Source organism: Streptomyces sp. NPDC048290 (assembly GCF_040652095.1).
GTDB lineage: Bacteria > Actinomycetota > Actinomycetes > Streptomycetales > Streptomycetaceae > Streptomyces.
Genome location: NZ_JBEZLM010000023.1, coordinates 115,344 through 166,228 on the forward strand (window position 1 = coordinate 115,344; position 50,885 = coordinate 166,228).

Consider the following 50,885-nt stretch of genomic DNA (forward strand, 5'->3'; position numbering starts at 1 on the left):
TCCGGCGCGGACGGTCCGGCGCTCCTCCGGGTCGGCGGCAGCGCGGGCGTCGTCGGACTCACCACCTACTACCCCCGCCAGAACGCCCAGGACCCCGTCCCCTACGGCCACACCATCGAGATCCCCGGCCGTGCCTGGAGCGGCGACGAGAACTACATGATGTCGACGCTCTCCGACATCACCCTGCTCAACTCCTACAACGGCATCGGCATCAGCACCTACCGCAACGACCGCGGCGAGAGCGCGAGTTCGGGCCAGGTCCACGAGTCGGCGACGCTGCGCGGCATCAAGGGCACCGTGCTCCACGAGGGTGTGCGCGCCTACAACGGCGCCGACGTCGGCACCTGGGAGGACATCACCTTCTCCAACGCCTACTGGGCGAAGGCGCCCGCCGCGTACCGGCCCCCCGCGCGGGCCGTGCTGGACGCGTGGACCCGGGCGCACGCCACCGGACTGGTCCTCGGCGACCTGGAATGGGACCAGTTCCTCCGGATCACCCTGACCGACTTCCGGACCGGCATCCACATCGTGCCCGGCCAGCGCGCCGCCTTCACCGGCAGCTTCGTCGACGCCGACGTACGCCGTACCGATGTCGCCGTGCGCGCCGAGGAGTTCGACTCCCGGTGGGGCCTGTCTTTCGCCTCCAGCACCCTCGAGGGCAGCGACTTCGCCGTCTCCAACGGCTCCGACGCCTACGTCAAGGTCACCGCGACCGCACTCGTCGGCGCCACCGAGGGCACCGTCCACCGCCTCTCCGGAACGGTCCCCGTCCACACCCCGAAACCCCTGCCCAGGCCCGCCCGCGCGGTGCTGTACGACGTCACCGACGCCCCGTACAACGCGCCCCGCACCCACGGCGTCCACCCGGTGCGCGACGCCACTCCCGCCGTCCAGCGCGCCTTGGACCGGGCGGGCCGCGAGGGCGGCGGGATCGTCTATCTGCCCGCGGGCTGGTACCGCCTCGACGGCCACCTGACCGTCCCCGAGGGCGTCGAACTGCGCGGCTCCTCCGCCGTACCCAACCGCGACCTGCTCGGCGCCAGCGCGGGCACCGTCCTGATGGCGTACGAGGGACGCGGCACCGACCGGCCCGACACCGCGCGGGCCCTCATCACCCTGGACGGCGACCGCGCGGGCGTGCGCGGACTGCGGGTCTTCCACCCGGAGAACAACCCCGCCGCGCCCGGCGGTCTACGGCCCTACCCGTACGTGGTCCGGGGCGACGGCACCGGCACCTACGCCCTGGACATCGGTCTGACCAACGCCTGGAACGGCATCGACATGGCCACCAGCGACGGTTTCACGGTCCGCAAGCTGGCCGGGGCCTACTTCGCGCACGGGATCAGCGTCGGCGCGAGCGACGGCGGCCGGATCGAGGGCGTCCTGTCCAACGGCAACGCGGTCTCCCGGGTCGGCTACGCACTGCCCGACTGGGTGCAGGAGAAGAACATCTTCCCGCAGGTCATCGACGCCCCCATGCGGGAGCAGGCACAGATCGTCACCGTCGACGGAGCCACCGGCCTGACCCTGCTCGATGTGTTCGGCTACGGCTTCCACCACGGCCTGGTGGTCGACTCCGGCGAGGTCACCGCGTTCAACCTGGGCACCGACAACCTGGGCGGCGACGGCTTCACCGTGAAGGCCGGGGACGGGGCGGACGTCACCGCCGTGAACGTGATGCGCTACAACGGCACCACCTTGAGCGGCCCGGCCCGGCTGGTCAACGTCATGGCGATCAACATGGCCCAGCACACCGTCCGCGCCGCCACCGAACCCGCCGGAGCGGGCACGGTGACCCCGCACGGCAACGAGACCGAGCCCGGCAGGTACGAGCGGGGCAGCAGGGTCACCGTCACCGCCGAGCCCGCCGCCGGACAGCGGTTCACCGGCTGGACGGTCGACGGCACCGACGCCGGAACCGACCCGCGCCTGACCCTCACCGTCACCGGCGACCTGACGGTCACCGCCCGCTTCGCCCCGGCCACCGGGACGGACGACACGGGCGACTGAACCGGCGAGGGCCACCGACCCGGGCGTGACAGCCGCCCGGCAGACGGAAGGGGGAGGCCCGAGGAGCCATCCCCGCACCCACCTCATGGGGAGGTTTGAGGAGCCATCCCCGGACCTCCCCGCCCGGCACACGGAAGAGGGGAGGTCCGGGGAACCGTCCCCGGACCTCCCCCCGCCCCCCTCAACTCCCCGCCGCACCACCCGCGACGACCTCGTACGTCCGTCCCGCCCGTGCCCGGAAGGTCAGCGCCGACCCGTCCCGGGTGACCCGGGGCCGGGTGCCGTCCGACGTCTCGCGCACCGCGAAGGAGGCGTCGAAACGGGCGTTGCGCACGGTCAGTTCACCCGTGCGGCCCGCCCGCAGCACGGTCCGCACCGGTCTGCCGTCCACCCAGTCGATGTCGACCGTGACGTTCCCCCGGGCCCGCAGGCCCCGGACCGACCCGGTGCGCCAGAAGCCGGGCAGCGCGGGCAGCAGGTCGACCCCACCGCCATGGCTCTGCACCAGCATCTCGGCGACCCCGGCGGTGGCGCCGAAGTTCCCGTCGATCTGGAACGGCGGATGGGTGTCCCAGAGGTTCGCCAGCGTGCTGTTCTTCAGCTGCTCGGACAGCATCAGATGGGCATGGTCGCCGTCGTGCAGCCGGGCCCAGAAATTGATCTTCCAGGCTTTGCTCCAGCCGGTGCCGCCGTCGCCGCGCGCGGTCAGTGACACCCGCGCGGCCTGCGCGTACTGCGGCTGCCCCTGCGGGGTCACCTGCCGTCCGGGGTGCACGGCGAACAAGTGGGAGACATGCCGGTGGTCGTTGCCGGGGTCGTCCCAGTCCTCCTTCCACTCCTGCAACTGGCCCCAGCGGCCGATCCGCAGCCCGCTGTCCAGCCGTCCCAGCGTGCGGGACACCTCGTCGGCGAAGGAGCCGTCGCCGACCTGCCGGGCCGCCGCCACGGTGCTGTTCAGCAGGTCCCACACGATCTGCTGGGACATGGACGCGCCCGCCGAGAAGTCGCCCTGCTCGGGGGAGTAGCTGGGGGTCACCACGAGCCGTCCGTCCCGCGGATCGGCCACCAGCTCGTCGATCCAGAACTGGGCCAGCTCCCTCATCACCGGATAGGCGCGGTCCCGCAGGAACACCGCGTCCCCGGTGAAGAGATAGTGCTCGTAGAAGTGCTGGGCCAGCCAGGCACCGGCCTCCGGGAAGTAGAACGACGTGGCCCAGGTGTGCAGCCCGGTGAAGCCGTACGGGTTGGTCTCGTTGTGCACCACCCAGCCCCGGTTGCCGTAGATCTCCCGGGCCGTGACCCGGCCCGGCGGCATCATCGACGCCGCATACTCGAACAGCGGGCCGGTCGTCTCGGACAGGTTGGTCGTCTCGGCCGGCCAGTAGTTCATCTGGAGGTTGATGTTGACGTGGTAGTCGGCGTCCCACGGCGGGCTGGTGGAGTTGTTCCACACGCCCTGGAGGTTCGCCGGGAGCGAGCCCGCGCGGGACGAGGCGATCAGCAGATAGCGGCCGTACTGGAAGAACAGCACCTCCAGTGCCTTGCGTCCGGCCTCGCCCAGCGTCCCGGCCCGGTAGGCCTCCAGGGTGGTGTCCGTCGGGATGCCCGGGTCCTGCTGGCCGACGTCCAGCCGGACCCGGTCGAACAGCGCCCGGTGGTCCGCGACATGGGCCGCGCGCAGCGCCGTGAAGCCCTTCGCCGCGGCGGCGTCCACCCGCTGGGTGACCGGGCCGTTCGGGTCGGTGCCGGTGCGGTAGTCCGGGTAGCGCGCCGCGTAGTCCGTGGCGGCGGCCAGGACGAGGGTCACCGTGTCGGCGCCGGTCACGGTGACCGAGCCGTCCGCGTTGTCCCGGCGGGTACCGCCCTGGTGGAGGACCCGTAGCTGGGAGGCGTACCGCAGTTGGTTGTCGGAGAGCCTGCCGGTGAGGGTGATCCGGCCGCCGGACGCCGACAGGGCCGCCGGGCGGCCCGCCGGGGTGGTCACCGACACCGTGACGGAGATCCGTCCGGGCTGACTCGCCGCCAGCCGGGCCACGGCCACTCCGTCGGTGGCCGACACGAAGTACTCACGGGTGTAGGTGACCCCCTCCCAGGTGTAGGTGACTCCGCCGACGGCCTCGGCGATGTCCAGGTGGCGGCGGTAGCCGGTGGCCCCGACCGGGTCGCGGGCCTGCTGGAGCCAGATGTCGCCGAACGTCTGGTACGAGCCGAAGTGGGTCTTGGGCTGGCCCAGCTTCTGCGCCACCCAGTCCGGGGTGGCCCGGCCCTCGGCCGCGATGCGCTGCTGCACCTCGGCGAGCGCGCCGGGCCGGGGCGAGGTCCAGTTGCCGTGGTTGTAGCCGGGCGCGCCGGGCCCGCCGCTCCACAGCGTCTTCTCGTTGAACTGCAGCTGTTCGCGACCCGTTCCGCCGAAGAAGCACAGGCCCAGCGCCCCGTTGCCGAGCGGCAGCGACTGCGACTCCCAGGCCGTGGCGGGCTCGTCGTACCAGAGGGTGAGGCCCGGGGTGGTGGCGCGGCGCCCGCCGGGTGCGGGGTGCGCGGCGGTCGCCGTGAGCGGGACGGTGCCGAGCGCGCCCGCTCCGGCGAGGAAGATCCGCCGGGAGACATCGGGTGGGGTCATGGTGTCGTCGCCTCCTGTGTGATGCCCCGGCCGAGGAAGTCGACCCAGTTGACATTGAGTTCGCCCCTGGTCTTCACGAAGTACAGCGGACCGCTGTCCGTGGCGCCGGCACCGCTCACCGGGGCCTTGACGTCCTGGTACGACTGCCAGCCCCCGGTGGGGGCGACCTGGATCGTGGCGACCACCGGTCCCTCGGGGTCACCGGTGCGCACCTCGACGGTGGCGCCGTTCGTCGGTGAGGCGGCCCGCAGGGAGATCTCGTCGATGTTCGTCAGATTGACCGGGTCCCAGGCCCAGTAGTCGCCGTCGTCGATCCAGCCGATGTTCCGTCCGCCGCCCGCGGAGTCCCCGGTGTCCTCGGTGGCCACACCGATGTCCCCGCCGCCGGGCGCGGACGGTACCCGGCCGGTGGTGTCGAAGTGCTCGGCCTCGCGGTGCTTGGTCTGGAGCACCAGCACCTCCTGCGTGGTCAGCGCGGGCACCTGGCCGCTGCCGTGGTCGGTGTAGGTGACGGTGACCGTGCCGAACACATTGGCGCCGGTGTGGCCCGCGTCGCCGGGCAGCGGGAAGCTGCCCGAGCAGCCCCGGTACTGGTCGTAGCCGTGCGAGTGGTCGTCATGACCGAGGCCGGGCTGGACGATCACCTCGTCGCAGTCCACCGGGCCGTCCTCCGGATCGGTCACCGTCACCTCGTAGGCGAGGGTGTCGCCGAAGGTGAACAGCCCGCCGTCCACCGGGGCCCGGACCTCGATGGTGGGGGCGGTGTTGCCCGCGGTGATGTCGACCCCGGCCACCGCCGTACGCCCGTCGGGGTCGGTCACGGTCAACTGTGCGGTGAACCGGCCCGGCTGGGAGTAGGTGAACGACGGGGAGGGATCGGTGCTGTCCTGGCCGCCGTCCCCGTCGAAGTCCCAGGAGTAGGTGATCGGTGTGCCGTCCGGGTCGTGGGAGTCACCCGCGTCGAAGGACACCGCGAGCGGCACCGGGCCCGAGGTCCGGTCCGGGGTGAAGCGGGCGATGGGGGAGCGGTTGCCCTGCACATAGTCCACCCGGTACACGCCGGAGTCGGCGTTGTCGCCGCCGAAGCCGGTGCCCCAGTCGATGACGTACAGCGCCCCGTCCGGACCGAACTGGAGGGCGTGCGGCCGGGTGAAGTCCATGCCCTGGAGCAGGGCGTTCACATCGGACACGCCGGTGCGCCCGCGGTCGGGCTGCACGGTGAACAGCCGCCCGTCGTTCCAGTCGCCGTACACCGCCTTGCCGTCGAAGTACGCCGGCCACTTGCGGTCCGACTCCAGCCGGGGGTCGTAGTCGTACGCCCCGCTGGTCATCGGCGCGCCGCTCGGGCCGATCTCCGGGACGCCGGAGGCGGACTTGCCCATCCACAGCTCGGCGGGCTGGGCGGCGGGCAGCTTCGTCACCCCCGTGTTGTGCGGTGAGTCGTTGACGGGCGCGGAGCAGTCGAAGGCGGCGCCCGCGGTGCCGGTCGCGAAGTCGTAGTCGTGGTACGGGGTGTTGGCGCCGACGCAGTAGGGCCAGCCGTAGAAGCCGGGCTTGTCGACGATGTTCCACTCGACGCGTCCGTCGGGGCCGCGGGTCGGGCTGGCACTGCCCGCGTCGGGCCCGTAGTCGGCGACGAAGAGATGGTCGGTGGCCGGGTCGACACCGATACGGAACGGGTTGCGGAAGCCCATCGCGTAGATCTCGGGCCGGGTGTCCGGGGTCCCCGGGCGGAACAGATTGCCCTGGGGGATGCCGTACGTGCCGTTCTTGCGGGGCTTGATCCGCAGCACCTTGCCGTTGAGCACGGCGCTGTTGGCGGACGTGGCCTGCGCGTCCCAGGCGCTGCGGCCCGCGCGTTCGTCGATCGGGGTGTAGCCGTCGGAGGCGAACGGGTTGGAGTTGTCGCCGGTGGTGATGTACAGGTTGCCGTCGCCGTCGAACTCCATGGCGCCGCCCGCGTGGCAGCACTCCTGGCGCTGCACGTCCACCGTCAGCAGCACCTTCTCACTGGCGGCGTCGAGCGTGTCGTCGTCCTTGACGGTGAACCGGGAGACCCGGTCGACGGGCTGGGTGCCGGCGGGCGAGTAGTACAGATACAGCCAGCCGTTGCGGTCGAAGTCCGGGTCGAGCGCGATGCCCAGCAGCCCGAACTCCTGGCCGGTGTAGACATCGAGGTCGCCCGCGGTGAGGACGGTGCCGTCGGTACGCACCACCCGGACCTCACCACCGCGGTCGATGTAGAGGACCCGGCCGTCGTCGGCGATGGTCAGCTCCATCGGGTTGCTGGTGTTCTCGTCCACCGGCACCTTCTGGAAGCCGCTGGTCAGCGACGCCGTGCAGTCGGCGGCCAGCACCCCGGCGGCGGTACGGATTCCGCCCAGCAGATGCGACAGGAACTTCGTGTCGGTGTAGCTCGCCGACTCATGGCCCATGCCGGTGTACCAGGACCGGCCGCCCTCGTAGTTCTGGCACCAGGAGATCGGGTGCTCGGCGCCCATCGTGCCGCCGGTGTACGAGGTCTCGTCCAGCGAGGCCAGCACATGCACCTCGCCGCGCGGATCGGCGCGGAAGTCGTACCACTCGTCGGTCCGCTCCCAGCGCACCGGCAGCTTCGCCGTGGACGGGTGCGCCGGGTCCTCCACCTTGACGCTCGCCCGCTGCGGAGCCGGGTGGCTCTTGAAGTAGGCGCCGACGAGATCGCCGTACCACGCCCAGTCGTACTCGGTGTCGGAGGCCGCGTGGACCCCCGCGTAGCCGCCGCCCGCCTTGATGTACCGCTCGAACGCGGCCTGCTGGGCGGGGTCGAGCACCTCGCCGGTGGTGGACAGGAAGACGACCACCTCGTACGCGGCGAGCGCCTCGTCGGTGAAGACGGCCGCGTCCTCGGTGGCGGTGACCGAGAAGCCGTGGGCGGCGCCCAGCTTCTCGATCGCGGCGATCCCGGCGGGGATCGCGCCGTGCCGGTAACCGGCGGTCTTGCTGAAGACCAGCGCGTCGAAGCGACCGGTCTTCTGAACGCCGGGCTGGGCGGCGGGCTGTGCGGCGGGCTGCGCGGTGGCGGCCCCGGCGGTGACCAGCAGCAGGGCGACGACGACCGCGAGGGCCCGCCCCGCCGCGCCGCGCAGCCGGTGGAGTCGCAGGAGGCGGGGGAAGCGGGGGAAGCGGGGGAAGTGGGGGAAGCGGGGGAGGCGTCTGGGGCGCCGGTGGCGGTGGAGGTGCGGCGGACGGGACATGGGTGGCATGGATGGTGACATGGACGGTGGCATGGGCACCTCAAATCGGCGAGCGGGGTACGCGGAGGCGTGCTGCGTTCGGGGGGTGGCACCGTGCTGCTGCGTCAGGGCTCCGCGCGCCCCTCGTCCCGGGGCTCCGCGAGGCCGCACACCCGGGGCCGAGAGCGTCCAGACCGTCGGCCGGGCTAATTTGTCGACTCGGTGGACAAATTAGGAGCGTGCGTCGGACCGGTCAAGGCGCCGGACAAGAGTGCCAGGTGGGAGGGGTGGTGAAGGGGCGTTCCGCGCGCGCTCGGGCGTGTCGCGCGATCTGGCCTCTTGACTGATTTGTCAAGCCAATTTACTTTCAACTGCGCTGATCGCAGCACCGTTCCAGGAGGTCCCCGTGCCCGGCGAAGCCCTGCATGTCCTTGTCTTCACCAAGACCGCGGGCTTCCGCCACGACTCCATCCCGGCGGGCATCGCCGCGCTGCACCGGCTCGGCGCCGACAACGGCTTCGACGTCGACGCCACCGAGGACTCCGGGGCGTTCACCGCCAAGAACCTGGCCCGCTATCACGTCGTCGTCTTCCTCTCCACCACCGGCGAGGTGCTCGACACCTCCCAGAAGGCCGCCTTCGAGGACTACATCCGGGGCGGGGGCGGCTACGCGGGCATCCACGCCGCCGCCGACACCGAGCACGACTGGCCGTTCTACGGCGCTCTGGTCGGCGCGTACTTCAGCTCCCACCCCGAGGTGCAGAAGGCGACCGTCCGCGTCGAGGACCGCACCCACCCGGCGACCGAGCACCTGGGCGACAGCTGGCCCCGGGTCGACGAGTGGTACAACTTCGCCGCCAGCCCCCGGGCGTACACCCATGTCCTCGCCTCCCTGGACGAGGACTCCTACGACGGCGGCACGATGGGCGGCGACCACCCCATCGCCTGGTGCCGCCCGTACGCCGGGGGCCGTGCCTTCTACACCGGCGGCGGACACACCAAGGAGTCCTTCGCCGAACCGGGGTTCCTGGCACATGTGCTGGGGGGTATCCGGTACGCGGCGGGACGGACGGGGACGCTGGGCCAGCCGTAGGGGTCGTTGGGGTCGTAGGGGCCGTTGGGGCTGTGCGGGGGGCTACAGGGCCGTAGTCGCCCCCCCCCGGTCTCCGGGTGGACCGCGCCACCGGGTGCTCGGTGCGGAAGGTGACCGCCGTGAACACCTCGCGGTGCTGCTCCCGTTCGGCCGGTACCGCGTCCGAAAGCGCCGCCGCGTAGTCGTAGTCGTTGGTGTGCACCGCGCGCAGCCGCGCGTAGCGGCCGTCCACGGACGGCACGGTCGGGTGGGCGACCAGATCGCCCAGCAGCCGCCCGAACGCCTCGTGCCCGGCGGCGTGCAGATGGTGCTGGTCGCCGAAGAAGACCACCCCAGGGGGACTCGTGGGCGGGGCTCCATAGGGGCGCCTCCGGCCGGAACCGGACGGGGTCCCGCGCGGGGGCGCATACGGCACCGGTGAGGCCGCCCGGGGCCACAAGACTCGCCGGGGTCCCGTGCGGTGGCGGACACGCCCGCCCGAGGGTCGGCCGGGCGCCGTGCGCGGCGGTGGACAACACGCCACGCCCGGAGTGCGGCGACGGGCGCGGGACGATCAGCGACAGGGACGGGCAGCCCGGCGGGCGAAGGCCCGGCAAGGGCACCGGTACGGAAGGCGCGTCAGGGTCGCGGTCATGCCGTCGAGCCTGCGGACCGGCGCTCGGGCAGGTCAAGGGCGCCGGGGATCGTTTCACGACCCTGCAACACCCCGGCCGCCACGCCATCGTGCTCGTGGCACAACATCCGGAGCCCGCGCGACACTCCGGCGCCCGTCCACTGCGCCGACCGGCGGACACCCGCTGACTTGTCCGGGAAAGTGGCGTTGCTCACATGGCGTGACGTCGACCGCGCGGCGACCATGGTCCTCGTCACCGGGAGGGCCGCGAAGGGATGGAGCATGTTCCGCAAGGTACTGGTCGCCAACAGAGGTGAGATCGCGATTCGCGCCTTCCGCGCCGGCTATGAGCTGGGCGCGCGCACGGTCGCCGTCTTCCCGCACGAGGACCGCAACTCGCTCCACCGGCTGAAAGCGGACGAGGCGTACGAGATCGGCGAACCCGGCCATCCCGTGCGGGCGTACCTCTCCGTGGACGAGATCGTCCGGGCCGCCCGGCGCGCCGGGGCCGACGCCGTGTACCCGGGCTACGGCTTCCTGTCCGAGAACCCGGAGCTGGCCCGCGCCTGCGCCGAGGCGGGCATCACCTTTGTCGGACCGGACGCCGACATCCTGGAGCTGACCGGGAACAAGGCCCGCGCGGTGGCCGCCGCCCGCGCGGCGGGCGTCCCCGTCCTCGGCTCCTCACAGCCCTCCACGGACGTCGACGCACTCGTCCGGGCCGCCGCCGAGATCGGCTTCCCGGTGTTCGTGAAGGCCGTCGCGGGCGGCGGCGGACGCGGGATGCGGCGCGTCGAGGACCCGGCCGCGCTGCGCGAGTCCATCGAGGCCGCCTCCAGGGAGGCCGCCTCCGCGTTCGGCGACCCCACCGTCTTCCTGGAGAAGGCCGTGGTCGAGCCCCGCCACATCGAGGTGCAGATCCTCGCCGACGGCGACGGGAACGTGATCCACCTCTTCGAACGGGACTGCTCGCTCCAGCGCCGCCACCAGAAGGTCATCGAACTCGCCCCCGCGCCCAACCTGGACCCGGAGCTGCGGGACCGGATCTGCGCCGACGCCGTCCGCTTCGCCCGCGAGATCGGCTACCGCAACGCCGGCACCGTCGAGTTCCTCCTCGACCGCGACGGCAACCATGTCTTCATCGAGATGAACCCGCGCATCCAGGTCGAGCACACCGTCACCGAGGAGGTGACCGACGTCGACCTGGTCCAGGCCCAGCTGCGCATCGCGTCCGGCGAGACCCTCGCCGACCTCGGCCTGTCCCAGGACACGGTGGTGCTGCGCGGCGCCGCCCTCCAGTGCCGGATCACCACCGAGGACCCCGCCAACGGCTTCCGCCCCGACACCGGCCGGATCAGCGCCTACCGCTCACCCGGCGGCTCCGGCATCCGCCTCGACGGCGGCACCACCCACGCCGGTACGGAGATCAGCGCCCACTTCGACTCCATGCTGGTCAAACTGACCTGCCGGGGCCGGGACCTGAACGCCGCGATCGGCCGGGCCCGGCGCGCGGTCGCCGAGTTCCGCATCCGGGGCGTGGCCACCAACATCCCGTTCCTCCAGGCGGTCCTGGACGACCCCGACTTCCAGGCCGGACGGGTCACCACCTCGTTCATCGAGCAGCGCCCGCAGCTGCTGACCGCCCGCCACTCTGCGGACCGCGGCACCAAACTGCTCACCTACCTCGCCGACATCACCGTCAACAAGCCGCACGGCGAGCGCCCCGACCTCATCGACCCCACCACCAAGCTCCCGCCGCTGCCCGCCGGGGAACCGCCCGCGGGCTCCCGCCAGCGGCTGGCCGAACTCGGCCCCGAGGGCTTCGCCCGCGCCCTGCGCGCGTCCCCGCTGCTCGGCGTCACCGACACCACGTTCCGCGACGCCCACCAGTCCCTGCTGGCCACCCGGGTCCGCACCAAGGACCTGCTCGCCGTCGCCCCGACCGTCGCCCGCACCCTGCCCGGACTGCTCTCCCTGGAGTGCTGGGGCGGCGCCACCTACGACGTCGCCCTGCGCTTCCTCGCCGAGGACCCCTGGGAGCGGCTCGCCGCGCTGCGTGAGGCCGCGCCCAACCTCTGTCTCCAGATGCTGCTGCGCGGCCGGAACACCGTCGGCTACACCCCGTACCCCACCGAGGTCACCGACGCGTTCGTGCAGGAGGCCGCGGCCACCGGCATCGACATCTTCCGCATCTTCGACGCCCTCAACGACGTCGGCCAGATGCGCCCCGCCATCGACGCCGTACGGGAGACCGGCACGGCCGTCGCCGAGGTCGCGCTCTGCTACACCGCCGACCTGTCCGACCCGGGCGAGCGGCTCTACACCCTCGACTACTATCTGCGGCTCGCCGAGCAGATCGTCGAGGCCGGGGCCCATGTCCTGGCCGTCAAGGACATGGCGGGCCTGCTGCGCGCCCCCGCCGCCGCGACCCTGGTGGCCGCGCTGCGCCGGGAGTTCGACCTGCCGGTCCACCTGCACACCCACGACACGGCGGGCGGCCAGCTCGCCACCTACCTCGCCGCCGTGCAGGCCGGGGTCGACGCGGTGGACGGGGCCGTCGCCTCCATGGCCGGGACCACCTCCCAGCCGTCGCTGTCCGCGATCGTCGCCGCCACCGACCACTCCGACCGCCCGACCGGCCTCGACCTCCAGGCCGTCGGCGACCTGGAGCCCTACTGGGAGAGCGTCCGGCGGGTGTACGCGCCCTTCGAGGCCGGACTCGCCTCCCCGACCGGCCGCGTCTACCACCATGAGATCCCCGGCGGCCAGCTCTCCAATCTGCGCACCCAGGCCGTCGCCCTCGGACTCGGCGACCGCTTCGAGGAGATCGAGGCGATGTACGAGGCCGCCGACCGTATCCTCGGCCGGCTGGTCAAGGTCACCCCGTCGTCCAAGGTGGTCGGCGACCTCGCCCTGCACCTGGTCGGCGCCGGGGTCACCCCGAGGGACTTCGAGGAGACCCCGGACCGCTTCGACATCCCCGACTCCGTCATCGGCTTCCTGCGCGGCGAACTCGGCACCCCGCCCGGCGGCTGGCCCGAACCGTTCCGCACCAAGGCCCTCAAGGGCCGCGCCGCCGCCAAGCCCGTCGCGGACCTGTCCCCCGAGGACCGCGACGGACTGGAGAAGTCCCCCCGCACCACCCTCAACCGGCTGCTCTTCCCCGGCCCCACCCGCGACTTCGAGACCCACCGCCAGTCCTACGGCGACACCAGCGTCCTGGACAGCAAGGACTTCTTCTACGGCCTGCGCCCCGCCAAGGAGTACGCCGTCGACCTGGAGCCCGGCGTCCGGCTGCTGATCGAACTCCAGGCCATCGGCGAGGCCGACGAACGCGGGATGCGCACCGTGATGGCCGGGCTCAACGGACAGCTCCGCCCCATCCAGGTCCGCGACACCAAGGCCGCCTCCGACATCCCGGTCACCGAGAAGGCCGACCGGAGCAACCCCGGGCATGTCGCCGCCCCGTTCGCCGGGGTGGTCACCCTCGCGGTGCGCGAGGGCGACGAGGTCGAGACGGGCGCCACGGTCGCCACCATCGAGGCGATGAAGATGGAGGCCGCGATCACCGCGCCCTCGGGAGGGCGGGTCACCCGGCTGGCCATCAACCGCGTCCAGCAGGTGGAGGGCGGGGATCTGCTGGTCGAGGTGGTCTGAGGGGTTCGGAGCCGTGGAGGTCCGGTGGGGGCAGGTCGTACGGGCCGCCTCCGCCCGACCGTACGCGCCCCCTGATAACCCGTTGGCGGCCCTCACCCCCCTGTGCGAGGGTCGCCCGGTGATCTCTTCCCGAAGCGAACTGCTGCGCGGACAGTCCGAGCTGGCCTGGTCGCTGCTCGCCTACCACCTGGACCGGCTGGCCCCCGGCGACCTGTTGTGGGAACCCGCCCCGCTGTGCTGGACCCTGCGCCAGGACGCCGCGGGCCACTGGGTGCCGGACTGGGCGGACACCGAGCCGGACCCCGTACCGGTGCCCACCCTCGGCTGGGTGAGCTGGCACCTGGGCTGGTGGCTGGGCACCGCCACCGACCATCTGCACGGCCGTACCCCGCGCGAACGGACCGGGGTCCGCTGGCCCGGCGACGACCCGGCAGCCGTCACCGGCTGGCTCGGCGCCCTGCGCGACGACTGGCTGGACGGCCTCGACCGCCTCACCGACGACGCCCTCGACCGCCCCTGCGCCTTCCCCTGGGGCGAGGGCACCGACCGCACCCTCGGCCACACCGTCGCCTGGGCGAACGCGGAGCTGATGAAGAACATCGCCGAGATCGGACAGCTCCGCCTGCTGCGCACGGCCCTGGCGCACGGCCGCGTACCCGCTGTGTGACAGCCGGGGCACGGCTGTGCCACATGATCGTCAACTGAGCGTGTGCGTACGCCCGTTGCTGTCTAGCATCGCCCCGACGGCACCGGGCGTGGCGCGCCCGGTGAGCTGACGATCCGAAGGGGGACCGGTCGTGGTCCTGAGGGGCGGAACGGCACGGCTCGGATGTGCCGTCGCGGCGGGCGGGCTGCTGCTCGCGGGGTGCACGACGAGCGGCGGCGCACCGGACGGGTCGGCCACGGGGAAGCGGGACGGCGCGGTGTCCCCGTCCCCATCCCCGACGCCGTCCGCATCGCCGAGCGGGGCTGTCGACATCGACCCCGACAAGGTGCCCGGCTCCGGCGCCGAGGCCGCCCGACTGGTCCGTGCCGTCCTGCCCGGACCCGCCGACTTCGGCCCCGCCGCCGTCCGCCAGAACCCCTACGAGAGCGATCCCCGGCGCTGGGCCGTCCTCGGGGACGACTGCGTCTGGGAGCAGCGGCCCCGTCCGGACGGCGTCCTCGCCACGCTCACCCGCTCCTACCGGATACCCGCGAGCGACGGCCGGGGCATGGTGCGGCTGTCCGCCGTCGTCACCGTGCACCGCACCGCCGAACTCGCCGACTGGGAGAACGCCGAGGTGCTGGAGGAGACACTGCGCTGCCCCACCCAGCGGCTGCGCGCCGACGAGATGGTGACCTCCCTCAACGACGTGCCCGCCGGGCTCGGCGAGTCCGGGAACGGCTTCGCCGACGACTCCCTCACCGAGATCGGCGACTACACCCACCTCCAGGACGGCGGCACGCACCCCTACGTCTGGCGGCAGACCCGCATCGGCCCCGTCACCCTCGCCGTGTCCGCGAAGGGCGCCAAGGGCTGGAACCAGTCCGAACTGCTGGATCAGGTGCGGGATCCGCATGTGGGCATGGGATCGAAGGTGCGGGGGGCACTGGAGCGGGACCCGGCGGCCTCGGCCGTCCCGGCGGACCCGTCCGAGTCGGCGGTCTCTGCGGGGCTGTCCGAACCGGCGGTCGGTGCGGGCCCGTCCGAGCGGGCTGTCTCTGCGGGTCTGGTCGGACGGGCCGTCCTGGCGGACCTGTCCGGACCGGCGGTCGGTGCGGACCTGTCCGAGCGGGCTGTCTCTGCGGGTCTGTCCGGACCGGCAGTCCTGGCGGACCTGTCCGAACCGGCGGTCGCTGCGGACCCGTCCGAGCGGGCCGTCCCGGCGGGTCTGTCCGAGTCGGCGGTCTCTGCGGGCCTGTCCGGACCGGCCGTCCTGGCGGACCTGTCCGAGCGTGCCGTCCCGGCGGGTCTGTCCAAACCGGTGGTCCCGGCGGGTCTGTCCGATCCGGCGGTCTCTGCGGGTCTCTCCGAACCGGCCGCCTCCGCAGCCCCGTCCGAACCGGAAGCCTCCGCAGACCCGTCCGAACCCGAAGCTCCCGCAGCCCCGTCCGACCCGGCGCGTTCGGCGGGCCCGACCGCCGGTACGGGCACGCCCTCCCCCTCCGCCACCGGCCCGAAAGGCGGTGGCGCGTGACCGAGAACCTCATCCCCACCGACCCCGTCCGGATCGGCGGACACCGGCTGCTCGCCCGGCTCGGCGCCGGTGGCATGGGTGTCGTCTACCTCGGCCGCGCCGCGTCCGGTGAACTCGCCGCCGTCAAGGTGATCCTGCCCGAGTACGCCGACCAGCCCGAGTTCCGCGCCCGCTTCCGGCGGGAGGTCGCCGCCGCCCGGCGCGTCGACAGCCCCTGGGCCGTGCCGGTCACCGGCGCCGACCCGGACGCCCCGGCCCCCTGGCTCGCCACCGCCTTCGTGCCCGGCCCCTCGCTCGCCGAGGCCGTCGCCGCCACCGGCCCGCTGCCCGCGCCCGGGGTCCGGGTCCTCGGCGGGATGCTGGCCCGCGCCCTGACCGCCGTCCACGCCGCCGGACTCGTCCACCGGGACGTCAAGCCCGGCAATGTGCTGCTCGCCCTGGACGGACCCCGGCTCATCGACTTCGGGATCGCCCGCGCCCCCGGGGAGACCGCGCTCACCTCCGCCGACATGATCGTCGGCACCCCCGGCTTCCTCGCACCCGAACAGGCGCTGGCCGAGCCCGCCACCGCCGCCGGTGATGTCTTCGCCCTCGGCTGTCTGCTCTCCTACGCCGTCACCGGCCGCCTCCCCTTCGGCACCGGCACCGCCGACGCCCTGCTCTACCGCACCGTCCACGACGAACCCGATCTCGACGGTGTCCCCGACGACCTCCGGACCGTCCTCCTGCACTGTCTCGCCAAGGACCCGGCCGACCGCCCCACCGCCCGGGAACTGGACGAGGCGCTCACCGACGGCCCACCGCTGGACGACTGGCTCCCCGCCCCCGTCGTCCGGCTCGTCGCGGACCGCTCCGCCGCTCTGCTCGACCTCCCCGACATCGAGGCCACCGCCCTCGACCCGACAACGGACGCCCCGTCCACGGAAGTTCCCGCCCCCTCCTCCCGCCGCCGCTTCCTCGCCCTCGGCGGCGCCTCCGCCCTGGTCGCGGCCCTCGGTGGGGCCGCCGCCTGGGCCGCCCTGCGTGACGACGGCACCGCGCCGGGCGCCGGGCCCGCCGCGCGCCGCTGGGTCCTCGGCGTGCAGGCCGATCTGAGCGGTGGTCAGAAGGACGTGGGACGGGCCCAGGAGCGCGGGGTCCGGCTGGCCGTCGAGCAGTTCAACGCCCGCCGGGACAAGCCCTTCACGCTCACCCTGGAGACCGCCGACGACGGCGACGACCCCGCCCGCGCCCGCGCGGTCGCCCGTACCCTCGCCGCCGACCGCGACCTGCTCGCCGTCATCGGCTCCACCGGCGACGACACCACCGGCGCCAGCCTCGACAGCTACGACGAACGGCTCGTCCCGCAGCTCACCGCGTCCTCCGCGCTGTCCGTCTACGGCACCTCCCAGCCCCGCCGCTTCCTCCAGGCCGTCCCCGGCTACACCGGCCTCCCCGTCGCCGCCGCCTTCTCCGTCCACACCCAGGGCGCCCGCGAGGTGGCCGTCCTCATCGACCGCGCGGGCTCCTCCCCGGCCTGGCAACTCGGCCAGACCATGTTCCAGAGCCTCGGGGTGCTGGAGATCGCCGGTGCGCCCCGGGTCGTGCCCCGGCTGGCCCAGGACCTCGCCCCGGTGGTGTCCGAGCTGCTCGCCGACGGTCCCGACGGGCCCGACGGCATCGTCTACATGGGAACTCCCGAACGGGGCGCCGCCGTCGCCCGCGCCCTCGCCGCGGCGGACTACGACGGGCTGCGCGTCCTCGGCCACCCGGCCGCGCGCCCCGCGTTCCTGGCCGCCGCCGGTGCCGCCGCGGACGGCTGGCAGACCTTCGCCCCGTACATCGACCCCACGGCCGGTCCGGTCCGCGCCTTCGCCGCCGCCTACCGCGCGCGCTACGGCTCCCCGCCCCCGTACTGGGCCGCCGAGGCGTACGACGTGGCCCGCATGGTCATCACCCGGATCACCGAGGCGGGCGGCCGGCCGTCCCGGGAGCGCCTGTTCGACCTGCTGGCCAAGGGTACGTACAGGGGCCTGGTGCGGACCTACGCGTTCGATCCGGAGTACCGGTGGCTCACCGGCCATGAGGTCTTCCGGTACGTGGTGCGGGGCGGCCGGTTCGCCTACGAGGGCAAGGTCCAGCTCTGATGCGGCCCCTGTCGGCCGCCGATCCCGAGGACATCGGCGGTCACCGGCTCCTGGCGCGGCTCGGCGCGGGCGGCATGGGCGTGGTCTATCTCGCCCGCACCCCCGGCGGCACCCTCGTCGCCCTCAAGACGATCCGCGCGGAACACGCGGCCGATCCCGCGTTCCGGGTGCGTTTCCGCCGCGAGGTGGCGGCCGTACGGGCGCTGACGGGGTCCCGGGAAGGGGAGACGGCGGCCCCTGGGGCGGGGCCCGCTCGCTGGCTGGTCCCCGTGCTCGCCGCCGACACCGAGGCCCGCGAGCCCTGGCTCGCCACCGAGTTCGTGCCAGGACCCTCCTTGGTGGAGGCGGTCGACGGGTCGGGGGCGCTGCCCCTGTCCGCCGTACGCGTCCTGGGCGTACGGCTCGCCGAGGCGCTGGCCGTGGTCCATGGCGCGGGCCTGGTGCACCGGGACGTGAAGCCGGGCAATGTGCTGCTCGCCCTGGACGGGCCCCGGCTCATCGACTTCGGTGTCGCCCGCGCGGCCGGTGCCACGGCGCTCACCGCGCCCGACGCCGTCCTCGGTACGCCCGGCTATCTCGCCCCGGAACAGGCGCGGGCCGGGGCCGGGGAGGTCGGGCCGCCGAGCGATGTGTTCTCCCTGGGGGGCGTTCTCGCGTACGCGGCCTCCGCGCGGCGCCCGTTCGGCTCCGGACACGCCGCAGGGGTCCTCTTCCGCACCGTCCACGAGGCACCGGAACTCGCCGGGGTCCCCGCCGGACTGCGGCCGGTGCTCGCCGCCTGTCTCGCCAAGGACCCGGCGGCGCGGCCCACCGCGCGGCAGCTCGCGGCGACCCTGCGCGACCCGCGCGTCCCGCTCACGCGGATGCCGTCCGGCGGCGAGGAGGACTGGCTGCCGCCCGCCCTGCTGCGGATCGTCGCGGAACGCTCCGCGCGGGCCCTGGACGTCCCGACGCCCCGCCGGGTGCCCGAGGAGCCCGCACCCGCCGCACCCGACCCCGACCGCCGCCGTGTCCTGCGCGCGGGCGCCGCCGCGGCCTCCCTGCTCGCCGCAGGCGGCGGCGTCACCGCCTATCTGGTCGCCGGACGCGGCGGTGGCGCGGGCGACGCCCTCCCCGTCCGTACCCTCGGCTTCCAGGGCGACCTCGGCGGCCCGGGAAAGGCGGACGCGGCGGCGCAGGAGCGCGGCGCGCGGCTCGCCGTGGAGCAGCACAACGCGCGCCCCGGCATCGCCTTCCGGCTGGCGCTGGAGACCGCCGACGACCGGGGCGAGGCGGCCCGCGCCCGGCAGAGCGCCCGGCGGCTCCTCACCACCGGGGTGAGCGCGGTGCTGGGCCTGGGCACCGCCACGGCGGCCGTCGCCGCCGCCCCGCTATACCAGGACGCCCGTACGGCGATGGTGCTGATCTCGGCGGACGGCACCGAACTCGGCGCGGGGGAGACCCGGTTCACCACCGTGTGCGCGACCCGGGCCCCCGACGCGTACCTGGCGCTGCCCGTGCTGAGCTATCTGCGGGACGTACGCCCCGTCGCGCGGACCGCCGTGATCGACGACCGGGCTGCGGGGCGCACAGGGACGGCCCTCGCCACCGCGCTCATCCGGACCCCGCCCGCCGGAGGCACGGCGACGGTCCATCCGGTCGGCGCGGACACGGACGACTTCGGGCCCGCCGTCCGCGCGGCGCTCGCCACCCGCGCGCAGGCCGTCGTCCTCACGAGCACGGCACCCGCGCGGGCCGCCCGCTGCGCCCGCGCCCTGCGCGGCGCCGGCTTCACCGGACCGTGCCTGGGCACCTGGCACCTCATGGACCCCGCCTTCCCCGACCAGGCCGGACCCGCCGCCCAGGACTGGGTCCTCGCCGCGCCCTTCACCGACCCGGGCAGCGCCCCCGCCGCCTTCCGCGACGCCCACCGGGCACGGTTCGGCGTCCCGCCCGCCCGCTGGTCACCGGAGGCGTACGACGCCGTGGGCCTGGTCGCCCACACGCTGGAGGAACTGGGCGACGGCCCCGGCAGCGAGCCGGGCGCGGTGTCCCAACGACTGTTCACCGTGGCCTACGACGGTCTGGCCAAGCCGCTCCGCTTCACCACCGACGGCACCCGCACCCTGGCCCCCGGCACGGCGTACTTCCTGTTCCAGGCGCGCGGCGGCACCTTCCGCTTCCTGGGCCGCCACGACGAACTCGGCTGACGCCCCCGCCACTCCGGCACGCTCCGGTGCGCCCCGCCCCAGGAGTGTACGATCGTACGCTCCAGGGGTACGCTCCCGCCCATGACACTCGATGTGCAGGTACGGCCTGCCCTGCGCGAACGGCGGGCCCGCGCGGCGGTGGCCGTCCTCTTCTTCACCAACGGCGCGCTGTTCGCGAACGTCCTGCCGCGCTATCCGCAGATCAAGGCCGACCTGGGCATCGGGAACACGGCCTATGGGCTGGCCATCGCCGCGTTCCCGACCGGTGCCATCGTGGCGGGCCTCGGCGCCGGGATGGTGATCCGCCGCTTCGGCTCGGCGCGCGCCGCGGTGGCCGGGACCCTGCTCACCGGGCTCGCCATTCTCGGCGCGGGAACGGCGTCCTCCGTGCTGGTGTTCGCCGCGGCGCTGTTCCTGGGCGGGGCCATGGACGCGATCACGGACGTGGCGCAGAACGCCCACGGACTGCGCGTCCAGCGCCACTACGGGCGCTCGATCATCAACTCCTTCCACGCCATCTGGTCCATCGGCGCCGTCCTCGGCGGTGCCATGGCCGCCGCCGCCATCGCCCTGGACCTGTCCGCCGGACTGCACCTGACCGTCTCCGCCGTCCTGTTCGGCCTCGCCGCGCTCGGCGCCCTGCGCCACTGTCTGCCCGGCCCCGACACCGAACCGGCCGCCGACCCCGGCGCCGCCGACCCCGCGACCGGACCCGCCCGTCCCGTGATGACCCCCTCCCGGCGGACGTACGTCCTGGCCGCACTGGTGCTGATCGCCATGGCGGGCACCCTGGTGGAGGACGCGGGCAGTTCCTGGGCCGCGCTCTACCTGTCCGGCTCCCTCGGCGCTGCGGCGGCGCTGGCCGCCTCCGGGTACATCGCGCTGGTCGGCGCGCAGTTCGTCGGACGGCTCCTGGGCGACCGGCTGGTGGACCGGTTCGGACAGCGGACGGTGGCCCGCGCGGGCGGGCTGATCACGGCCGGGGGCATGGGACTGGCCCTGGCCTTCCCCTCGGTGCCCGGCACCATCCTGGGCTTCGCCGCGGCCGGTTTCGGCGTGGCGACCCTCGTCCCGGCCGCCATGTCCGCCGCCGACGCACTCCCGGGCCTCAGACCCGGCACCGGCCTCACCGTCGTCTCCTGGCTCATGCGGCTCGGCTTCCTGCTCTCGCCGCCCGTCGTCGGCCTGGTCGCCGACGCGTCCGGACTGCGTCTCGGCCTGCTGCTGGTGCCGTTCGCCGGCCTGCTCGTCATCGCCCTGGCGGGCGTACTGGGCACGCGCCCGGCGCGGTAGGGCGGGCGGCGGGGCGACGACCCTCCGCATCGGCCCGTATGGCGGCCCTCCGTACCGGCCTCATGTGTCGGGTACGCATACCGGCCTCATGTGTCGGCCCTCTGTACCGGTCTCCTATGACCGCCCTCCGTACCGGGCCCCTTGGGGCGGGCACGCGTACCCGCCCCCGCGCGGTGGGCGTTCCCGGTGTGCCGCCCCGGCGAGCGTACGGTCGTACACTTCGGGCGGTACCATCGCGCGCATGTCGACCGACTCCTTCGCCCACGACCCGCGCAGCCAGCATGAGCGGATGCTCGCCGGGGACCTGTACATCGCCGACGACCCGGAGATCGCCCGCAGGCAGCAGCGCGCGGTACGGCTGGCGGCGCGCTACCAGGCCGCCTACACCGAGGACCCCGCGACCGCCCGGCCGCTGCTCGCGGAACTGCTGGGCGGCCTGGGCGAGGACGTCCACCTCCGGCCCCCGCTGTATGTCGACTACGGCGACAACCTCACCATCGGCGCCCGCACCTTCGTCAACTTCAATCTGACCGCGCTGGACGTCGCCGCCATCGTGATCGGCGCGGACTGCCAGATCGGCCCGAACGTACAACTGCTCACCCCCACCCACCCGCTGGAGCCGGGTCCCCGCAGGGACAAGCTGGAGGCCGCCCGCCCCATCACGGTCGGCGACAACGTGTGGCTCGGTGGCGGCGCCATCGTGCTGCCGGGCGTGACCATCGGAGACAACGCGGTGATCGGCGCCGGAGCGGTCGTCACCCGGGACGTCCCCGCGGACACCGTCGCCGTCGGGAACCCGGCCCGCGCGGTGCGGTCCCTGTGAGAGCGCCACCGTGACGGCGTGGTTCCTGAGAAACTCCGGACATGGCAACCGGACACACCGACCCGCAGCGCCGTGAGCGCATTCTCAGCGCCGCCCTCGACCTGATCGCGGAGGTGGGCGTGGCGGGGGTCTCCCACCGGAAGATCGCCACGCGGGCCGGTGTGCCCCTCGGCTCGATGACGTACCACTTCGCCGGGATCGACGAGCTGCTGTTCGAGGCGTTCCAGCGGTTCACCGACGAGTTCGTGGTGTTCTTCGGCGGCTTCCTCGCCCGGCCCGCGGACCGCGCGGAGGCGGTCGAGGCGGTGGCCGACCTGGTGCACGCGCTGTCCGCCGAGGACGCCCAGCGCGATCTGGTGCTCACCCAGGAGCTGTACACGCTGGCCGCCCGCCGCCCCGCCTACCGGGCCCTCACGCACGACTGGATGCGCCGCAGCCGGGTCCATCTGGAGAAGCACTTCGACGCCGACACGGCCCGTCAGCTCGACGCGCTCATCGAGGGCCTGACCCTGCACCGCGCCCTCGCCCGCGCACCGCACGACCGCGTGGTCACTCTGGAGGCCGTCCGGCGCATCACGACACCACCGCCCCAGCCGAGCTGACGTCCCAGCGCACATACAGCTCCGGGGGCTTGCGGAACACCAGCCCGTACGGCGCCGCGGGCCGCCGTGGATCGAGCCGCAGCCCCGGAAGCCGCTCCAGGAGCCGCCGTAGGGCGACCCGGGTCTCCAGGCGGGCGAGATGGGCGCCGATGCAGTAGTGCGGGCCGTGCGCGAAGGCCAGCTGGAGCCGGGTGTTGTCGCGCCGCACGTCGAAACGGTCGGGGTCGGGGAAGACGGCCGGATCGCGGTTGGCCCCGGTCAGGGACACACTGACCAGATCCCCGCGCCGGATCCGCGCCGCGCCGAGCACGATGTCCCGGGTGGCGTACCGGTCGACCACCGCGGCGCCCGGTTCGAGGCGCAGGGATTCCTCCACGGCCCCGTCCAGCAGCGCCGGTTCGGCCCGGACCAGGGCGAGCTGGTCCGGGTGGTCCAGCAGATGCAGCAGCGCGTTGGTGATCATCGCCTCGGTGGTCTCTATCCCGCCGAACATGAGCACCGCCGCGTTGGACGCCACCTCCGGCACCGAGAGCTTCCCGGCGGCGGCCACCAGCAGCGACGTGGCGTCCCGGTCCGTGACGGTCTCCTCCACGGCGGCCCGCAGCCGGGCATAGGCGGCCTCCCCGGCGGCGGCGCCCGCCACCTGTCCGGCGGTCAGCTCGGCGACCGCCCGCACGATCGCGTCGTACCAGGCGAGGACCGTGTCCGTGGTGGTGCCCCGGAGCCCGAGCGCCTCCCTCATCACGGCGACTGCCAGGGGCCCGGCGAAGTCCCGCCGCAGCTCCGCCTCCCCGGCGTCCGCGAACCGCCCGATCAGCCGTGCCGTCTCCGCCTCGACGAACCCCTCGAACCCCTGCCGCACCTCCCGGGGCCTGAAGGCCGCGACGAACGGCTCCCGGTGCCGCGCGTGCCGCTCCCCGTCCAGCGACAGCATGCTGGGCCCCACCACGCGCGCGGTGGAGAACCGCGGATCGTCGACGGTGAAGGCGGCGGCGTCCCGCATCACCTCCACGGCGAGATCCCGCCGCGTCACCAGCCAACCCCCCAGCTCGGTCACCCAGGACACGGGCTCGGCCGCCCGCAACAGTGCCAGCCGTGGATGGGGGTCCTCGGCGAGTTCGGCCAGCGTGGTGGCGGCGCCCAGCGGAGAGGAGTGGTTCATCGCGGCCCTTCCCGGAAGATCCCGATCATGATGACGAGGCTAACGGGCACCCGCGCGGCCCGGCCGTCCGGGCGTCCGGGGGAGGCTGCCGGTGTTCATCCGCTCTGGCCGTCGGGCTGAGGGCCACGCTCGTCCGGCCCGGCGGACCGGGCGAGGCTGCCCGCATTCATCCGCTCCGGCCGTCGGGCCGAGGGCCACACTCGCGCGGTCCGGCCCTGGCGGCGCGTGCCCGCGCGGTCCGGCCGTCCGGCCAGGAGGCGCGCGCTCATCCCGTCCGGCGTCCGGCCGGAGGCCGTGCCTGTCCTGTCCGGCCGTCGGGACGCGGCGGCCGATTGCGTCCCGTCGGGTGGTCCGGCGTCTGGCCGGGGGTCGCGCCCGTCCTGTCCGGCCGTCGGGACGCGGCGGCCGATCGCGTCCCGTCGGGTGGTCCGGCGTCCGGCCGGAGGCCGTGCCTGTCCCGTCCGGCCGCCGTCGGGACACGGCGGCCGATCGCGTCCCGTCTGGTGGTCCGGCGTCTGGCCGGAGGCCGTGCCTGTCCTGTCCGGCCGTCCGAACACGGCGGCCGATCGCGTCCCATCGGATCGTCCGGCGTCCGGCCGGAGGCCGCGCCCGTCCCGTCTGGTCGTCCGGACACGGCCCCCGATCGCGTCCCGTCCGGCCGTCCGGCGTCCGCCGTCGGGCGGAGACGCGTGCCAGCCCCATCACGCCGTCCGCCGTCCGCCCCCCGGCCTCACCCGCCCAGCACCCCCCGCAGCCGTCCGCACACCCGCTCCACCTCGGCCGCCTCCGGCATGTGACCCGCCTCCGCCATCGCGGCCTGGAGGCGGGGGCCGAAGGCGCCGTGGCGGACGCGGGTGGACCGGTCCACGGGCTGCACCACGAAGTGGAGGTGTCCGGGGACCCCGCCCGCGTGCGACCACAGGCACACATAGACCTGCTCCGGTGCCAGGACGGCGGTGACGGCGGCGCTCACCCGGCGCAGCAGGGGCCCCAGTTCGGCGGCCTCCGCCGTGTCCAGATCGGCGACATGCAGGACGTGCCGGGCCGGTTTGACCACGAGCGTGCCCAGGCCCAGCGGGCCGACGCAGTGCTCGACCACCCAGGAGCCGGCCCGCAGCAGGACCCCGCCCGGCAGCGGGGCGCGTCCGGCGGTGAGGTCGCAGGCCAGGCACGCGGGCGCGGGCTCCGAGGCGGCCGGGTCGGGTGTCATCCGGGGCTCCTGTCCGTCGGTCGGGTCCGCTGACCCGGCAGTCTCCCATGGCGGGAACGTGTGTTCGACGGTCGACGGGCGATTGTCAGTGGCGGGTGTCAGGCTGAGGACACACAGGAGCTACGAAAGGGATTCCCAGTGATCACCACCGACTTCGCCCCGGGCTCACCCTGCTTCCTCGACCTGGGCGCTCCCGACGTCCGGGCCGCCGCGGCCTTCTACGGCGCGGTGCTCGGCTGGGATTTCCAGTCGATGGGGGACGGGGAGGGCCAGGAAGGCGGCATGTTCCAGAAGGACGGCAAGACCGTCGCCGGACTGGGCAAGCTCACCGAGGACGGCGCCCGCTCCGCCTGGATGATCTACTACTCCGTCCAGGACGCCGACGCCACCACCCGGGCCGTCGAGCGCGCGGGCGGCACGGTCCGCGTGGCGCCCATGGCCCTGGGCGACTGGGGCCGCATGGCGCAGTTCACCGACCCGCAGGGCGCCCAGTTCGCCATCTGGCAGCCGGGCACCAGCGGCGGTGTCGAACTCGTCGACCAGCCCGGCTCCCTGTCCTGGACGGAGCTGTACACCACGGACGCGGCGGCGGCGAAGGAGTTCTACGGCGCCGTCTTCGGCTGGCAGTTCGGCGACATGGAGCTGCCCGGCGGCGGCACCTACGCGCTCATCACCCCGGCCGGGCTCCCCGAGGAGCGGATGCACGGCGGTCTGATGCAGGTCGACAAGGAGGCCCTCGCCCTCGCCAACGGGCAGGCGTACTGGCACCCGGTCTTCGACGTCACCGACTGCGACGAGGCGGTCGCCAAGGTCACCGCGAGCGGCGGCAGCGTCCAGATGGGCCCCGACACGGCCGAGGGGATCGGCCGGATGGCCGTCTGCCTGGACCCCTCGGACGCCGACTTCGTGGTCCTCGCCCCGAGCCGCGGTCAGTGACCTCCTGAGGTCCGCGGGGTCCCGGCGCACCCGGGACCCCGCGGGTCACCCCAGAATGAGCGGCAGCCGGGCGTCGAGCCCGCCCAGCGCGGCCCGCTGCGCCGCGCTCGCCGGTCGCCGCCCCGTGCCGATCAGCAGGACGTCCCGGTCGGAGAACGAGGCGGGGAACGGGGCGCCGGCGATCCGTTCCAGCGCCGTCCGGGACGCGGCAAGGGTCGCGGCGGGCGGACCGGCGGCCGAGGGCAGATCCACGATCAGATCGAGGTGGTGCAGCGTCCATTCGAGCACGTAGGCCGTGAGGTAGTCGGCGGTGGTCAGCACCATGTCCTGGGTGCCGACCCGCGCGGCCGGATCGGCGAGCACGGCGGCCCGGCCCGCCGCCGAACCGACGTCGTCCAGATGGAAGGCGAGCAGCCGCGGGTCGCCGTAGGCCGCCGCCAGACGCGGGATCAGCGCGGCCAGCGGGTCGTCGCCGGACGGGGGCGCGGCGGCAGGCCGCCAGTAGCTCGTGGCGTCGGCGGTCGGCTCGGTGTCGGCGGGGGTGACGAGGGTGATCAGCACGTCCTGGGCGTCGATGACCAGATGGCACACCAGATCCCGGACCAGCCATCCGGCACACCCGGACGGCCTCTCGTAGTCCTCGTCGTCCAGTGCGGCCACCGCCGTGCGCAACGCGGTCCATGCGAGGGAGAAGTGATCCACCGGGGCAGCGTAGGCCGGTACGGGGGAGCGGACAATCGACAAACGCCCGGGGAGGTGGAAACCGGCTACGCCCCGCCGCCCCCCGACCCCTGTGCCCCGTCCGCCCCGTCCGCCCCGTCCGTTCCCCCCGGTTCGGGATGCCGTACCGCCGACTTCACGTCCTCCTCCGCCTGGGACCGGGCGATGCCCTGCTCCTGGGCGTACTCCGTGACCGCCGCCTGGACGTCGCGGGCCAGATCGCGCCAGGCGCGCAGCGCGGTCTCGTACGTCTCGGTCTGCTGGTCGGACCAGGGGTGCGCGGTGGGCGGGCCGTACTGGTCCCGCAACTGGCGTACCTGGTCATGCGCGTGGTCGGCGGCGCGCTGCATGCCCGTCAGCTCTTCGAAGGTATGTGCCACGCCCGGGATGGTAAGCAATGTCACGATCTGTCCCGGTCGCGACCCGCGTACGGGGACGGACCCGACCCCTCTGCCGCTCCCGCGTCCGCCATCCGGTCGCCCGACCGCCCGCGGGCCCCGCCACCGGGGCGCGCTCCCCGCGCGGAATCACCGGCCGCCTCCGGGCGGTTACCGTGGAGGAAGTTCCCGCCATAGAGGGACAAGGGGGATGGATGCCCATGCACGCGACACAGAGCACAGGACGGTTATCCGGAACAGCACAGGACGAGACCTTCGCCGCCCTGCGCGACCGTGAGTTCGGCTATCTCGACGACGGCGGCCACACCTACCTCGACCACACCGGCGCCGGGCTGCCGCCGCGCTCCCTCGTGGAGGGCAGCGCCCGGCGGATCACCGGCGGACTCTTCGGCAACCCGCACTCCGAGAGCCCGGCCTCCCGCGCCTCCGGGCGCCTGGTCGACGAGGCCAGGGCGGCGGTGCTGCGGCACTTCAACGCCGACCCCGCCGAATACGCGGTGATCTTCACCCCGAACGCCACCGGCGCCCTGCGCCTGGTCGGCGAGGCGTACCCGTTCAGCCACGACACCCGGCTGGTGCTGTCGCTGGACAACCACAACTCCGTCAACGGCCTGCGGGAGTACGCCCGAGCCCGGGGCGCGACGACCACGTACGTCCCGGTGACCGGCCCCGGTCTACGGCTGGACGAGGCCCGTACGCGCGCCGCCCTCGCCCCGCCCGGACGCCCCGGCGGCCCTCCGCCCGGACTGTTCGCCTATCCGGCGCAGAGCAACTTCACCGGCGTACGGCACTCGCTCGGCTGGATCGCGACCGCCCAGGCGCGCGGCTACCGGGTCCTGCTCGACGCCGCCGCGCACGTCCCCACCAACACCCTGGACCTCGGCCGCCACCACCCGGACTTCACGGCGGTCAGCTGGTACAAGGTCTTCGGCCATCCCACCGGCGTCGGCTCGCTGATCGTCCGCCGCTCCGCACTGGCCGGGCTGCGCCGCCCCTGGTTCTCCGGCGGCACCATCCGCGTGGTCAGCGCCCGGGGCCGATGGCATGTCCCGGCCGCCGACGAGACCGCCTTCGAGGACGGCACGCTCAACTTCCTCGCCCTCGCCGATGTGACCGCCGGGCTGGCCTGGATCGAGTCCCTCGGCATGGACCGGGTCCACACCCATGTCGGCGCGCTCACCGGCCGGTTGCTGAACGGCCTGCGCATGTTGCGACACGGCGACGGCACGCCCCTGGTCCGGGTCTACGGCCCCGACCGCGCCGACCCCGACCGGGGCGGCACGGTCGCGCTGAACGTGCTCGACGCGCGGGGCGGGGTCGTGGACGAACGGCTCGTCGTCCGGGACAGCGCCGCGCGCGGCATCTCCCTGCGGACCGGCTGCTTCTGCAACCCCGGTGCGGGGGAGGCCGCGTTCGGGCTGTCGGAGGAGCGGCTCCGGGCGGCGGCCCGGCGCGGCCCCGGCACGCTGGACGACTACCTGGAGCGGCTGGGCCTGCCGTCGGCGGGCGCGGTCCGGGTCTCGCTCGGGGTGGCGTCCCTGCCCAGGGATGTCGACACGTTCCTGGACTTCGTCCACGCCACCTACCGGGACCGGCTCCCGGACACGGCCGGGCTCACCCCGAGAGAGAGCTGCTGAACGGGAGAGGAGCGACCGGCGGTCCTGGCCGGTGAGCGGGCGTCACCCTCGGTACCGGTCAGTACACGGTCAGCCCGTACGCGGCCAGGGCCTCCTGGATCGGCTGGAAGTAGCTGGTGCCGCCCGTGGTGCAGTTCCCGGAGCCCCCCGAGAGGATGCCGATGACCCGGTCGCCCGCGTAGAGCGGGGCGCCGCTGTCGCCGGGCGCGGCGCAGATGTTCGTCTGGATCAGGCCGTACACCACGTCACCGCCCCCGTAGTTGACGGTCGCGTTGAGCGCGGTGACCCGGCCGCAGCGGACCCCGGACACCGCGCCCCGCATACACACGGCCAGCCCGATCGTGGCGTTCGCCGTCCCGGTGACATCGACGGTGCCGATCGTGCCGGGGTGCGGCACGGCGGGGTTGGTGTACTGGACGACGCCGAAATCGTTGACGGGGAAGCTGCTGGCGGTCGTCGGCCCGATCGGTGTGGCCAGACCCGAGGAGGTGTACCAGGTGGCGGCGCCTGTGGTGCAGTGCCCGGCGGTGATGAAGTAGAACGACGAGCCGCCCTGCACATTGACGCCCGCGGTGCAGCGGGCGGTGCTGGTGAAGACGGCGTCGCCGCCCGACACCAGCGGGCGCAGCCGTCCGCCGACCCGCTCCACCCGCACCGGGCCGTCCAGCGCGCGGAGCCTGGCCAGATCGGCGCCGGTGACGGTGGCGTCGGCGAGCACCCGGGTACGGCCGCCGTCCGCGTCCGGGACCCAGGCGGTGCCGCCGATGCCCAGCGACTCGACGGCGGCGGCGACGCCGGCCTGGGCCACGGCCGGTGGCGCCGCGGTGGCGGGGGCGGCGCCGACGGCGAGGCCGGCCACCACCGACAGACTCAGCAGACAGCGCCCCACGGCGCCACGGAGTGCTCTCATCACCCAAGTCCCCCCGGGGAGAAGGTCGGTCAGGCCGGGTACGAGCCAGCGCTCATTGTGCCGGGCCGCTCCCGGGCCGGATAGGGCGGACTTCGGCCGTGCCGGGCGGCCGGACTCCGAAGGGCACCGTCCTCCCTGCGGTCACCTCCCGGAAGTCCCGCTTGCGGATCTTCCCGTGGACGCCCTTCACCCCGTCCACCACCTGGGAGACCGCGAAGTCGCCCGCCGCGCTGAGGTAGGCCATCGCCAGGTGCCGGTCGATGCCGTAGTCGGTCATCAGCAGGTCCAGCGCGCAGCGCACGCAGTCCCGCATCGCCCGGTCCAGATCCTCGTCCAGCCCGATCGGCACCAGGTACGCGTCGGTCTCCGCGAACGGGGCGATCCGGCCGTGGCCCGGCCGCAGCGCGGCGCCGCCCGGTATCAGCTCCACCCGCACGGTGGCCCGCAGCGACGCCTCGAACGCGGTGAGGGCCACCTCGCCGTCGCCCTGCGCGAAGTGCGGATCGCCGAAGTAGACCAGGGCGCCGTCGACCTGGACGGGCAGGTACAGGGTGGCGCCGACGCCGAGCAGGGACACGTCGAGGTTGCCGCCGTGGCGTCCCGGGGGCACCGAGTGCGGGCGGGCGGCGCCGGGCACGGCCACGCCCATGACCCCGAGGAACGGGCGCAGCGGGAAGCGCAGCGCGCCCCGGGCCGGGTCGGCGGGGTCGACGGCCATCCGGCCCCAGGCGCCGTCCGGGCCGGTGTGCGCGGTGGCGAAGGTGAAGACCGGGCCGGGCAGTGCGGGCAGTTCGCCGGGGAGCGCCCCGAAGCCGTGCCGGGCGGACACCATGCCGTACGGCACCCGCGGGGTCAGGGCGAGGACGGTGATGGCGAGCAGGTCGCCGGGCCGGGCGCCGGTGACCGCGACGGGGCCGGTGACCAGGTGCGGTCCGTCGGCGTGCTCGTCGTGCGGCAGTCCGGAGTCGGCGATCTGCTGGGCGTCGTCCAGGACATGGGCGGCGCCGACGCCGTAGCGGGCGAAGAAGCCGCGCGGGTCGCGGCCCTGGTCCTCCAGGACGCCTTCGTGGCTGACGGTGTCGACGGTGAGGACGGAGCCGGGCCGGACCGTCGCGCGTGGGGTGTCCGCCGCGCACGGCAGGCGTCCCCACAGGACGTTGCCGGGGGAGGCGGGGACGTAGACGCCGGAGGGGATCTCGCCGCGGCCGGGCTGGAGCACCGGGTGTCCGGTCGCGGCGATGTCGAGCGGGGGAGAGTCGGTCGCTGGCATGGCCCGCCTTTCGTGGAAGGAGGGGCCGACGCTAGGAACGAGTCGTTGCGCGGGTGTTTCGCGGTGGGGGCACCACCGTAACGGCGTCTTGTATGGCGTTATGGCGTCTCGTAGGAAGGTGATGTGGGCATTCCCGTGCACGGGGCCGGTGCCGGACCGGACCCGTGCGTGGGGATGCCCTGGCGGGGGCTCAGAGGTCGAGGACGAGGCGGTCGCCCTGGCAGCGGCCGACGCAGATCATCATCGTGCGGCCCGCCTGCCGTTCCTCCTCGGTGAGGATCGAGTCGCGGTGCTCGGGAGTCCCGGCGAGCACCCGGGTCTCACAGGCCCCGCAGTACCCCTTCTCACAGTCGTACGACAGTCCGCTCACCGAGTCGCGCAGCACCTCGATCAGCCGGCGGTCGGCGGGGACGGTGAGGGAGAGTCCGCTGCGTGCGAGCCGGACCTCGAAGGGCCGGTTGGCCTCGGCCGCGAACGCCGTCTCCAGCTCGTCCCCGGCGGCGAACCGCTCCAGATGCAGCCGGTCCGTCAGATCCAGCCGGGCGCACTCCCGTTCGACGGCGGCCAGCATCGGCGCCGGACCGCAGGTGTAGACCGCGGTGTCCGCCGCCAGCCCGTCCAGCAGCCGGGGCAGGTCCGGGAGTCCGGCCTCGTCCTGCGGGAGCAGGGTCAGCGCGTCCCCGGCGACGGCGGCGAGTTCCTCGGTGAACGCCATCGTCGACCGGGAGCGTCCGCCGTAGACCACGGTGAAGGGCCGGCCGCGCGCGGCGGCCTCGCGGACCGCCGCGAGGATCGGGGTGACCCCGATGCCGCCCGCGAGGAAGAAGTACGAGGGGGCGTCCACCAGCGGGAAATGATTGCGCGGGCCGCGTACCGCGAAGGTGGCTCCGGGGCGGGCCAGGTCGTGCAGCTCCACGGAGCCGCCCCGGCCGTCCGGTTCGCGCAGCACCCCGATGCGCCAGGTGCCGGGGTCGGCGGGGTCGCCGCACAGCGAGTACTGCCGCAGCCGCCCCGACGGCAGCCGCACCTCCACATGCGCCCCGGCCCGCCACGCCGGGAGGTCGCCCCCCTCGGGCAGCGCGAGTTCCACGGCGAGCACCCCCTCGGCGGCGGCCCGTACGGCGGTCACCCGCAGCGGGGTCGGCGAGGTCAGCGCGCGCGGACCGCTGACGGCCGTGCCGCTCGCCAGGGAGCCGGGCGGGAACACCGCCGGGACCGCGTCCCAGCCGGACTGATTGCCCCGGGTGTCGTAGGGGACGAGCCCCTCCTCGATCACCTGGTAGTCGGGCAGCCGGGTCAGCACCTGGGTCATCATCGCCCGGAACATGGCCCGCGCCAGATGCGCCCCGGCGCAGCGGTGCGAGCCGATGCCGAAGCTGAGGTGGCGGGTGGTGTCCCGGTCCAGCCGCACCTGTTCGGGCTCCGGGAAGACGGCGGGGTCGTGGTTGGCGGCGACCCAGGGGATCAGCACCCGGTCGCCCGCCCGCATCGGACAGCCGCCCACCGCCACGTCCTGGGTGACGGTCCGCGCCATCGACTGGGACGGGGCGAAGGCTCGCAGGAATTCCTCGGTCGCCGTCTCCAGCAGGTCGGGCGACTCGATCAGCCGCCGCCGCTGGTCGGGATGGCGGGCCAGATGGACCAGGGTCGATCCGGTGAGCGAGGTGGTGGTGTCGACGCCGCCCGCGATGAGCAGGCCGATCACCGACACCAGTTCGTCGTCGCCGAACGGGGTGCCGTCCGCGCGGACGCCCGCGACCAGTTCGCTGATGGCGTCGGTGCCGGGTGTCGTACGCCGCTCGGCGATCAGTTCCCGGATGCGCTGGTCCATGTAGGCCAGTCCGGCGGCGCCGCGCGCGGCGCGCTCACTGCCCGCCGGGGCGGCGAAGATGTCATGGATCGGCCCCGCCAGCCGGGCCCAGTCCGACTCCGGGAACCCGAGCCAGTCCAGGGTGACCGCGGCCGGGAGCGGGTTGGTGAGATCGCGGACGAAGTCGCAGGAGCCCAGCTCGATGAAGTCGTCCACGATCCGGGCGGCGTGGCGCTCGATCATCGGCACCAGCCGCTCCACGGCCTCGGGGGTCAGCAGCGGGTTGATCAGCTGCCGGTACTCCGTCGAGCGCGGCGGGTCCAGCTCGATCGGGAACTGTTCCAGCCCGGGGCCCTTGGGGATCACGATGCCGACGCCCGGCCCGCCGGAGTCGCTGCGGGCCGAGGAGAACGTCTCGTCGTCGCGGGCGATCCGGGCCACATCGGCGTACCGGGTGGTGTAGTGGAAGCCGCCGTGGGCGTCGGAGCGGCCGACCGGGCAGCTCTCCCGGAACCGGGCGTAGTAGGCGACCGGGTCGGCGTTGGCGTCGTCGCTGTGATGGTCGAAGACGGCGTCGGGGGCCGGCCCCGGCACTGCGGGTGTCTCGAAGTCGATGTCGGCGGACATGGTGGGCACGCTCCACGTGCTGGTACCTGTGCGCGGTGTTGTCCGGCCGCGCCACCGGATGTCTGAAGCCTCATCGGCGCAGGTCAGGCCACCTTAGGCGGTGTTCTGGCCAACGGCAATGAGCCGACGGTGACGGCCGGTGTCAGAAGGTCAGCACGGCCTTGCCGACCGCGCCGGAACGGACCGCCGCCACGGCCTCGTTGATCTGCTCGAACGGGAAGTAGGTGATCATCTTCTCGACCGGGAACCGGCCCTCGGCGTTGAGTTCCAGCAGCCGCGGCAGGAACAGCTGCGGCAGGCTCGCCCCGGCGATGATGCCGGTGACCGACCGTCCGTTGAGGATGGAGCGCCACTCGAAGCTCATCGACTCGCTCGGCCCGATCCCGATGACCCCGGCCCGCCCCAGCGGCCCGAGCGCCTCCACGGCCGTCCGCAGCACGTCCTCGCGGCCGGTGGTGTCGATGACGAAGTCGAACCCGTCCGGCACCAGCGCGGCCAGCCGGTCCGCGGTGTCCCCGGTGGAGGAGTCCACGGTGTGGGTGGCGCCGTAGCCGCGCGCCGCCTCCAGCTTGGCCGGGTTGACATCGACGGCGACGATCGTGCGGCAGCCGCTCAGCGCGGCGGCGATGACGGCCGCGACGCCGACCGCCCCGGCGCCGAACACGGCGAGGGAGGAGCCGGGCCGGGGCTGGAGCACATTGAGCACCCCGCCCGCCCCAGTCTGGAACCCGCAGCCGAACGGCCCGGCCCGCAGCAGATCCAGCGCCGGATCGATCCGTACGACCGCCCGCTCGTTCGCGACGACATGGCTCGCGAACGACGACTGGCCGAGGAAGTGGGCGTTGACCGGCCGCCCCTCGTACGACACGGCGGAGCTGCCGTCGGGCCGGTGGCCGGAGAAGTTGAGCGCGTCGAAGTCGCGGCAGTAGGCGGGGGAGCCGGTCCGGCACAGCGCGCACGTCCCGCAGGAGGTGAAGGACATGGCGACATGGTCGCCCGGCTTGACGGAGGTGACATGGGAGCCGACCCGCTCCACCACGCCCGAGCCCTCATGGCCGAGGAGCGCGGGAGTGGGGAAGAAGGTGGCGAATTCGAGGTCGGTGCCGCAGATCCCGACGGCCGCGACGCGGACGAGCACCTCGTCGGGGCGGGGCTCTTCGAGGTCCACCTCGGTCAGGGAGAACGGCTCTCCGGACTGCTTCAGCAGAGCGGCGGTGGCACGCACAGGGCCTCCTAGTAGCGCCTCACAAAGTGAGACCGCATATTGACATGTGCAACAAGGTCGGTCAAGGTTCCCCCCATGGTGGCTGTTGACTTCCCCTCTGCTCTGCACTTCATCGACGGTGAATGGGTCGCTGCCCGGGACGGTTCCACGCTGGACGTCCTCGATCCCGCCACCCGCTCGGTGTTCCGGACGGTGGCCCGCGCGGGCGCCGCCGATGTCGTCGACGCGGTCGACGCGGCGCGCCGCGCCTTTCCTGGCTGGGCGGCGACCAACCCCAGTGAACGCGGGGCCCTGATCCGCCGCTGGGCGGACCTCATCATCGCCGAGGTCGAGGCGCTCGCCGCGGTCGAGGCCCAGGACGTGGGCAAGCCGCTGTCCGGCGGCCGGACCAACATGTACATCGCGCACGGCATCATCGACTACTTCGCGGGCGCCGCCGACAAGCTCACCGGTGTCACCCTGCCCACCCGCAGCCCGGACTACCTGGGCTACACGGTCCCCGAACCGTACGGGGTGTGCGCGGTCGTCATCCCCTGGAACGTGCCCGCCGTGCTCACCGCCGCGAATGTCGCCCCGGCCCTCGCCGCGGGCAACACCGTCGTCCTCAAGCCCTCCGAGATCGCCCCGCTGGCCCCGTTCGCGCTCGCCGAACTCGCCCGGCGCGCCGGGTTCCCGCCCGGTGTCATCAATGTCGTCGCGGGCCTCGGCCCCGAGGCGGGCGTCGCCCTCACCTCGCATCCCGGCGTCGACCACATCAGCTTCGTCGGCTCCACGACCACCGGCCGGGCCATCATGGCCGCCGCCGCCCAGAACCTCGTCCCGGTCAAGCTGGAGCTGGGCGGCAAGTCGCCCAACGTGCTCTTCGCCGACGCCGACCTCGACACCGCGATCCCCGCGATCGTCGCCTCCATCACCGAGAACGCCGGACAGAACTGCTACGCCGGGTCCCGGCTGCTGGTCGAGGCATCGGCGCACGACGAGGTGGTGGAGCGGGTCGCCGCGGCCATGGCCGAGGTGAAGACCGGCGCCTGGGAGGCCGACCTGGACATGGGTCCGCTGGTCAGCGCCGCCCAGTACGAACGGGTCGGCGGCTTCCTCACGGACGCGCCGCGCGAAGGCGCCCGGCTGGTCACCGGCGGCCGTCCCGGCGCCGACGGCTGGTTCATCGAGCCGACCGTGTACGACCAGGTCGACGGCGGGATGCGGATCGCCCGCGAGGAGGTCTTCGGACCGGTGCTCGCCGTGCAGTCCTTCCGGGACACCGCCGAGGCCACCCGGCTGATGAACGACACCGACTTCGGCCTGCTGGCCTGCGTCTGGACCAATGACATCTCGCGCGCGCTGCGGCTCGCCAAGGACGTCCGCTCCGGACAGGTCGCCGTCAACCAGTTCCATGACGCCGGGGTCATCGGCTTCCCCTTCAACATGCAGAAGGACAGCGGCTTCAGCCGGGGCGGCGGCTATGCCGCACTGCGCGAGTACACCCAGGAAAAGGGTGTCGCCATCCGGTTGCTGGCCCGCTGAGACCGCACGTCATGGGTACCCCCGCAGCGGCCCGGCCCGGTCCGGCCCACGAGGAACCGGCACCGGCACCGGCACCGGCACCGGCACCGGCACCGGAAGCCCGGCCCGCCCGGCTGGAACGGGAGCTGACCGAGGCCGTGCTCGCCGGCGCCAGCCGCGCCGACGTGCTCGGCGCGCTGCTGCGGGCCACCGGCCGGCACGTCCGGCTGCTGTCCGCCGACGGCGTCCCGCTGGCCACCACCGACGGTGGCGCGGGACTGCCCGCCGAGGCAGCGCTCGGCGTCCTCGCCCAGGACGCCGCCGCGGCCCCGCGCGCCGACACCACCGGACCGACGCTCAGGACCCTGGACGGGGCGCCCGCCACGGCCCTGCCCGTCCGGGCCGGGACCACCGTCGCCGGTGTCCTGCTGACCGTCGGCCCCGGCGACCCGCGTGTCCGGGACCTGGCCCGCGCCGCCGTCACCGCGCTGCTGATCGACGCGGTGCGCGGCGGGGACGACCCGCCCGAGGCCGCCGCCCGGCACACCCCCGCCGATGTCGTCGCCGCGCTGCGCTCCGGCACCGCGGGCGGCTCGGTGCGCGCGGAGGCCGAACGCCTCGGCATCGATCTGCGCCGCCCGCCCGCCGGTGCCGTGCTCCACTACAGCGGCACCCGGCTGCGCGCCTGGTCCACCGCGCTGGCCTGGCTGGAGCATCCCGCCCAGCAGGAGGGGCGCACGGCCTGGACGGTGGTCGCCGACGACACCGCGCTGGTGCGGCTGCGCAGCCGGCTGCGCCTGATGACCGGGGACGAGTCCGCCGCTCATGTCGTCGCGGCCGGGGGCTCACGCCCCGACTCCGCCGATGGACTGCCCGGGTCGTTCACCGAGGCGGAACGGCTGCTGGGACTGGCCCGCGCCCGCCGCGAACCGCTGCTCACCTTCGACGGCTGCGGAGTCGTCCAGGTCCTGCTGCCGCTGTCCCGCGCCCGGCTGGAGGCCTACGCCGAAGCCCATCTCGGACCGGTGCGCGAGCGTCCGGAACTGATGGCGACCCTGCGGGCCTGGCTCGCCGAACGGGGCAGCAGACAGAGCGTCTCCGAACAGCTGCATCTGCACCGCAACTCGGTCGGGTACCGGGTGCGCCAGATCAAGACCCTGCTCGGCACCGACCCGCTGCTGCCCGCCGCCTCGGCCGAACTCCATCTCGCGCTCACCGCGCTGGACCTGCTCGCCGCGGACACCGCGCGCACGCCCCCACGCCCGCCCGGCGACGACGACCCCCTCCCGTCCCGACACTGACCGGCCTCCGGTGACCCGCTTCCGGCCCTGCGCCGACCCGCCTGCGGTGACCTGTTTCCGGCTCCGCGTCGAACGGCCTTCGGTGACTGGCTGCTGGCTCCCTGCTGGGCGGTGTGCGGTGACCGGCCTCTGGTTCTGCGCTGAGCGGCCTTCGGCGGCCGGGTCCCGGTCCGGTGGTGGGTGGCTTTCGGCGGCCAGTCCCCGGTTCGGTGCTGGGCGGGTTTCGGCGGTCGGCTTCCGGTCCGGTGGTGGGCGGCTCCCGGCGGCCGACCTCCGGCTCCGCGCCGAACGGCTCCCGGTGGGCCTGCTCGCCGCCCGTGCCGAATCGCTTCCGGCAGGCCCGCTCCCCGCCCCCGCCGAACCGCCCACCGAACCGCCCCGCCGACCCACCCCCGGCGACCCGATCGCCCCCCCCACCGACCCGCCGCTCCCGGCGGCCCTGCGCGCCCGTGCGGGCGCGCCGCCGTCCGCCGCCACCGGGTGGCCCCGCGCGGCGCCCGCACAGGCCCGTCACAGGCCCCTGAGGGCCCGTACGGGCCAGGTCCCCGGTCGCCCCGGCACCGGCACTGACAGGCGAAACCACGGTGAAACCAAGATGTAGCGCAGGGGCGTTGACACCACCGTTCGGCGGGGGCAGAGTACCTCGCAATACGTTCCACCGCCTCGCAATGCGAGATGAGATCGGTGAGGAGGCTACGGGTGCGAGCCATGGTGCAGACCGATTTCGGGGGGCCCGCCGCCGTGATCCCACAAGACGTCCCGATGCCCGAATGCGGGCCGCGAGACGTCCTGGTCGAGGTCGCGCACTGCGGACTGAACCGCCTCGACCTGCTACAGCTCAAGGGACCGGGACTGATACCCGGCTTCCGGCTGCCGCACATCCCCGGCATGGACTTCGCCGGGACGGTGGTGGCGACCGGGACCGCCGTCGGCTCCGTCGTCCCCGGCGACCGGGTCATCGCCGACCCGACCCAGGGCTGCGGCGGCTGTCCGCGCTGCGCGGTCGGCGACCGCGCGTACTGCGTGCGGCCCCGCGTCCTGGGCGGCAACGCCCCCGGCGCGCTGGCCGAGTACGTACTGGCGTCCGCCGAGTCCGTGGTGCAGGTCCCGGCGTCGCTGCCGCTCGACGCGGCCGTCACCCTGCCCACCGCCTTCTCGGCGGCCTGGCACGCGGTGCACTCCGTCGGCACCATCGCCGCCGGTGAGACCCTCGTCGTGCACGCCGGGGCGAGCGCGGTGAGCCTCGCGGCCATCGCCCTCGCCAAGCGGGCCGGGGCCTCCGTCGTCGCCTTCGCGGGCAGCGAGCCCAAACGGGAGGCGGCCCGCGCCGCCGGAGCGGACCTGGTGCTGCCCAACGGCGAGCCCGACGCCGCCAAGACGGTGGCCCTGTTCACCGACGGCGCCGGTGCCGATCTGGTCCTGGACCACGTGGGCACCGACACCTGGCGCACCTCGCTGGACTGTCTCGGCATCCGCGGCCGGCTCGTGCTGACCGGCAACACCAGCGGCGACCAGGTGTCGTTCTCGCTCCAGGAGGTCTTCCACCGCGGTCTGCGCCTGCTCGGCACCGGCGGCTACAGCTCGGCCGACTTCGTCGCCGCCATGTCCGCCTGCTTCGCCGACGGCCTGCGCCTGCCCACCGCGGCCCGCTTCCCGCTCGGCGACCTCACGGGCGCCTGGGACGTGCTGGCCGCCCGCGACACCATAGGCAAGGTCGTGATCCAGCCATGAACGAGCTGCTGATCGTCGGGGGCGACCTCGTCACCATGGACGCCGGGCGCCGGGTCCTGACCGGCACCGCCCTCGCCGTCTCCGGGGACCGGATCGCTGCCCTCGGCACCGCGGACGACCTGCGCGCCCGCTACCCCGGCGCCCGCGAACTCGACGCCACCGGCTGCGTCGTCGTCCCCGGTCTGATCGACGCCCACCAGCACACCACCGTCGACCCGCTGGTACGCGGCATGATCCCGGACGACATCAGCGCCCAGGAGTCCATCTTCGACTGGATCGTGCCGCTGCACGAGCACGCCGACGGCGACGACGACGAACTCGCCGCGACCCTCACCGCCGTGGAGTGCCTCACCCGGGGCATCACCACGGTCCTGGAACCCGGCACCGTCGCCTACCCGGAACGGGTCGTCGCCGGGATGACCGCCGCGGGCGTCCGGGGCCGGGTCGGCGGCTGGGGCTGGGACGCCAAGGACGTACCGTTCGGCGCGCCCGCCGCGGAGATGCTCGCCCGCCAGGCCGACATCGTCCGCTCACTGCCCACCACCGGACCCGTCACCGGCTGGGTGACCCTCGTCGGCCACGACCTGGTGAGCGACGAACTCCTCACCGGCGCCGCGGAGCTGGCCGAACGCCTCGACGTCCCCGTGACCTGGCACATCTCGCCCGGCCCCGCCGACGTCGAGGCATACGCCGCGCGCTGCGGACGCCGCCCGGTGGTCCACTTCCGCGAACTCGGCGTGCTCGGCCCCCGGCTGCTCCTCGGCCACGCCGTGTGGCTGGACGACGAGGAGGTCGACGCCGTGCTCGACACCCGTACCGCCGTCGTCTCCTGTCCGGGTGCCTATCTGCGCCTCGGGCAGGGCTACACCCTCGCCTCCCGCCACGCCGAACTGGTGCGGCGCGGCGGCCGGGTCGCCCTGGGCTGCGACGCCCACAACGCGGGCGACGCGCCGGACATCCTGCACGCGGCCTACCTCTTCGCCGCCCTGGAACGCGACCGGGACCGCCCCGACCCCATCCGCGCCGACCAGGCGTTCGCCCTCGCCACCATCGACGGAGCGCACGCCATCGGCCTCGGCGACCGGATCGGCTCCCTGGAGCCGGGCAAGGCCGCCGACCTCGTCGTACTGGACGGCCGCGACCCGGCCTGGACACCCCGCGGCGACCTCGCCCGCCAGCTCGTCTGGGGCCAGGTCTCGCGCACCGTACGGGACGTCCTGGTCGACGGCCGGATCGTGCTGCGCGACCGGCGGCCGACCGGCGTCGACCCCGAGGCCCTCGCCGCAGCCGCCGCCGAACGCTCCGCCGCCCTGCTGCGGCGGGCCGGCATCACCCCTCGCCCGAGCTGGCCCGAGCAGCCGGCGGCCACCCGGTAAAGGAGGCCCCTGCGGCGCCCGCCCGACTACCCGCGCAGGCGCAAAAGGCCCTCTACCGCGCGGGGCCCGTCCCCGGTACACACACGACCGGACCGCCCCACGCCCCCGCAGCACCGCACACCGCGTCATCGAGCCCGCCCGTCCGTACCGCTCCCCACGCGCCTTTGGCCGTCCGCCCCGCCGACCGGCCGTCATCTCCGCCGTCACCCACCGCATCCCACGGGGAGCGGTGACCTCAGCGAAATGGACCACGCACATGACTGCCAAGAGCACCCTCCGGTCGTCCAGGACCGCAGTGGGCCTCGCCCTCGCCGGAGCCCTCGCCCTGTCCGGCTGCGCCAGCAACGACGCCACCGCGCCCAAGGACACCCCCGCGGCCAGCGCCGGCGACGGCGGCTCCGGAGCGCAGCAGCCCGATGTCAACGGCGACGGCAAGGTCGTCATCGGGGTGCTCAGCCCCGGCGACATCAACGACAAGGGCTACTACCAGAGCTTCGTGGACTCCGCGGACGCCTTCGCCAAGGAGAAGGGCTGGACCGTCATCAAGCGCGGCAGCGTGCCCGTCGGTGACGCCCTCGCCGCGGCCCGCGCCCTGTGTCAGCAGCAGGTCGACCTGGTCGCGCTCGGCGCCAGCGAACTGAAGACGGCCATCCCCGCCTCCGAGGAGGCGGTCTGCGCCAAGACCGCCTGGTACGTGCCGACCTCCGCCAATGTCGACCAGACGCCCAAGGTCCTGCTGTCCGCCGACGACCCCAACCAGTCCATGCTGGTCGCCGGGTACGCCGCCGGACTGAAGATGAAGGCGTCCGGCGACACCCGCGCCGGATTCATCACCGGCGTCAAGGCCGACTTCAGCGTCGCCGCCGCCACCGCCTTCCTCGCCGGTATCCGCGAGGTCATCCCGAAGGCCGAGCTGACCAGCACCTACACCGGTGACTTCAATGACTCGGCGAAGGCCAAGGAAGCCACCCAGGCCCAGATCAGCCAGGGCATCAAGGTCATCTACCCCTACCTCGGCGGCGCCACCGACACCTCGGCGCGGCTCGCCAACGAGAACGACGTGCTGACCCTCACCCCGGGCACCGACCGCTGTGCCTCCACCAGCCCCACCTACGACATATCCGTCGTCTTCAGCCCCGGTGACTACTTCCGCGCCGGACTGGAGGAGTTCGCCAAGAACAACCTGAAGATGGGCACCACCCGCACCTGGCAGCTGGGCGTCGACCCGTTCCCCACGGTCAAGATCTGCAAGCCCGCCGGTGACGAGGAGCAGCAGCTCGCGGACTTCATGGCGAAGATCGGCAGCAAGGAGATCGACCCGAAGGCCGAGGTCGAGCGCCTCGGCTGACCCGCCCACCCCGACGAGGAAGACCAGCGATGACATCGACAGCAGCAGCGGTTCCCCTGCTGGAACTGCGCGGCATCACGAAGTCCTACGGAGCCGTCACCGCCTGCGCCGCCGTGGACCTCAGCGTCGACGCCGGCGAGATCCACGGTCTCCTGGGCGAGAACGGGGCGGGCAAGTCCAGCCTCATGAAGGTCCTGCTCGGACTGGTCCGGCGGGACGGCGGCACCATCCTGGTGCGCGGCACCCCGGTCGCCCTGGACAGCCCGCAGGAGGCCGCCGAACTCGGTATCGGCATGGTGCACCAGCACTTCAGCCTCATCAACGGGCTGACCGTGTGGGAGAACGTGGCGCTCGGCGACACCGGGCGGGTCGACAAGCAGGCCCTGCACCGGGACATCGCCGACGTCTGCGCCCGCTACGGACTGCCCATCGACCCCGACGCCCGGGTCGACTCCCTCTCGGCGGGGGAGCGGCAGCGGGTCGAGGTGGTCAAGTGCCTGCGCCGCAACCCGCAGATCCTGATCCTGGACGAGCCGACGTCGGTGCTCACCCAGGCCGAGTCGCAGGAGCTGTTCGCCATGCTCGGCCGGGTGGTCCGGGAGGAGGGCCGCGCGGTCATCCTCATCAGCCACAAGCTGGCCGAGATCGCCCAGGCCACCCACAAGGTGACTGTGCTGCGCAGGGGCAAGGTCGCCTTCCGGGCGGTCACCGCCGACACCACTCCGCAGCTCCTCGCCCGGCAGATGGTGGGCCGTGAGGTCTCCCTGGGCGAGGAGGCCGCCGCCCTCGGCCTGGTCCCGCAGCAGCACACCGGCACCGAGGACGACCAGGACACCGGTGACACCGAGGGCGCCGTGGCCCGCCGTCCCGCCCTGCGGCTGGACGGACTCAGCGTCGAACAGGACGGCGTCCAGGTCCTCGACGGTGTCGACCTGACCGTCGGCGCGGGCGAGATCGTCGCCCTGTACGGCGTCGAGGGCAACGGACAGGCCATGCTCGGCGATGTGCTGTCCGGGCTGGTCGCGCCCACCGCCGGGACCGTCGAGATCGACGGCACCGCGGTGGACCCGGCCCGGCCCGGCGCCCTGTCCGGGGCGGGACTCGGCATCGTCCCCGAGGACCGCCACCAGAGCGGGGTCGTACTGGACATGAGCGTCGCCGAGAACCTCACCATGAAGTCCCTCGGCAAGGTCAGCGGACGGTTCCTGCTGCGGCGGCGGGCCATGCTCGCCGAGGCGCGCAGGCTCGCCGACGAGTTCAACATCATCACCCCGTCGCTGGACGCGCCCGTGCGCTCCCTGTCCGGCGGCAACCAGCAGCGGGTCGTCCTCGCCCGCGAACTCTCCGGCGACACCCGGGTCCTGGTGGCCGCGCAGCCCACCCACGGCTTGGACGTCGGCGCCATCGAGGACATGTACGCCCGCCTGCGCAAGGCGTCGGCCGAAGGCGTCGGAGTGCTGCTCATCTCCACCGAATTCGAGGAAGTCATGGCCCTAGCAACCCGGATCGCGGTGATCTCCGCCGGGCGGATCACCGGAGCGCTGCCCGTCGCCGAGGCGACCGCCGAACGGCTCGGTATGCTGGTCGGCGGTGAGGCCGCATGAGGTCCGCGGCCCCGGCGGGCGCCGACGACCTCGCCCGCCGCTTCCTCGCCCGGCTGCGCCCCGGCCGCGACGGCTGGACCACCGCCGGGCTCACCCTGGTGCTGGTCGCCGTCGCCCTCGGCGCGTCCGCGCTGCTGCTCACCCTGACCGGTGCCTCGCCGGGCGACTCGGCCAAGGCGATCTGGACCGGCAGCCTCGCCAACACCGGCGGCTGGACGACGACGCTGCTCAACGCGGCGCCGCTGCTGCTGGTCGCGCTGGGCGCCTGTATCTGCGCGACCGCGGGCACCTTCAACATCGGGCAGGAGGGCCAGGTGCTGATGGGCGGTCTGCTCGGCGCCTGGGTCGGGCTGCGGCTCGCCCTGCCGGGCCCGTCGCTGGTCTTCGTGGTGATGCTGGCCGCCGCCGTCGGCGGGGGACTGTGGGCCGCGCTCAGCGCGCTCATGTACCGGTACCGGGGCGTCAATGTCGTCGTCAGCACGCTGCTGATGTCGTTCCTCGCGATGCAGCTCGTCACCTTCATGGTGAGCAGCCCGTGGGGGCTCCAGGAGAGCGCCCAGGGCGAGTCCGGCATCGCCGACGCCCAGTCCAACCCGCTGCCCGCCAACGCGCTGCTGGCGCACTTCGGGGAGTACCCGTCGCTCCAGCTGAACGCGGGGCTGTTCATCGCGCTGGCCGCGGCTGCCGCCGTGGTGGTGGCCCTCAGCCGCAGCCGGTGGGGCTTCACGGTGCGCATGGTCGGACTCAACCCGCTCACCGCCCAGCACGCCGGGGTCCGGGTCGGCCTGCTCGGCGGGCTCACCCTGGCCCTGTCCGGCGCCTTCGCCGGGCTCGCCGGGGGACTGCTGCTGGCCAGCCCGGTCAGCACCAACCGGCTCCAGTCCGGGCTCTCCGACAATGTCGGCTGGGACGGACTGCTGGTCGCGCTGGTCGCCCGCAACCGTCCGCTGGTCGCCATCCCGGTGGCGTTCGTGTTCGGCATGCTCCGCGCGGGCGGCGACTTCCTGTCGGCCACCGGAGTGCCGTCGTACCTGGTGGACATCGTCAAGGCGCTGCTGGTGCTGGCGTTCGTGGTGCCGCCCGTCCTCATCGATCTCTTCCGCGGGCGCCGCGGCGCCCAGCCCCAGGCGCCGGCCGCCGTGCCCGTCGTCCCGACCAAGATGGAGGCGGCGGTATGAGCGTGCTCGACAGCACCGAGACCATCCTCGCCAGTGGTGTCCGGCTGACCGTGCCCCTGGCGTTCGCCGCCTGCGGCGAGTACCTGGCCGAGCGCGCCGGTGCCATGAACATCTCCGTCGAGGCGATGATGCTCGGCGCCGCGTTCACCTCGGTGGCCACCGCCAGCGCGACCGGCAGCGCCAGCTTCGGCCTGCTGGCCGGTCTGGCGACGGGGCTCTTCCTGGGCTTCGTGCACGGCAACCTCTCCCACCGGGCGTACATCAACACCTTCGTCGTCGGTCTGGCGCTCAACGCGCTGGTGCTCGGCCTGACCAGCTATCTGATCACCACCCAGCAGTTCGACTCGCACCAGGTGAGCGTGCTGTCCATCCCGCTGCTGCGGGACATCCCGCTGATCGGCGAACCACTGTTCTCCGGGCGCTGGCCGGTCTATCTGCTGATCCTGCTGGTGCCACTGACCTGGTGGCTGGTGGAACGCAGCCGCTGGGGTCTGGAACTGCGGGCGGTCGGTGAGAACCCGCAGGCCGCCGACGTCACCGGGATCAAGGTGAACAAGCGGCGCCGCCAGGCCCTGCTGTGGTGCGGTGCGCTCGCCGGACTGGGCGGCGCCTATCTCGCGGTCGGCGAGGTCGGCTCGTTCAACCAGAACATGACCGCCGGACGCGGCTACATCGTCATCGCCGCGGTCATCTTCGGCGCCTGGCGCCTGGGCCGGACCCTGCTCGGCTGTCTGGTGTTCGGCCTGTCCGACGCGATGCGCCTCGCGCTGCCCGCGCTGGGGGTCACCCTCAACGCCCAGTTGCTGGTCGCGGCCCCGTATCTGCTGGCGCTGCTCGCGATGGTGCTGTTCACCGCGAAACAGCGAGAACCCGCGGCCCTGGGACGCCCCTTCGAACGGGGCTCGACCTGACGCCCGGCGCCGGCCGGGACGCGAAGGGCGGGTGCGCCACACACCCGCCCTTCCGCCCTGCCCGGTCCTCAGCGGCGGCGCAGCGCCGGGTCCTCCAGCGCGGGCGGCACATACCCGACGTCCCGCGGGTTGAGCACACTGCCCGGTGCCACCAGCGCGTCGATCCGGTCCAGCGCGTCCGCCGACAGCGGCCGGTCCACGGCACTGAGCTGCGACACCAGCTGGTCATGGGTGCGCGGGCCCATCAGCGCCGAGGTGACTCCCGGATGGGCCAGCACGAACCGCAGCGCCAGCTCCACCAGCGTGCAGCCCTCGTCGGCGGCGAGCCGTACCAGCTCCTCCACCACGGCCAGCTTGCGCTCGCGCACCCGCTGGTCGGCGTAGTCGAAGTGGTCGCCGTTGGTCAGCGCCCGCGAGTCGCCCGCCGGTTCGGCCCCCGCCCGGTACTTGCCGGTCAGCCAGCCGCCATTCAGCGGGCTCCACACCATGACGCCCATCCGGTGGCGCCGCGCGGTGGGCAGCGCGGCGGCCTCCGCGTGCCGGGCCAGCACCGAGTACGACAGCTGCTCCACCGTGAACCGCTCACGGCCCAGGCGCCGGGCCGCCCACTGCGCCTCCACGATGTCCTCCGCCGGGAAGCTGGAGGTGCCGATCGCGCGGACCTTGCCCGCCCGCACCAGGTCGCTGAGCGCGCCGAGCGTCTCCTCGATGTCGGTACGCGGATCGGGCCGGTGCACCAGATACACGTCGAGGTGGTCCGTGCCCAGCCGGCGCAGGCTGTCCTCCACCGCGCGCGCGATCCACAGCCGGGAGTTCCCGCGCCGGTTGCGGTCCAGCGGACGCCCCGGCATCTCGTTCTGGAACTTGGAGACGAGGACGACATCGTCCCTGCGGCCCTTCAGCGCCCGCCCCAGGATCTCCTCGGACTCGCCGAAGGCGTACACATCGGCGGTGTCGACGAAGTTCACCCCGGCGTCCAGCGCCGTGGCCACCATGCGGTGGCACTCCGCCTCGTCGGTGTTGCCCCAGGCGCCGAACATCATCGACCCGAGGCACAACTCGCTCACCTCGATGCCCGTCCCGCCCAGTATCCGGTAGTGCATGTTCGCCCTCGCCTCTCGTGCGACGCCGGTCGTCACTGTCCCGGGCAGAGTCCCACGGGGACCGTGCGCGAACCGATGTCGCGGGGGGTCAGCGTTGTCCGCTCACGTGTTGTGTCCGCAGCACATCGACCTGCGGCGAGGACCCGCCTAGGCTCGGCGGGGAAAGCCGCACCACTCATGATGGAGGTACCGTGACCACCGGTCTCACCACGGCCCGCTGGACGCATGTCGCGCTGCCCACCGGCGATCTCGACAAGTCGATCGCGTTCTACACCTCACTGACTCCGCTGGTCGTGGTCGAGCGGTTCCAGGACGCGGACGGCGAGAGCGTCTGGCTCTCCAACGACAAGCAGGCCGAGACACCGTTCGTGCTCGTCCTGGTGTCGTTCAACAAGGACAAGGGCAACCCGCTGGGGCTGCTCCACCCGTTCGCGCACCTCGGCATCGAGGTGCCGACCCGCGAGGACGTGGACGCGCTCGCCGACCGGGCCCGTGAACTGGGCTGTCTGCACTGGGAGCCGCGCCAGATGCCCGACCCCGTCGGCTACATCTGCGCCCTGAAGGACCCCGACGGCAATGTCGTGGAGATCTCCCACGACCAGCGGGTCTTCGACACCGTCCGGGAGAAGTGGGGCTCGTCCTGAGAGACACCCGCGCCACCGTCGAGACCTATCTCGCGGCGCTGAACGCCCATGACGCGGACGCCGTGGCGGCCTGTGTCGCCGACGACTTCGTCAACGAGCACACCTCGGCCATGGGCCGGGACCGGCATGGCCGCGCGGAGTACCGGGCGGCGCTCACCGGCTTCCTGGCGGACTTCCGGGACCTCACGTACGTCCCGGAACAGATCCTGGTCGACGGCGGATCGGCGGCCGTGCCGTACGTCATGACGTTCCGGATGCGCTCGGCGGGCGACCGTCCGGTGCGGGTCCGGGGCGTGTTCGTGTTCACCGTCGCGGACGGTCTGCTCACCCGCCGCACCGACTACTGGGACAGCGGCGAGGTCCGTCGCCAGCTGGAGTGAGCCGCCGCCCGCGGGCACGGCCCCGAGACCCACCCTCGACCGTGCCCCGGGCGGCTTCCGACCGGCCCCAACTCACCTTCACCGACACCCCGTTCGCCCTCCGTGCGGACGGGGTGTCGGTGTGTCTCCAGTCCCTGTTGCGTATCGCTTGACATGATGGCGTCTCGCAATAAAAGATGCACAACATGCGAGTAGTGACGACTCAGACCGGCCTGGGCCGGATCGAGGACGGGGCTGTCGCCCTGCTGGACACCGCATTTCCCGACCTCGGCGCGGTCCTCGAACAGGAGGGCTCGCTGGACTGTCTGGCCTCCCGGCCGGTACTCCGCCGCATCCCGCTCGACGAGGCGGTGCTGCGGGCGCCGCTGGGCCGGCCCCGCGCCGTGTGGGGCGTCGGCCTCAACTATGTGTCCAAGGCGACCCTGACCGGCCGGGGACTGCCGAAGGACCCGATCCTCTATCTGGCCGCCTCCTCCGCCGTGCCCGCTCCGGGCGCCCGGGTGGCCATCCCCGACACCGTGACCGAACCCGACTACGAGGGCGAGATCGCGGTCGTGATCGGCGGACGGCTGCACCGGGCCGCCGAGTCGGAGGTCTGGCCCGCGGTGGCCGGGATCACCGCGGCCAACGACATGACCGCCCGTGATGTCATGCGCAGCACAGGCATCCCGGCGCTCGCCAAGAGCTACCCCGGCTTCACCCCGCTCGGCCCGTCGCTGTGCACCCCGGACGAACTGCCCGACCGGGCCGCGATCCCGGTCCGCACCCGGGTCAACGGCGAACTCCGGCAGGACGACACCAGCGCCGGAATGATCTTCCCGCTCACCGAACTCATCAGCAGGCTGTCCTGGTTCACCGCGCTCGAACCCGGCGACGTCGTCCTCACCGGAACCCCGGCCGGCACCGGCCAGGACCGCGCGTGCTTCCTCGCCGACGGCGACGAGATCCACGTCGAGGTGGCCGGCGTCCTGCCCCTGATCACCCGTGTCGCCCGAGCCGCGGGCAGCGCACCGCGCGACCACCGGCTGACCGAACCCGTCAGCTGACCGTCCTCACCCTGGAGCCCACCTCGATGTCTACCTCCCCCGAGCCGTCCTACGACCTCGTCCTGGCCGGCGGCACCGTCATCGACCCCGCCTCGGGCACGAACGCCCGGCTCGACGTCGCCGTCACCGGCGACCGGATAGCCGCGATCGGCGAGGGCCTCGCGGCCCGCGCCACCCGTACCGTCGACGTCACCGGCTCCACCGTGCTGCCCGGCCTGGTCGAGGGGCACACCCATATCTTCCAGTACGTCTCCGCCGTCGGCGCCCCCGCCGAGGAGGCCCATCTGCGGCGCGGGGTGGTCGCGGCGGCCGACGCCGGGACCGCCGGTGCCTCCACGTTCGCGGCGTTCCGCAAACTGGTCGTGGAGGCCAACCCGCTGCGGATCGTGAACTTCCTGAACGTCTCGGTGCTCGGCCTCATCGACTTCCGCTTCGGTGAGCTGCTCAACCCCGACACCCTGGTCGTCGAGGACGCCCTCGCCACCGCCGAGGCCCACCCCGACGTGGTGCGCGGCTTCAAGATCCGGCTGTCCGAGGACGTCGTCGGCGAGCACTGGGAGGCGCTGCTGAAGAAGTCCGTCGACCTCGCCGCGCAGGCCGGGCTGCCGCTGATGGTGCACATCGGCGAGACCGAGGAGCCGCTGCCCGTCGTCCTGGACCATCTGCGCCCCGGCGACATCGTGGCGCACTGCTACACCGGCAAGCCGCACGGCATCCTCGACGGCGAGCGGGTCCAGCCCGCCGTGAACGCCGCCCGGGAGCGGGGCGTCCTCTTCGACTCCGCGCACGGCAAGAGCAACCTCAGCTTCGAGGTCGCCCGCCGCGCCATCGCCGACGGCTTCCTGCCCGACGTCCTCAGCTCCGACACCAGCGCCCGCAACTGGCGCGGCCCCGTCTTCGACCTGCTCACCAGCATCTCCAAGCTGGTCGCGCTGGGCGCCCCGCTGGAGGAGTGCGTACGCCGCGCCACCGTCGCCCCGGCCCAGCTCCTCGGCCTCGACACCGAGGGCTATGGACGGCTGGAGGTGGGCGGCCGGGCGGACGTCACCGTCGTCACCGAGACCGAGGAAGTGGTCCTGCCCGACGCGTCCGGCAACTCCCTGGTCGCCCCGCGTCTGGAGCCGACCGTCGTGCTGCACGGCGGCACCGAGATCGACATCGTGCCGTGGCGCGGCCTGAAGACGGCGTGACCGTCCCGGACACGGGGACGGCCGGCGCCGGGGCCGTCCACCCGCTGCGGCGCCGCCTGCGGGCCGCCCTGACCGGCCCCGGGCCCGCCGTCGGGACGTTCGTGAAGCTCGCGACGCCCGATGTGGTGGAGCTGGCCGCCGCCGCCGGGTTCGCGTTCGTGGTCGTCGACCTCGAACACTCCACACTCACCGAGCGGGACGCCGTCGCCCTGGTGCGGCACGCCGCGCTGTGCGGGCTGCCCGCGCTGGTGCGGGTGCCCGAGGTGGACGCCCCCGCCGTCAACCGGCTGCTGGAGGCCGGGGCGGCGGGCGTCCAGCTCTCCATGCTCACCCGGGCCGCCCAGAGCGAGGCCCTGGTGGCGGCCACCCGGTTCGCGCCGGAGGGCCGCCGCTCGGTGAGCCTCGCCAACCGGGCCGCCGGGTTCGGCGCCGTCCCGCTCGCCGCGTTCCTGGACGCCGAGCGGGCCGACCCGCCCCTCCTGGTCGGCCAGATCGAGACCGCCCGCACCGAGCCCCTGGAACGGCTGCTCGCCCCGCTCGACGTGGCCTTCGTCGGCAGCACCGACCTCGCCGTCGACCTGGGCCTGCCCACCGACCCCGCGGTGCTGCGAGACGCCGTGGACGGGGTACGGGACGCCGCCCGCCAGGCGGGCGTGGCCTTCGGCGGCTGGGCGCCGCTGCGGGGCGCGGCGGCCGGACTGGGCCTCGGCACCGCCGACTACCTGGTCGTCGGCTCGGACCTTCAGCTACTCGCGGCCGGACTGCGCACGGCCGCCGGAGAGGAGACCCCATGAGCAGCCGCAACGCGGCCCTGTTCCACACCGTCGTCAACTGGGACGAGCTGCCGGTGACCCAGGTCCGCCCCGGAGTCCGCCGCCGGGTCTACGCGACCGACGAGGTGATGATCTGCCACCACGAGCTGGAGGTGGGCATGACCCTCAACCCGCATCACCACGACGACTTCGACCAGCTGGTGCACATCGCCGAGGGGCGCGCCAACTACTACGTCGACGGGGTGGCCCACGACATGCGCGCGGGTTCGTTCCTGCTGGTGCCGCGCGGCAGCGAGCACTATGTCGAGCCGACCGAGGCGCCCTGCGTCAACATCGACTTCTTCGTCCCGCCGCGCGCCGATCTGCTGCCCTGACCGGCACTTGACGACAGTGGGAGGGCCCGACCGCGGGGGGGGGGGGGGCCGCCCCCCCGCACACACCGGAGGCACCCCCCCCCGGGGGGGAGAGCCC

36 protein-coding genes and 2 pseudogenes (1 of these 38 only partly in view) are annotated in these 50,885 nt (G+C 73.6%); 26 read left to right on the top strand and 12 right to left on the bottom strand.

The window, feature by feature from the left end; genetic code table 11:
• A protein-coding gene (locus tag AB0D49_RS31890; RefSeq protein ID WP_362764203.1) for a glycosyl hydrolase family 28-related protein crosses the window boundary here: on the top strand, positions 1 to 2,010 show its 3' portion. 1,959 nt of this gene lie to the left of the window's left edge; only the last 2,010 of its 3,969 coding nucleotides appear in the window; the start codon falls outside the window, past its left edge; it ends in the stop codon at positions 2,008 to 2,010.
• A gap of 181 nt (positions 2,011 to 2,191) precedes the next feature.
• Here AB0D49_RS31890 and AB0D49_RS31895 read toward each other — a convergent pair whose 3' ends face one another.
• Complete coding sequence (locus tag AB0D49_RS31895) at positions 2,192 to 4,630, bottom strand: glycoside hydrolase N-terminal domain-containing protein (RefSeq protein ID WP_362764205.1); 2,439 nt, start codon at positions 4,628 to 4,630, stop codon at positions 2,192 to 2,194.
• Positions 4,627 to 7,866 carry a ThuA domain-containing protein gene (locus AB0D49_RS31900; RefSeq protein ID WP_362764207.1) on the bottom strand — a complete coding sequence of 1,080 codons (3,240 nt, stop codon included), beginning with the start codon at positions 7,864 to 7,866 and terminating at the stop codon, positions 4,627 to 4,629. Before AB0D49_RS31900 ends, AB0D49_RS31895 begins: the two co-directional genes overlap by 4 nt.
• A gap of 406 nt (positions 7,867 to 8,272) precedes the next feature.
• Here AB0D49_RS31900 and AB0D49_RS31905 point away from each other — a divergent pair.
• A pseudogene (locus AB0D49_RS31905) lies at positions 8,273 to 8,911 on the top strand (ThuA domain-containing protein); the annotation flags it as partial.
• Positions 8,912 to 9,020: 109 nt separating this feature from the next.
• Here AB0D49_RS31905 and AB0D49_RS31910 read toward each other — a convergent pair.
• Positions 9,021 to 9,269 (bottom strand): annotated as a pseudogene (locus AB0D49_RS31910) (TauD/TfdA family dioxygenase); the annotation flags it as partial.
• 564 nt (positions 9,270 to 9,833) lie between these two features.
• Here AB0D49_RS31910 and AB0D49_RS31915 point away from each other — a divergent pair.
• The 8 genes from AB0D49_RS31915 (at position 9,834) to AB0D49_RS31950 (ending at position 22,421) form a co-directional block, all read left to right on the top strand.
• Positions 9,834 to 13,208: a pyruvate carboxylase gene (locus tag AB0D49_RS31915; protein ID WP_362764319.1), complete on the top strand. Its 3,375-nt coding sequence runs from the start codon at positions 9,834 to 9,836 to the stop codon at positions 13,206 to 13,208.
• Positions 13,209 to 13,326: 118 nt separating this feature from the next.
• Entirely contained in the window at positions 13,327 to 13,875 is a 549-nt protein-coding gene (locus AB0D49_RS31920; protein WP_362764210.1) for a DinB family protein, read from the top strand.
• 130 nt (positions 13,876 to 14,005) lie between these two features.
• Entirely contained in the window at positions 14,006 to 15,388 is a 1,383-nt protein-coding gene (locus tag AB0D49_RS31925; RefSeq protein WP_362764212.1) for a hypothetical protein, read from the top strand.
• A complete protein-coding gene (locus tag AB0D49_RS31930) occupies positions 15,385 to 17,514 on the top strand; it encodes a bifunctional serine/threonine-protein kinase/ABC transporter substrate-binding protein (RefSeq protein WP_362764215.1) in 2,130 nt (709 codons plus the stop codon). Before AB0D49_RS31925 ends, AB0D49_RS31930 begins: the two co-directional genes overlap by 4 nt.
• A complete protein-coding gene (locus tag AB0D49_RS31935) occupies positions 17,514 to 19,703 on the top strand; it encodes a bifunctional serine/threonine-protein kinase/ABC transporter substrate-binding protein (RefSeq protein ID WP_362764218.1) in 2,190 nt (729 codons plus the stop codon). Before AB0D49_RS31930 ends, AB0D49_RS31935 begins: the two co-directional genes overlap by 1 nt.
• An 81-nt stretch (positions 19,704 to 19,784) precedes the next feature.
• Complete coding sequence (locus tag AB0D49_RS31940; protein ID WP_362764221.1) at positions 19,785 to 20,996, top strand: MFS transporter; 1,212 nt, start codon at positions 19,785 to 19,787, stop codon at positions 20,994 to 20,996.
• A 241-nt stretch (positions 20,997 to 21,237) separates the two neighbouring features.
• Positions 21,238 to 21,819, top strand: coding sequence for a sugar O-acetyltransferase (locus tag AB0D49_RS31945; protein ID WP_362764224.1), 582 nt, complete (start codon positions 21,238 to 21,240; stop codon positions 21,817 to 21,819).
• A 41-nt stretch (positions 21,820 to 21,860) separates the two neighbouring features.
• On the top strand, positions 21,861 to 22,421 hold the full coding sequence (locus AB0D49_RS31950; protein WP_362764227.1) for a TetR family transcriptional regulator: 561 nt from the start codon (positions 21,861 to 21,863) through the stop codon (positions 22,419 to 22,421).
• Here the strand turns inward: AB0D49_RS31950 and AB0D49_RS31955 are convergent.
• Together AB0D49_RS31955 and AB0D49_RS31960 are read right to left on the bottom strand one after the other, a co-directional pair.
• Positions 22,393 to 23,583 carry a cytochrome P450 gene (locus AB0D49_RS31955; RefSeq protein WP_362764230.1) on the bottom strand — a complete coding sequence of 397 codons (1,191 nt, stop codon included), beginning with the start codon at positions 23,581 to 23,583 and terminating at the stop codon, positions 22,393 to 22,395. The genes AB0D49_RS31950 and AB0D49_RS31955 overlap by 29 nt on opposite strands.
• A gap of 730 nt (positions 23,584 to 24,313) precedes the next feature.
• On the bottom strand, positions 24,314 to 24,793 hold the full coding sequence (locus tag AB0D49_RS31960; RefSeq protein ID WP_362764232.1) for a hypothetical protein: 480 nt from the start codon (positions 24,791 to 24,793) through the stop codon (positions 24,314 to 24,316).
• Positions 24,794 to 24,931: 138 nt separating this feature from the next.
• Between AB0D49_RS31960 and AB0D49_RS31965 the strand changes: the two genes are divergently transcribed.
• On the top strand, positions 24,932 to 25,729 hold the full coding sequence (locus AB0D49_RS31965; RefSeq protein WP_362764235.1) for a VOC family protein: 798 nt from the start codon (positions 24,932 to 24,934) through the stop codon (positions 25,727 to 25,729).
• Between the two features lie 45 nt (positions 25,730 to 25,774).
• Here AB0D49_RS31965 and AB0D49_RS31970 read toward each other — a convergent pair whose 3' ends face one another.
• The gene (locus AB0D49_RS31970) at positions 25,775 to 26,431 is read right to left on the bottom strand and encodes a maleylpyruvate isomerase N-terminal domain-containing protein (RefSeq protein WP_362764237.1); all 657 of its coding nucleotides are present in this window, start codon (positions 26,429 to 26,431) and stop codon (positions 25,775 to 25,777) included.
• Positions 26,432 to 26,496: 65 nt separating this feature from the next.
• Positions 26,497 to 26,829, bottom strand: a complete 333-nt coding sequence (locus tag AB0D49_RS31975; protein ID WP_362764239.1) for a hypothetical protein — start codon at positions 26,827 to 26,829, stop codon at positions 26,497 to 26,499.
• Positions 26,830 to 27,047: 218 nt separating this feature from the next.
• On the opposite strand from AB0D49_RS31975, the gene AB0D49_RS31980 reads away from it, so the two are divergent.
• Positions 27,048 to 28,484, top strand: a complete 1,437-nt coding sequence (locus tag AB0D49_RS31980; protein WP_362764242.1) for an aminotransferase class V-fold PLP-dependent enzyme — start codon at positions 27,048 to 27,050, stop codon at positions 28,482 to 28,484.
• A gap of 58 nt (positions 28,485 to 28,542) precedes the next feature.
• On the opposite strand, the gene AB0D49_RS31985 is transcribed toward AB0D49_RS31980, so the two are convergent.
• From AB0D49_RS31985 to AB0D49_RS32000, 4 genes are all read right to left on the bottom strand, one after another.
• The gene (locus AB0D49_RS31985; RefSeq protein ID WP_362764245.1) at positions 28,543 to 29,394 is read right to left on the bottom strand and encodes a S1 family peptidase; all 852 of its coding nucleotides are present in this window, start codon (positions 29,392 to 29,394) and stop codon (positions 28,543 to 28,545) included.
• A gap of 52 nt (positions 29,395 to 29,446) precedes the next feature.
• The gene (locus AB0D49_RS31990; RefSeq protein WP_362764248.1) at positions 29,447 to 30,664 is read right to left on the bottom strand and encodes an acetamidase/formamidase family protein; all 1,218 of its coding nucleotides are present in this window, start codon (positions 30,662 to 30,664) and stop codon (positions 29,447 to 29,449) included.
• 190 nt (positions 30,665 to 30,854) lie between these two features.
• Entirely contained in the window at positions 30,855 to 33,101 is a 2,247-nt protein-coding gene (locus AB0D49_RS31995) for a cytochrome P450 (RefSeq protein ID WP_362764251.1), read from the bottom strand.
• A 142-nt stretch (positions 33,102 to 33,243) separates the two neighbouring features.
• Entirely contained in the window at positions 33,244 to 34,326 is a 1,083-nt protein-coding gene (locus AB0D49_RS32000) for an NAD(P)-dependent alcohol dehydrogenase (protein ID WP_362764254.1), read from the bottom strand.
• Between the two features lie 75 nt (positions 34,327 to 34,401).
• Here AB0D49_RS32000 and AB0D49_RS32005 point away from each other — a divergent pair, with 75 nt between their 5' ends.
• The 8 genes from AB0D49_RS32005 to AB0D49_RS32040 all read left to right on the top strand — a co-directional run bounded on the left by AB0D49_RS32005 (position 34,402) and on the right by AB0D49_RS32040 (position 45,278).
• Positions 34,402 to 35,850: an aldehyde dehydrogenase family protein gene (locus AB0D49_RS32005; protein ID WP_362764257.1), complete on the top strand. Its 1,449-nt coding sequence runs from the start codon at positions 34,402 to 34,404 to the stop codon at positions 35,848 to 35,850.
• 11 nt (positions 35,851 to 35,861) lie between these two features.
• A complete protein-coding gene (locus tag AB0D49_RS32010; protein ID WP_362764260.1) occupies positions 35,862 to 37,130 on the top strand; it encodes a helix-turn-helix domain-containing protein in 1,269 nt (422 codons plus the stop codon).
• A gap of 708 nt (positions 37,131 to 37,838) precedes the next feature.
• The gene (locus tag AB0D49_RS32015; RefSeq protein WP_362764263.1) at positions 37,839 to 38,861 is read left to right on the top strand and encodes a zinc-binding dehydrogenase; all 1,023 of its coding nucleotides are present in this window, start codon (positions 37,839 to 37,841) and stop codon (positions 38,859 to 38,861) included.
• Entirely contained in the window at positions 38,858 to 40,237 is a 1,380-nt protein-coding gene (locus AB0D49_RS32020; RefSeq protein ID WP_362764266.1) for an amidohydrolase family protein, read from the top strand. The genes AB0D49_RS32015 and AB0D49_RS32020 overlap by 4 nt, the downstream gene beginning before the upstream one ends.
• A gap of 256 nt (positions 40,238 to 40,493) precedes the next feature.
• Positions 40,494 to 41,585, top strand: coding sequence for a BMP family ABC transporter substrate-binding protein (locus AB0D49_RS32025; RefSeq protein ID WP_362764269.1), 1,092 nt, complete (start codon positions 40,494 to 40,496; stop codon positions 41,583 to 41,585).
• A gap of 29 nt (positions 41,586 to 41,614) precedes the next feature.
• On the top strand, positions 41,615 to 43,189 hold the full coding sequence (locus AB0D49_RS32030; protein WP_362764272.1) for an ABC transporter ATP-binding protein: 1,575 nt from the start codon (positions 41,615 to 41,617) through the stop codon (positions 43,187 to 43,189).
• Positions 43,186 to 44,367, top strand: coding sequence for an ABC transporter permease (locus tag AB0D49_RS32035; protein WP_362764275.1), 1,182 nt, complete (start codon positions 43,186 to 43,188; stop codon positions 44,365 to 44,367). Before AB0D49_RS32030 ends, AB0D49_RS32035 begins: the two co-directional genes overlap by 4 nt.
• Positions 44,364 to 45,278: an ABC transporter permease gene (locus AB0D49_RS32040; RefSeq protein WP_362764277.1), complete on the top strand. Its 915-nt coding sequence runs from the start codon at positions 44,364 to 44,366 to the stop codon at positions 45,276 to 45,278. Before AB0D49_RS32035 ends, AB0D49_RS32040 begins: the two co-directional genes overlap by 4 nt.
• Before the next feature lie 68 nt (positions 45,279 to 45,346).
• Here AB0D49_RS32040 and AB0D49_RS32045 read toward each other — a convergent pair whose 3' ends face one another.
• Complete coding sequence (locus AB0D49_RS32045; RefSeq protein WP_362764280.1) at positions 45,347 to 46,381, bottom strand: aldo/keto reductase; 1,035 nt, start codon at positions 46,379 to 46,381, stop codon at positions 45,347 to 45,349.
• 191 nt (positions 46,382 to 46,572) lie between these two features.
• Between AB0D49_RS32045 and AB0D49_RS32050 the strand changes: the two genes are divergently transcribed.
• The 6 genes from AB0D49_RS32050 (at position 46,573) to AB0D49_RS32075 (ending at position 50,788) form a co-directional block, all read left to right on the top strand.
• Entirely contained in the window at positions 46,573 to 47,025 is a 453-nt protein-coding gene (locus AB0D49_RS32050) for a VOC family protein (protein WP_362764283.1), read from the top strand.
• On the top strand, positions 47,010 to 47,405 hold the full coding sequence (locus AB0D49_RS32055; protein WP_362764285.1) for a nuclear transport factor 2 family protein: 396 nt from the start codon (positions 47,010 to 47,012) through the stop codon (positions 47,403 to 47,405). The genes AB0D49_RS32050 and AB0D49_RS32055 overlap by 16 nt, the downstream gene beginning before the upstream one ends.
• A 194-nt stretch (positions 47,406 to 47,599) precedes the next feature.
• Positions 47,600 to 48,451 carry a fumarylacetoacetate hydrolase family protein gene (locus AB0D49_RS32060; RefSeq protein ID WP_362764288.1) on the top strand — a complete coding sequence of 284 codons (852 nt, stop codon included), beginning with the start codon at positions 47,600 to 47,602 and terminating at the stop codon, positions 48,449 to 48,451.
• A gap of 26 nt (positions 48,452 to 48,477) precedes the next feature.
• Positions 48,478 to 49,641, top strand: coding sequence for an amidohydrolase family protein (locus AB0D49_RS32065; protein ID WP_362764291.1), 1,164 nt, complete (start codon positions 48,478 to 48,480; stop codon positions 49,639 to 49,641).
• Positions 49,638 to 50,435 carry an aldolase/citrate lyase family protein gene (locus tag AB0D49_RS32070; protein WP_362764294.1) on the top strand — a complete coding sequence of 266 codons (798 nt, stop codon included), beginning with the start codon at positions 49,638 to 49,640 and terminating at the stop codon, positions 50,433 to 50,435. The genes AB0D49_RS32065 and AB0D49_RS32070 overlap by 4 nt, the downstream gene beginning before the upstream one ends.
• Positions 50,432 to 50,788: a cupin domain-containing protein gene (locus tag AB0D49_RS32075; protein ID WP_362764297.1), complete on the top strand. Its 357-nt coding sequence runs from the start codon at positions 50,432 to 50,434 to the stop codon at positions 50,786 to 50,788. Before AB0D49_RS32070 ends, AB0D49_RS32075 begins: the two co-directional genes overlap by 4 nt.
• The last annotated feature ends 97 nt before the right edge of the window (positions 50,789 to 50,885 follow it).

Coding starts and splice junctions, on each gene's coding strand:
- AB0D49_RS31895 (WP_362764205.1), bottom strand. CDS start 4,630: ATGACCCCACCCGATGTCTCCCGGCGGATCTTCCTCGCCGGAGCGGGC.
- AB0D49_RS31900 (WP_362764207.1), bottom strand. CDS start 7,866: ATGTCCCGTCCGCCGCACCTCCACCGCCACCGGCGCCCCAGACGCCTC.
- AB0D49_RS31915 (WP_362764319.1), top strand. CDS start 9,834: ATGTTCCGCAAGGTACTGGTCGCCAACAGAGGTGAGATCGCGATTCGC.
- AB0D49_RS31935 (WP_362764218.1), top strand. CDS start 17,514: ATGCGGCCCCTGTCGGCCGCCGATCCCGAGGACATCGGCGGTCACCGG.
- AB0D49_RS31940 (WP_362764221.1), top strand. CDS start 19,785: ATGACACTCGATGTGCAGGTACGGCCTGCCCTGCGCGAACGGCGGGCC.
- AB0D49_RS31945 (WP_362764224.1), top strand. CDS start 21,238: ATGTCGACCGACTCCTTCGCCCACGACCCGCGCAGCCAGCATGAGCGG.
- AB0D49_RS31950 (WP_362764227.1), top strand. CDS start 21,861: ATGGCAACCGGACACACCGACCCGCAGCGCCGTGAGCGCATTCTCAGC.
- AB0D49_RS31955 (WP_362764230.1), bottom strand. CDS start 23,583: ATGAACCACTCCTCTCCGCTGGGCGCCGCCACCACGCTGGCCGAACTC.
- AB0D49_RS31960 (WP_362764232.1), bottom strand. CDS start 24,793: ATGACACCCGACCCGGCCGCCTCGGAGCCCGCGCCCGCGTGCCTGGCC.
- AB0D49_RS31980 (WP_362764242.1), top strand. CDS start 27,048: ATGCACGCGACACAGAGCACAGGACGGTTATCCGGAACAGCACAGGAC.
- AB0D49_RS31985 (WP_362764245.1), bottom strand. CDS start 29,394: ATGAGAGCACTCCGTGGCGCCGTGGGGCGCTGTCTGCTGAGTCTGTCG.
- AB0D49_RS31990 (WP_362764248.1), bottom strand. CDS start 30,664: ATGCCAGCGACCGACTCTCCCCCGCTCGACATCGCCGCGACCGGACAC.
- AB0D49_RS31995 (WP_362764251.1), bottom strand. CDS start 33,101: ATGTCCGCCGACATCGACTTCGAGACACCCGCAGTGCCGGGGCCGGCC.
- AB0D49_RS32005 (WP_362764257.1), top strand. CDS start 34,402: ATGGTGGCTGTTGACTTCCCCTCTGCTCTGCACTTCATCGACGGTGAA.
- AB0D49_RS32010 (WP_362764260.1), top strand. CDS start 35,862: ATGGGTACCCCCGCAGCGGCCCGGCCCGGTCCGGCCCACGAGGAACCG.
- AB0D49_RS32015 (WP_362764263.1), top strand. CDS start 37,839: ATGGTGCAGACCGATTTCGGGGGGCCCGCCGCCGTGATCCCACAAGAC.
- AB0D49_RS32020 (WP_362764266.1), top strand. CDS start 38,858: ATGAACGAGCTGCTGATCGTCGGGGGCGACCTCGTCACCATGGACGCC.
- AB0D49_RS32025 (WP_362764269.1), top strand. CDS start 40,494: ATGACTGCCAAGAGCACCCTCCGGTCGTCCAGGACCGCAGTGGGCCTC.
- AB0D49_RS32030 (WP_362764272.1), top strand. CDS start 41,615: ATGACATCGACAGCAGCAGCGGTTCCCCTGCTGGAACTGCGCGGCATC.
- AB0D49_RS32035 (WP_362764275.1), top strand. CDS start 43,186: ATGAGGTCCGCGGCCCCGGCGGGCGCCGACGACCTCGCCCGCCGCTTC.
- AB0D49_RS32040 (WP_362764277.1), top strand. CDS start 44,364: ATGAGCGTGCTCGACAGCACCGAGACCATCCTCGCCAGTGGTGTCCGG.
- AB0D49_RS32045 (WP_362764280.1), bottom strand. CDS start 46,381: ATGCACTACCGGATACTGGGCGGGACGGGCATCGAGGTGAGCGAGTTG.
- AB0D49_RS32065 (WP_362764291.1), top strand. CDS start 48,478: ATGTCTACCTCCCCCGAGCCGTCCTACGACCTCGTCCTGGCCGGCGGC.
- AB0D49_RS32075 (WP_362764297.1), top strand. CDS start 50,432: ATGAGCAGCCGCAACGCGGCCCTGTTCCACACCGTCGTCAACTGGGAC.